Below are 57,671 nucleotides of genomic sequence, written 5' to 3' on the forward strand. Positions count from 1 at the left end.
ATTCTTCTATATATAATCAAATTTGGAATTATGCAAATGATTTGGGATATAAAGAATATTTTGTTGACGGACATTATGGAACTATAATAGATGATCATACTCCGTTTTTAAATGAGAAAATACCTTTTATTGATGTTATAGATATGGGTTATCCATTTCATCATACATCTCAGGATACAATAGATAAATTAGATAAAAAAACTTTAGAGGCTGTAGGAAAAACCATAGAATACTCTATAAAGAACGCTGATAAGATTTATTAATTTTCTGTCATAAACGAACAGCTGATAATTTTAGTTGTCAGCTATTATAAAGCGAGTTTATGACTAGCAATAATAAAAGATAAAGTTTATTAATTTTTAATAGATAAAGTATTAGATTATAACTGACGAATTAATAAAATAAAAATTGAGTATATATTTAGATATTCTAAAATTTTTATTTTATATAAACAAAGTTGTCTGCTATTATAAATTTATCAATAGCAATAATAAAAAATATATAACATACAAAATTTATTTTTACATTAAAACTATTAACATTGTTATAGAAAAATGTTATAATTACTGCAATTAATTTATATATTTACATAAATGAAAAATACTAATAATAGGAGGTTTTTTATATGTTTGGCGGATATTTTGAATATTATTTCGGATATATATGGATACTAATTCCGGGTATACTTCTTGGTTTCTGGGCACAGATGAAAGTAAAATCTACTTATGCTAAATACAGCAGAATGGAAAATAAAAGAGGCATTACAGGTGCTCAAACAGCAAGATATATACTAGAAGGTTACGGAATAGACATACCTGTTGAAAGAATAGGAGGAACATTAACAGATCATTATGACCCTTCTGCAAAAGTATTAAGACTTTCTTCTGGTGTATATGATGGTACTGATGTTGCTGCTTTAGGAGTTGCTGCTCATGAAGTAGGACATGCCATACAGCATAATAGAGGATATGCTCCTCTTTCTATAAGAAATGGATTCTATCCTTTATGTGCTATAGGCGATCAATTCGGACCTTATTTGGTATTATTAGGTATTATGATAGGGGGAGCTGGAAGTTTTTCATATTATATTATGATGGCTGGTATTATACTCTTTGCCTTTGCAGTATTCTTCTCTTTAGTTACTCTGCCTGTAGAATTTGATGCTTCAAACAGAGCTATAAAAATATTGGATAAAGGCGGATTTTTAGACAGTGAAGAACTTGACGGAGCTAAAAAAGTTTTATCTGCTGCTGCTTTGACTTATGTTGCTGCTGCTGTTACTGCTATACTTACACTTTTAAGACTTTTAATGTTAGCACAAAGAAGAAGAGATTAAATTAAAAAATATAAATAAAATAAGAGAGGTATTTATTATTAAAAAAATAAATACCTCTTATTTTTTATTTTGTCATATAAAATTTTCTTTATAATTAAAATTCTGGCAAATACCAAGTTATTCCTGTAGTAGAAGCAAAACTAACAGGTATACCTGTAGAATCTGAATCACTATTATTAACATCCATTTCAAAATACCATTCTAAATCTTTTACAGGTGTTATATAAAGCTCTGCATAAGCACCCCAAGATAAATAATGATTAACTTTAAAATCCAAATTAACTTTTTCATCTTGCATTTTTCCTAAATATTTAGCCTTATAACCTAAAGAAGGCTCAACATAAAGTGATACTATATCACTATTAGCGGTTACTCCCAATACTGCCTGCACAGTTACATCATAAGGATTCTTATCCAATTTATAATCAATATCTACTTGTGATGAAACAGGACGATCTGGATAATAATCTTCTATTGGTTGAAGCATAGTATCTAATGCTCTTATCATAGTACCAACTCCATGCAAAGCTGTATTATATGCTACTTTAATAAAAGGATTAATAGTTACATTTCCAACAGTAGTATTCAAAAAATAGAATCTTGTTTCAAAACCAAATGACCTTGAAAAAAGTTCTTCTTCATAATTTTTACCAACATACGGAGCATTTTTATATCCTAATTGTCCATATTTTATATATAATCTTATTTCATTAAAAGCATCTATACCTGTATAATATCTTATTTGCGTATCAGTACTTATACCTAAATAATCATATGTATCGTGTATATTACCTTGTTTATCAACTTTTTGAATATTACCATTATATACTAATATTTGTACAGGAATAACTATCCTCAAATTATCATTTAAAGCATTAATCATAAGTACAGGAGTATGAGAACCAAAGTTATCACTAATAGGAAGCGGTGTAGTATAATTATAACCTATACCTATACTAAAAGCCTCAGAAGTATATCCTATACCGCATGATATAGTTGTTCCAAAATAAGTACCAAAATTATTATTTAACAAAATATAGCCTAAGTGAGTTGATAAACTCTGAGATCTAAAACCGAAAGTACCTTTAATGGTGTTATTACCTAAAACGAATCCAAATTGATCCATTCTAGCTCTAAACTGATTACCGTCTGTAAGAAAATCAATCCAATCGTCCTGATCTCCATACATACCAAATATTGAACAATATGACATACTTAATAATACTGTCATAATTAGAAAAAACTTTTTCATTGTACACACCTAAATTTAACTTTATATTTTATTATACTAATAAAATATAAAAATGTAAAATTATTTAAGAAGTTATTTAATAAAAAATGGGGTATTTATTTTTTAATAATAAATACCCCATTTTTTATTTTGTCATATAAAATTTGCTTTATAATTAAAATTCTGGCAAATACCAAGTTATTCCTGTAGTAGAAGCAAAACTAACAGGTATTCCTGTAGAATCTGAATCACTATTATTAACATCCATTTCAAAATACCATTCCAAATCTTTTACCGGTGTTATATAAAGCTCTGCATAAGCCCCCCAAGATAAATAATGATTAACTTTAAAATCCAAATTAACTTTTCCATCTGGATCTTCATATGTTAATTTTCCTAAATATTTAGCCCTATAACCTAAAGAAGGCTCAACATAAAGTGATACTATATCGCTATTAGCGGTTACTCCCAATACTGCCTGCACTGTTACATCATAAGGATTCTTATCCCATTTAGCATTAATATTTGCTTGTGATGAAACAGGACGATCTGAACTATAACCTTCTATTGGTTCAAACATACTATCTAATGCTCTTATCATGGTACTAAATCCATGCAAAGCTGTATTATATGCTACTTTAATAAAAGGATTGATAATTACATTTCCAACAGCAGTATTCAAAAAATAGAATCTTGTTTCAAAACCAAATGACCTTGAAAAAAATTCTTCTTCATAATTCTTACCAACATACGGAGCATTTTTATATCCTAATTGTCCATATTTTACATATAATCTTATTTCATTAAAAGCATCTATACCTGTATAATATCTTATTTGCGTATCAGTACTTATACCTAAATAATCATGTGAATAAGAGATATTACCTTGTTTATCAACTTTTTGAACATTACCATTATATACTAATATTTGTACAGGAATAACTATCCTCAAATTATCATTTAAAGCATTAATCATAAGTACAGGAGTATGAGAACCAAAGTTATCACTAATAGGAAGCGGTGTAGTATAATTATAACCTAAACCTATACTAAAAGCCTCAGAAGTATATCCTATACCGCCGGAAATAGTTGCTCCTAAATAAGTATAATCTTTATATATAGCCAAAATATATCCTAATTGAGTTGATAAACTCTGAGATCTAAAACCGAAAGTACCTTTAATGGTGCTATTACCTAAAACGAATCCAAATTGATCCATTCTAGCTCTAAACTGATTACCGTCTGTAAGAAAATCAATCCAATCGTCCTGATCTCCATACATACCAAATATTGAACAATATGACATACTTAATAATACTGTCATAATTAGAAAAAACTTTTTCATTGTACACACCTAAATTTAACTTTATATTTTATTATACTAATAAAATATAAAAATGTAAAATTATTTAAGAAGTTATTTAATAAAATGTGGGGTATTTATTTTTTAATAATAAATGCCCCATTTTTTATTTTGTCATATAAAATTTGCTTTATAATTAAAATTCTGGCAAATACCAAGTTATTCCTGTAGTAGAAGCAAAACTAACAGGTATACCTGTAGAATCTGAATCACTATTATTAACATCCATTTCAAAATACCATTCTAAATCTTTTACAGGTGTTATATAAAGCTCTGCATAAGCACACCAAGATAAATAATGATTAACTTTAAAATCAAAATTAACTTTTCCATCTGGATCTTCATATGTTAATTTTCCTAAATATTTAGCCCTATAACCTAAAGAAGGCTCAACATAAAGTGATACTATATCGCTATTAGCAGTTACTCCCAATACTGCCTGCACAGTTACATCATAAGGATTCTTATCCCATTTAGCATTAATATTTCCTGCTGCTTTAGCGGTACGATCTGAACTATAACCTTCTATTTCTTCAATGACACTATCTAATGATCTTACCATAGTACTAAATCCATGCAAAGCTGTATTATATGCTACTTTAATAAAAGGATTGATAGTTACATTTCCAACAGCAGTATTCAAAAAATAGAATCTTGTTTCAAAACCAAATGATCTTGCAAAAAATTCTTCATCATAACTTTTATCCGTATATGAACCGCCTTTATATCCTAATTGTCCGTATTTTACATATAATCTTATTTCATTAAAAGCGTCTATGCCTGTATAATATCTTATTTGAGTATCAGTACTTATACCTAAAAAATTATATAAATAATTAATATTATCCGTCATATTCATATTACCATCATGTACTAATATTTGTACAGGAATAACTATCCTCAAATTATCATTTAAAGCATTAATCATAAGTACAGGAGTATGAGAACCAAAGTTATAACTAATAGGAAGCGGTGTAGTATAATTATAACCTAAACCTATACTAAAAGCCTCAGAAGTATATCCTATACCGCCGGAAATAGTTGCTCCTAAATAAGTATAATCTTTATATATAGCCAAAATATATCCTAATTGAGTTGATAAACTCTGAGATCTAAAACCGAAAGTACCTTTAATGGTGCTATTACCTAAAACAAATCCTAATTGATCCATTCTAGCTCTAAACTGATTGCCGTCTGTAAGAAAATCAATCCAATCGTCCTGATCTCCATACATACCAAAAATTGAACAATATGACATACTTAATAATACTGTCATAATTAGAAAAAACTTTTTCATTGTATATACCTAAATTTAAGTTTATATTTTTATTATACTAAAAAATATATAAATGTAAAATTACTGAAAAAATTATTTAATAAAATGTGGGGTATTTATTTTTTTATAATAAATACCCCACATTTTTTATTTTATCATATAAAATTTGCTTTATAATTAAAATTCTGGCAAATACCAAGTTATTCCTGTAGTAGAAGCAAAACTAACAGGTATTCCTGTAGAATCTGAATCACTATTATTAACATCCATTTCAAAATACCATTCTAAATCTTTTACAGGTGTTATATAAAGCTCTGCATAAGCCCCCCAAGATAAATAATGATTAACTTTAAAATCCAAATTAACTTTTCCATCTGGATCTTCATATGTTAATTTTCCTAAATATTTAGCCCTATAACCTAAAGAAGGCTCAACATAAAGTGATACTATATCGCTATTAGCAGTTACTCCCAATACTGCCTGCACAGTTACATCATAAGGATTCTTATCCCATTTAACATTAATATCTTCATATGATTGAGCAGGACTATCTGGATAATAACCTTCTATTTCTTCATACATACCATCCAATGCTCTTACCATGGTACTATATCCATGCAAAGCTGTATTATATGCTACTTTAATAAAAGGATTGATAGTTACATTTCCAACAGCAGTATTCAAAAAATAGAATCTTGTTTCAAAACCAAATGATCTTGCTAAAACTTCTTGTGTATAATTTATAGTATCATGCGGATTAATTTTATATCCTAATTGCCCATATTTTACATATAATCTTATTTCATTAAAAGCATCTATGCCTGTATAATATCTTATTTGCGTATCAGTACTTATACCTAAATAATTATCTCTATAGTAACCAAGTTGATCAATACTTTCATTATGTACTAATATTTGCACAGGAATAACTATCCTCAAATTATCATTTAAAGCATTAATCATAAGTACTGGAGTATGAGAACCAAAGTTATCGCTAGTAGGAAATAAGGAATGGCTGGTATAATTATAGCCTATGCCTATACTAAAAGCCTCAGAAGTATATCCTATACCGCCAGAAATAGTTGCTCCCAAATAAGTACCAAGATTATTATTCAACAAAATATATCCTAATTGAGTTGATGAACTTTGAGTTCTAAAACCGAAAGTACCTTTAATAGTACTATTACCTAAAACAAATCCTAATTGATCCATTCTAGCTCTAAACTGATTGCCGTCTGTAAGAAAATCAATCCAATCGTCCTGATCTCCATACATACCAAAAATTGAACAATATGACATACTTAATAATACTGTCATAATTAGAAAAAACTTTTTCATTATACATACCTAAATTGAAGTTTATATTTTTTATTATACTAAAAATATAAAATAGCTCAAGAATTAGATTTAATGAAAATTAATATATTTTTATTAAATATTTTTTATGTTATAATAATAACAGAATTATTAAAGGATAAAATATAATGGAATTGAATATAAAAAATTTTTCTAAAATCAAAGAAGCTAATATAACAATAGATGGTATTACTGTAATAGCCGGAGAGAATAACACTGGAAAAAGCACAATAGGAAAAATTTTATTTTCTTGTTTTAATAGCACAAAAAATATAGAAGAAGAAATATATTCATCAAAATTCATACCTATTTTAAAAAACTTAACATATTTGATGCAAGAATTATCTAAAAATAATGAATCAATAAAACAAATACCATCTTTATATTCTAGTTTATTAGGCGGTACTGCAGTAGCAGCTGGTGCTATAGGTGCAACGGCAGCAGCAACTAGTGCTATAGGTGCAACGGCAGCAGCAACTAGTGCTGTATTAGGAGCTACCTTATTGCCTGTGATAGGTATACCATTGGCTATAGGAGCTGCTGGTGCTTTATCTATGATAAAAAATAAAAAACAAGATAGTAATAATTTAAATATTGATAATTTAATTAATGATATTAACAATATTATATCTGATTTAACAAATGAAAATAATGAAAAAAATGCTTATTATGTATTAAAAGATAATCTCAGCAAATATATAGATATAGAAGATAAAAAAAATATTTATATTATAAAAAAATATTCTGATAGAATTCAAGAATATATAAATATTCCAAATAAAAAAATAGCATATAAAATAATTAATGATTATTTTAAATCAATATTTAATAATCAAATAAACAGCAGAATAGATAAAGATAGTATATCAGAAATAAATATAATGGATTTATCATTTAAATTTAAAAATGATAAATCCATAGAATCAAAATATAATGATACTTATAGCAAAAATGTTTATTTTATAGACAACCCTTTTGTATTGGATAAAAAATATGATGAAAAATACATGACTAAATATGAATATAATTTAATAGAAAAATTATTATATAATACAGAAGAAGTTAATACAACAGAACAAATATTAGCAGAGGAAAAACTTGAAGAAATATATGATAAATTATCAGAAGCTGTAAATGGTAAAATAATAAATAGAGATAATGATTTTTATTTGGAAGAAGAAAATTTTACAGAACCAATTTCAATACATAGTTTATCAGCAGGATTAAAATCATTTGCTGTAATAAAAATGCTTATTGAAAAAAATGCATTGAAAGAAGAAGATATTTTAATTTTAGATGAACCTGAAATACATCTTCATCCTAAATGGCAGCTGCTATATGCTGAAATAATAGCGTTATTACAGAAAATATTTAATGTTTATATTATAGTAACGACACATAGCCCTTATTTCCTTAAAGCTATAGAAATGTATTCTAACAAATATGATATAGAAGAAAAAACTAACTATTATTTATCTGATATAAAAAACAATTATGCAGTTTTTAATTTAGTTAATGATAGCGTAGAAAAAATATATTCAAAGATGGCAGAACCTATAGATGAAATGGAAGATTTTATTAACAATTAATTTAAATTGATAAAAACAAATGGAATAGTGTTATGGAAAATTGTATAAAAAATAATTTACCTAAAATATTAAAAGATAATATGTACAAATTAAAAGAAACATCTGAAGATGATTCTATAGACAATAATATACAATATATGACTGAATCTACAATAGAAGTCATTGATTTTGATAAAGTAGCTACAGATTATAAAGAAATATCTGGTATTAATAATATACCTAAATCTAATGATGCTCTTTATATATCAAACGATTGTTATTACTTTATAGAATTTAAAAATGGCAGGCTAAAAAAGAATATAATACAATTTAATGGTAAAATAAATGGAAAAATTAATGGAGAAATTAATAAGCAACAATATACAAATCAATTTAAAGGGTATATAAATGGTAATTTATTTAATTATATTAAAGGAAATATAGAAAATAATAATCATTTTAATGGATATGTAAACTCTAAATTTGATGGTCATATAGAAGGTATTAACATAGATAATAATAAAAATATTAAAGGTGCATTTAAAGGCAAAATTAATGCTAAATTTGATGGTCATATAAATTATATTAATGTTGAAAATGATCTTAAAGAAAAAATATACGATAGTATTTTTATATTATCAAATATACTAAAAGGATTTAATATAAATATTCCTAAAATTTCTAACAATATAATATATATATTAGTTTATAATAAAGGAAAAAACCCAGATAAGACAATTTTTAAAACAATTAAAGATCAATCTAAAGAAGATACAACAATATTATCATTTCCTCAAATAGATAATTTAAAAAATTACATATTAAGAGATGTTAATTATTTAACAGCAGATGATTTTGAAAAATTTATAAAAGAAAATTTTATAGAGTAGAATTAATAAATTAAATGTATATATATAAAAGGTATAGACTTAAAAACAAGCCTATACCTTTATATTTTTAATCTTAATTAAAATTTACATTTTTCTTAAAGCTATTCCTAAAAAGAAAGCAAAGCCTCCCCAAATAGCTAATAAACTAAAACCCATAAATATAGCAGAATCTAATCCCATAATTAATTCCTCCTTTTATTTATTTTGTTTGATGAGGTATATCAGGCTGTCTGTCTTTAAACTTAGCCAATAATATTCCAGCTATAAATGCTATAACAGGCATTGACCAGCCTAAAGCAAATAATGCCCAAGTAGGATAACCGCCGTAAGGAGTTTTGAAATCATTTATCAATTTTAATGATAACATTATAGCTAAGAATACAGGAGTTAAGAATTTCAAACAGAAATCCCACCAATTACCTACTGTGAATTCACTTACTGTATTGATAGTTTCTTTAAATGATCCAAGTTTATATACCCAAGCAACTAATATAATCTCTATTAAACCGCTTACTACAATATTGTAATTGTTTATGAAAGCATCAACTATATCAAGTATAGAAAGTCCGCTTCCTGTTGCATATACCATAGATATAGCACCTTGTATTATAATAATAACAATACTTACTTTTTTTCTATTGAAATGGAATTTATCTATAAATGAAGATATAACAACCTCAGCAAGAGAAATAGCAGATGTTAATCCTGCAAATGAAAGTACTAAGAAGAATACTACTCCAAATAGTCCATTTAAACCAGGTAAAGAGTTAATAGCTTCAGGAAATACCATAAATGCTAAACCTATACCGCCGCTTCCAGCTACTTCAGCAACAGGCTTTCCTTGAGTATGAGCCATATAACCAATTATACTAAATACTGTTATACCAGCAAACAAACTGAAGCTAGTATCAGCAAAACCTGTCATAAATGCATTATTTGCTATATCTGAGTCATCAGGCAAATAACTAGAATAAGTAATCATTATACCGAATGCTACAGACATACTGTAGAATACCTGACCATAAGCATCTATCCAAATTTTAGGATTAGTAAGTTTAGAAAAATCAGGTTTGAACATATAATCAAGACCTGCTAAAGCTCCAGGCAAAGTTACGCCTCTGATAAGAATAATTACAACTAATATAGCTAATAAAGGCATAAATATTTTATTTGCTTTTTCTATACCATCTTTAACACCGCCAATAACAGAAACTAATATAATAACCCAAACAATAATTAATGGTATAGCAACTCCAATATTAAAATTGCTGAGTGAAAAACCATCTTGAAGTTTTAAATACTCTTTTGTGAAAAAACCAGCTGTATCAGCTCCCCATTTTAAACCTTGAATAGAAAAGAGTCCGTAAGATAATGACCAAGCAATAATAACTGAATAATAAATAACTATTGCAAAACATGTAAATACTTGTAACCAACCTAACCATTCCCAAGAAGGATTCAATGCTTTTAAAGCACCAGGTGCACTTTTATGAGTTTTATGACCTATAGAAAACTCTAGTATCATTATAGGTATGCCCGCAGTAAGCATAGCTAAAAGGAAAACTATCATAAAAGCACCGCCACCATTAGATGCAACCATATATGGGAAACGCCATATATTACCTAAACCAACAGCAGAACCTATAGCAGCAAGTATGAATCCGGCTCTAGTTCCCCACTGTCCTCTGTGATGATGATGACTCATCTTTTCCTCTCCTTATTTTTATTTTTTTCATTATCAATTTTTTATAATATATGTAAAACCATAAAATATCAATACTTTGTATAGAAATTTTTTATTTATTTTTTCACATAAACAAAAATAAAAAAACAAAAGTATTTTTTATATAATTAAATTTATAACATAAAACATTACATTAAATATAAAAATATTTTACAATAGTTATATTATTTGTTATAATAAAATCAATAAAGTAAATTATTTAAGGAATATATAAATAAATGAAAAAGATAATAATAATACCTGATTCTTTCAAAGGAAGTGCAGGCAGTTTAGAAATTTGCAATTACATAGAAAGAGGAGTATTAAAAGTTATTAAAGATGCTGACATTATAAAAATACCTGTTGCTGACGGAGGAGAAGGAACTGTAGAATCCATATTTTATGCGGCTGGAGGCAATATAAAGAAAATAAATGTAAAAAATCCAGAAGGTAAAATAATAGAAGCTAAATATGGAATTATTAATAAAGAAAAAGCTGTTATAGAAATGGCTGAAGCATCAGGACTTACTTTAGTTGATGATAAAACAAGAAATCCTTTAAAATATTCTACTTATGGTACAGGAGAATTTATAAAAGATGCAGTTAATAACAATATAAAAGAAATTTTAATAGGAATAGGAGGAAGTGCAACCAATGACTGCGGAATAGGAATGGCTAATGCTTTGGGATATAAATTTCTTGATAAAAATAATAATGAACTAGAAGCTATTGCTGAAAACATGATAAAAGTTATAGATATAGATGATAGTAATGTTGATAAAAGAATATTTGATATAAAAATAACTGCTGCATGCGATGTGAAAAATCCTCTTTATGGAAAGAATGGTGCTACTGCCGTATATGGAAAACAGAAAGGTGTTACAGAAGAAACTTTTGATATACTTGATAATGGACTTAAAAATATAGCAAAAATCATAAAAGAAAAATTTGGTAAAGAAATAGACTATATGGAAGGTGCTGGTGCTGCAGGCGGACTTGGCGGAGGACTTGTTGCTTTTTGTAATGCCAAACTAAAAAGTGGAATAGATGCTGTACTTGATATAATAGATTTTGAAACAAAAATAAAAGATGCTTCTCTTATAATAACAGGAGAAGGTGCTATTGACGGACAAACTAAAGAAGGAAAAGTGCCTGTAGGAGTTGCAAAAAGAGCAGGAAATATACCGGTAATTGCTATAGTTGGAGAGATAAGAGAAGGAGCTGAAATAGTATATGATTTAGGTATTAAGTCTATAATGCCTTTATGTACAAAATCTATGACTCTTGAAGAATCTATTTCTAATACCGCTGCTTTGGTAGAAAATGCTTCTGAAAGAGCATTAAGATTTATAAATATAGATTTAATATAATTTACAATATTATTTTTTAATTATTTATGATTGATGTAAATTATCAGAAATACCATAAATATTAAAATATCTTAGTTCTATATTTTCTATATCATCATTTATTTCTTTTAATGAAAATTTTAAATTAAGTCCCATTAAATATATATTATCTAAAGCAAGATACCTTTCATTTTTATTATCATCTTTAGGCATATAATCATATATTTTCATGTTAACATCTATATGAATATCGCAAATTACATATCCTTCTTCAAATATCTCTGTAGTAATAAGCATATAATTATTTAAATAATCGTATTCACTATAGGCATTATCTGAATACATTTTTAATATTGATAAATCTAAATAATCTTCAACACCTTCTTTTATTTTTTTCTCAATATTAGAATCTTTATAAATTTTATCTCTAACTTCTTCTTTAGTAATTCTAGTATTATAATTATCAAAACTGTTAAGACTTCCTAAAGTACCCATTATCATATACCCCCAAACATTATATTAAAGAATTATATAGATATTGAAAAAAAAGAAAAGTATATTATTTTTTTAATTAACATAATACTTTAACTATTTTTAATCATTTGAATTTATATTATTGCAATTATATATTAAAAATGATATATATATCAAATATAAAAATAATTGTAATTTTTATAAATGGAGAATAATAAAATGAGAATTTCTGAAATAGAAAGAAATACTAATGAAACAAAGATAAAAATTAAATTAAATATAGACGGAACAGGTAAATATAAAAACGATACTCATATAGGTTTTTTGGATCATATGCTTGATTTATTTGCACGCCATGGAAGATTCGATTTAGAGACAATATGTTATGGAGATATTAATGTAGATTATCACCATTCTGTAGAGGATATGGGAATTGTATTGGGTAAATGTTTTGCTAAGGCCTTAGGAGATTTGAAAGGAATTAAAAGATACGGTAATTTCAGCATGCCTATGTGCGAGGCTCTTACTATTGTATCTGTTGATATATGCGGAAGAAGTCATTTAATTTTTAACAGCGATTTAAAACATGAAAAAGTTGGAGATTTCGATACTGAACTTGTTAAAGAATTTTTTACAGCATTTACTAATTCTATGAATATTACTTTGCATATAAACACTTTATATGGAGAGAATACTCATCATATAATAGAATCTATTTTTAAAGGTGTTGCCAGAGCTTTAGCGCAGGCTTGTGAAATAGATGAAAAATATAAAGATGAAGTATTATCTACAAAGGGAATGCTTGAAAATAATAAAAATTAAAAAATTGATTTTTTGTTTTTATAAAAAAGCACTTATATAATTTTTTTAATTTATTAAGCCCGCCCACCCGCCCCTATACTTTGACTTTTATATTTTATTTTAGTATAATAACTTAATAAAATTAATAGGATTTTTTTATGATAGCTATAATAGATTATGAAGTAGGAAATTTATTCTCTCTTATGTCATCATTAAAGTATGTAGGAATAGATGCCAAACTTACAGATGATGAAAAAACTATAAAAGAAGCTGATGCTTTGATACTTCCAGGAGTAGGAGCTTTCAGAGATGCATTAGCAAAACTTGAAATAAGAAAAGAAGGAACACTTAAAAATACTATTATAGAAGAAGCCAAAAAAGGAAAATTAATTTTGGGTATATGCTTAGGTATGCAAATGCTTTTTGATAAAAGCTATGAATACGGAGAGCATAACGGACTTGGACTAATAAAAGGAAATATATGTCCTATAGAAAAAGATTTAAAAAATAAAGATTTGAAAGTTCCTCATATGGGATGGAATAATCTAAATATAAAAAAAGAAGATAAGCTATTTAAATATATAAAAAATATGGAATATGTTTATTTTGTACATTCATATTATGGAAAAGACTGCGAAGAAAGCATAATAGCCGACAGTGAATATGATGTACGAATACCAGCCATTGTAAAAAATGATAATGTATACGGAATACAGTTTCACCCTGAAAAAAGCGGAGATACAGGACTTAATATATTAAGAGGCTTCAAAGATTTAGTACAAAAAGGTTAAATTAGAATAAACCTACTCTAGTTCTTTTAATCTCTGTTCTGTATCTTTTTATCTCCCATTCAGTTCTGCTTTTATCCCATTTAAGTATATTAGCCATTTCCTCTGCTATATGCTCTGATATTAAAGTACCGCAGTCATTCTCTGTTAATATGAATCTTAATCTTCTCATCATAATATCATCTAAATGCATAGCATGTTCAACTTCTACAAAATACTTTATGAGTCCTCTGTTAATTCTATAATCGAGTCCTACTTCTACTAAAAGAGATGAATCATTTTTACAAAGCTCATTCAATTTTAGAATTAGATTAACAGAGCCAAAATAATCTATAAGGAATTTAACTAAATCTTCATTCAAAACTAATTCAACATTTTTCTCAAATTTATTATTAACAACCTTCTGATTACTGAACCATTTATAAGGCTTGCCGTACATTTTTACTAATGTCTTCATAGTAACAGAAGAAGAAGTTGTAAAGTTTCCGCCTTCAACCAAGAATAATCTATACTGAGGATGAGAATGTATCTTAACCTGTGAAGGATTAAGAGGCATCATTCCAGACTGAGTAGTAATTATATGGTTTTTATTAACAATAGAGCTGAAATAAGTATTATATATATCAAGCAAATATTCAGCCTCATCGCTTGTAGTGTATATACAGTCTAAATCATGAGTATTTTTTTTGATTGTAGGACCTATAATAGTATTGTTCTTCCAACGCATCAAAAATACATTAGGTCTTGATTTTATTTTAGGCAGAATAACAGATTTATTTATATGAATTAAATCGCTGTCTATGATTAAATGACTTCCCTTAACATAAACTAGCTTATCTTCAAAATTTCCATTAGGAAGAAGAGAACTTATACTATGTCCCCAAGCTCCGGCAGCTATTAATACAGTTTTAGCACTTGCCGTATGAACTCTGCCTGTAATATGATCTGTAAAAACTACATTTTCTATCTCTTTCTGATTATATTCAAAAGCCTTAACTTCACAGTAGTTTAATATATCCGCTCCGAACTCTTCAGCTTTCAAAAGAAGTTCTATAACATATCTTGAGTCATCTAATAAGCCTTCATAATATTCTACAGATGCTATGACATCATTATTTATCAAATCCGGCAAAGAATCCAATGTTTCATTTCTGCTAAGTGATTTATGTCTTTTAGTTTTTCCAAACAGAGAGAACATATCATATAACATGATCTTTATTTCTTCTCTTAAAAGCCCTGTACTGCTATGCTCATATATAGGATTGATAATGCCAAAATGCGGAGCTGAAGCCTTATACATAAGGTTATTTCTTTCTCTTACCCTATGAATTGTATACATTAAATTCTTACTATTCATATCATTAAATCCGCCTGAAAGCATTTTAGAAGTTCTGGAAGAAGAACCGAAAGCAAAATCATGCTTATCAAGCAAAAGTACGGAAAGTCCTACTCTGGAAGCCTTTAAAGCTATAGTAGCTCCAATAACTCCCCCGCCTATAATAATGATATCATATTTTTTATTACTATTTTGGAGTATCTCAGCTCTTGTTTTTGCCATAAATATCTCTCCTTTATTGCTATCGATAAACTCGCTTTATACTAGCTGACAACTTCCTTCGTCAGTTATCAGCTGCTCGTTTATCGTTTTTATTGCTATCGATAAACTCGCTTTATACTAGCTGACAACTTCCTTCGTCAGTTATCAGCTGCTCGTTTATCGTTTTTATCGCTACCAATAAACTCGCTTTAAAAGTTAATAATACAATTAATATTAGCAATAATAAAAAAATAATATATAAGCTCCGTATATATTCTAGTATATACAAAATCATTATAAATACAAATATTTTAACAATTCTCTTAAACTCATATGATTTTTATTCTTTTCTAAGAAGGACGGCATTTCTTTAACTTTACCATGATTATCTATATAATGCCCCTCAAACTCGCCAAGATATGATATAGGAAAACTTAAATAAGCATTATAAGCCAAAACAGAAAAATTCGGACTAAATACTATATAATTACCTTTATTCTTCTTAGCAAAATCAATCATATTGTCATTATCATCTAATGAGTCGCCTACTATAATAAATTTTTTAAATTTCTCATTATACATAATATTATCGTCAAATATAGAATGTTTTAAATCTTTCATATCTCTTATAGAAAAATCATTAATATTCGTATAATTATCTCTTATATTTTTTGAATTTGTAGCCATTCTATTTTTTTTGAATATTAAATTTTCTATTCCCAAAGAATCAATAAATTCATTAAAAGCTTTAATATCTTCAGTGGGATACATACTAGAGTTTAAAGCTAATGTAGATTCTGCCTCAATATCATTGATAAATTTATGATATAACTCTTTAGCCTCATCAAATTCATACTGCATTCCATTATAAAAAGGCTTTTCTAAAGTATTATTTGAATAATAGTCTAATTTCCTTCCATAATCGCATATTCCGTATTTTTTGCCTTTTGGAGACGATATATCCTTTATACTATGACTGATATAACTATATTTAGCATCGCATAAATGATTGCATCCTATACAAAAACTGTCTATAGTTTTTACTTCACTTATATCATCATTAATTTTATTATCTATATCTCTTTGAACCTCAAATACATGAGTAGGACATAAATCTGTTATCATAGAATTATATCCGTCTACAACTTTATAATCCTCGCATATTCCGCAATTAATACATCTTTCAAAATTTGTTTTTATGAAATCAGGCAGATTCATTTTTTCTACAATGCTTTTTAATTCTATCAAGTTAATATCATTTTCATTGAAAGCATTAGGAGATGCCTCTATAGAAATTTTATAAATATCTAAATACTTTTTCAATCTGCATAAATAATCAGCTTTACAGCTTTCGCATATAGGTTCATGCATATAAAGCATAGCCTTTAATAGAGAAGTTCTATACTTTATAATATCCTCATCTTTTTCATTTAAAACGCTCATTCCATTTTCTACTATCTCATTGCAGGCATATTTATAAGAATAATCATTTTCATTTTTTTTCTTTACTTTAACCAAGCATAATTTGCATCTTAGAATATTATTTTTATCTTCAAAAGTATTTGTACTATTTATTTTATATGAGCATAAATGAGGTATATCTATATTGATGTATGACAGTGCCTGAAGTATAGTATATCCTTTCTGAGATGATACAGTCTTTCCATCAACATTAAATTTTACTATCATTAAATAAAACCTCTAATATAAAAAAGATTTTTAATTTTTTACAAAACTATACAATGTTATCTTATTTTCTATCAAATATACAAATTCATCTCTAAACATTTCCATAGTAGATAATATACAGTTAGCCAGACTTCTTATATATAAACATGAAGCCCCTATTTTAATCATTTCAACAGCTTCTTTCAAATTAGAATAATCATCAAAATTTGAATACCCCAAAAGCATTCTATTAATATAATATTCGCATAAATCAAATCCGTAATGGCATGGAGAACATCTTCCGCATGATATACTTTTACCAAATTGAATTATTTTAAGTACAACCCTTATTATACATCTGTCCTCTTGTATAAAACATATTCCTCCATTTCCAATCTTCATATTAAGACTGTCAAAACATTCATAATCTAAAGTCATTTTCTGGAAAGTTTCAAAATCAATAGGAGGGTTTAAAAAACCATTAGTAAATACGCATTTTATAGTATATTCTTTTACCGTTCCGCCAGCAGCTTTGACAATATTTCTTAATGGAGTATGCATTTCAAATTCATATAGATTAGGATTAATAATATCCCCTGTAATAGAAAGTATATTACTTCCTTTATACTCTCCATTTCCATAATCTTTGAAAGTAAATCCTCCTATATGAGCCAAATATGCAATTTGTGATATAGTTTCTAAATCAAATATGTATTTTTTATTTTCTAAAAAAGAAGGTGTGATTCTGATATTATATTTATTATAATAGGCATATTCATCATATATATTAATTTCTATATCATATACAAAATTAGCATCTTCTGCTTCAACTATAGATTTTAATATAATATCTCTTTCTTCCAAATAATAATCTTTCAATACTATATCTATTCTTTTAATATTTAAAATCTTTGCTATGAATACAGATCCGTCTAATATGAGATGAGGATTATTTCTTAATAGAAATTTATCTTTGAAAACTAAATAATCAAATGAAGCGGCATTGATTAGTATAAAATCTTCTTTTATATTTCCGTCAATTAATAATTGATATATAGAATTTTGAGTAATATCTCTTTTAAATATAGTATATTCTTTTAAATCATCAAAAAAAGAATTACCTATTTTTTGAACTGCTAAATATTCTCCGAAATGATCTTTATACAGCTGAATATTTTCTATATTGTTTTCACTATGCAGTACAAATCTTTTCATCTTTTTCTTACATGTATAGCTTCTATATACTTAATAATACTTTTAAAAGACGATTTTGTACATTCCATACCATTAATAAGGACAGGTACAGCATTATGGCAATTATGCATACACTCCATCTCTTTAAGGAGCATACCATCGGATGACGGCACTCCTATTTCTAAATCATAATGAGAACGAATAGACTCTAAAAGAGAATAAGCTCCTTTCATAGAGCAATGAAGTCCTACGCATACCTCTATGACAGTTTTTATATTACTTGCCATATTACTTTCCCATTAAAAATATAAAATTCCAAGAGATGAAAAACATTAATATGAATAATGTTATTTTATATTACTTTTTCTTATGCCTATTTTTGCGTAAACGTTTTTTACGTTTATGCGTAGCCATCTTTTGACGAAGTCTTTTTCTTCCTGAAGGCATATACACTCCCATTTTATCTAATTTGAACGTTCATTATAACATTTTACACAAATAATTTCAAGTTTAAACTAAAAACTAATTTGATTTTTTTATATTTATTAATAAGTTTTAGCATAAATAAAAAAATAATCATAGCATTTTATAAAAAACACTATGATTATTCTTATAACTATTAAAAATTAATGTCTATTCATCAAAATTTATCTATATCAACAAGTTTTTCTACTGTTTTAGCAAGCAAATAAACACCTACTCCTGTAGCTCCTTTAGATATATATTTTACATTTACATCACTCATATCAGTACCTGCTATATCCAAATGAGCCCATCTTGCTCCTTCTGTAAAATATGATAAGAATTGTGCTGCTGTTATAACTCCTGCGTATCTTCCGCCTGAATTTTTTATATCAGCTATATCAGATTTTATATCTTCTTTATATTCATCAAACATAGGAAGTTCCCATACTCTTTCATAAGTATCATTGCCTGCATCTTTTAAAGCACAAGATAAAGCTTCATCATTTGAAAGAAGTCCTGAAGCATGTCTTCCTAAAGCTATTGAACAAGCCCCTGTTAAAGTAGCAATATCTATTACAAAATCAGGATTATATTTTTTTATTCCATAAGCCAAAGCATCAGCAAGTATTAATCTTCCTTCAGCATCTGTATTAACTACCTCTACAGTAACACCATTATACATTTTTAATATATCGCCAGGATTTATAGCAGCACTTCCTGTTTTATTATCAGTTAAAGGACATATTACTGTAACATTAGCTTCTAAATTCATATCAGATATTAAGAATAAAGCTCCGCAAACAGCAGCAGCTCCTGCCATATCGTCTTTCATACCAAGCATACTTGTACCAGGCTTTAAAACCATTCCGCCTGTATCGAAAGTAATACCTTTTCCTACCAATAAAATATGTTTTTTAGCCTTAGCTTTCTTATATTGAGCAATAAATACTCTAGGAGGATTCTTACTTCCGGCATTAACACCTAATATTCCATTCATACCAAGAGTCTTTAATTCTTTTTCTGTAAGAACTGTAGTAGTTATTTTTCTGCTTTCAGCCTGTTTTTTAGCTCTATCAACAAATGTCAAAGAATTTATAACATTACTTGGCTCATTAACCATATCTCTAGCCCAAAATATGCTGCTTGCTATCTGATTAGCTTTAGATATGGCATTTTCAGTATCTTTTTTATGCTCAGAAACTAAAAGTATATTCTTAATATTAGACTGCTCTTTTAATCTTTTATTACCTAAATAATTATCAAAGCTGTAAGAAGAAAGCATTATACCTAAACAAAACTGAATATATGATTCTTCAGAAGCTATTTCAGCAAATAATTCTGCCATATCTACTTCTATATCATCTATATGCAAATCTTTCATTATTTTTACCAATGAAGCACCGGCATTCTTCCAAGTTTCATACATATAATTTTTTACTTCCTTATATGTAATATAAATTACCCTTGTATTGCTAGCAAATGCGAAAGCAAATGGAGTAGAAGTAGTATAATATTTATCTTTTACCAAACTATTAAATAACTTTATATACTCTTCATTAAATGAGCATACTTTAAGCTGCTCTTTCTCTACTTTTACAAATACGGCCACAGTATGTTTTTTAATGAAATTGATTGTATGTTTTAATTTCATTTTTTGTTCCTTTATGATTTTAAAATAACTTTTGATTAATAATTATATATAATGTTTATTTTATGTCAATTATAATATAAAAAAATATTATAAACGATATTGCAATATACTACTAAAGGTATATAATCGCATATAAATTAGCATATTATTTCATCAGGAGGTTGAAAATATATGATAAGAAAAATATTTAATGTAGTAATTTCTATTTCTGTGCTATTATTTGTATTATCATGCGGAACAGGAATAAGCAAAAGCAGACCCGAAGGCTGGATTAATGATGATACATTCAGAGTAATGGGAATGGGCTCCCCATCAGATGATATAGATGATAAGTTCAGAAGAGAAGTAGTGTCAAAACAAGCAGCTGAATTAGATGCTAAAAACAAAATCGCAGCAAAAATAGTAGGTTCTTATATAGAATCTCTAAGCTCCACTGAAAAAGGCATGATTGATGAATATGTTATACAGGAAAGAGTTGCCGGAAGAATAAGAGGTACTTCTGTTGTAGAAACTAAATGGGATTCTAAACAAAATTGTACTGTAGTAATGGAACTTTATTCTAAAAATCTAAAAAAACAAATGGATAACCTAGTAGTTCAATATCTTAATGAAGTAGGAATGCAATATACTGCTCAGGATGTTGCCGGAATGGTAAGAACTTATGAATAATCATTAAAAATATGTAATTAAAGGGCTTCTTAATGGAAGCCCTTTTTATTTTTTAAAATTAAAAAAAATAATAATAATAATCGATAATTATAAAAGCAGAAAAAATTGTAATATTTTTTATATTTTAAAATATACCAGTTAAAATTATTTTTTATTATGGTATTGCAATATAGTATTCAAAATATATAATACTACAATCAAATTAGAAAGGATTAAATATGAATAAATTTATAAAATTATTTCTTACAGCATCAATGTTTTGGCTATTTCTTATCTCATGCGGAACTGGAGTAAGCAAAAGCAGACCCGAAGGCTGGATTAATGATGATACTTTCAGAGTAATGGGAATGGGAATTCCTGCAGAAGATATAGATATAGATGATAAGTTTAGAAGAGAATTAACCTCAAAACAAGCAGCTGAATTGGATGCTAAAAATAAAATAGTAGCAAAAATAGTAGGTTCTTATATAGAATCTCTAAGTTCTACTGAAAAAGGTATGATTGATGAATATGTTATACAGGAAAGAGTTGCTGGAAGAATAAGAGGAGCTTCTGTTGTAGAAACAAAATGGGATTCTAAGCAAAATTGTACTGTAGTAATGGAACTTTATTCAAAAGGTTTGAAAAAACAAGTAGATTCATTAATTACTAAATATCTTAATGAAGTAGGAATGCAATATACTGCTCAGGATGTTGCCGGAATGGTAAGAACTTATGAATAATAATAATTTTTATATGTAAATTCATTAGACTCAATATATGAATATTTTTATTAGAAATAATAAAAATAATAGTTTAAAAATATTAAAAAGCTAATTATAAAAATTATTTTGTTATACTTTAGCAAAATAATTTTATTAGCAACAATAAGGAATTAATTATGTATATAGAAAATATTAAAGGAAGAACTGCATTCGTATCTGGAGCAAGTGCAGGTATCGGCGAAGCTGTAGCTAAAATGCTTGCTTCTAATGGAGTTAACCTTATTTTGGCTGCAAGAAGAATAGAAAAACTTGAAGCTTTAAAAAATGAATTAGAAAAGAATCATAATGTAAAAGTAAAAGTAATACAATTAGATTTTTCTAAATCTGAAGATATAGTAAAAGCTATAGATTCTCTTAAAGATGAAGATAAAAAAATAGATATACTTATAAATAATGCCGGCTTAGCTTTAGGTAAAGATTTATACTATAATAATCCTATAGAAGATTCTCTGCAAATGATTAGAGTTAATTGCGAAGGATTAATAGTATTAACAAGACTTCTTCTTCCTTATATATTAGAAAGCAAACATGGTCATATAGTAAATCTATCTTCTACTGCTGCTGATGAAGCCTACAGCGGAGGAGCAATATACTGTGCCACTAAATCCTTTGTAGAAATGTTTGGAGACAGTTTAAGAGTAGAATTAATCGATAAACCTGTAAAAATAACAAATATAAAACCAGGAGCCGTTAATACAGAGTTTTCTACTGTAAGATTCAAGGGAGATAAAGAAAAAGCTGACAATGTATACAAAGGATTTAATCCTTTATATGCTGAAGATATAGCCGATAATATAGAGTATGCATTAACTAGAAAAAGTCATGTACAAATATCAAGTATGACTATTATGGCAGAAAATCAAGGTAGTGCTACTATAATACACAAAAACAAATAAATATTTAGGGAGCTTTATTTATGGGAGATATAGATAACACTAGAGATAGATTAAAGTTAGATGAACTTAATAAAGATGCAAGAAAAGATTTATTTAATAAATTTGTAGATGCAGGCGGAGAAGTAGTAGCCGATAAAAAAAGAGATAATGGCAATACTCTTGTAGGATCATCAAAAAAAGGTCAAAACGTAGTAGGAGGAGGAAATAGCGGCAGAAGTTCCAAAGGTTCAAGTTTTGCCAATTCAAAAAGCGATGCTAAAGATAAAAATAATAAATCTTCTTCTACTATAACTATTCCAAATAAAAAAAATAACGGGTTATTTTTTAATGTTAAATTATGGTTCAATGCTTTAAGTTCTGGTGTAATAACTTTGATGGGTGGGAATGTTAATCCTAAATTCTTAAACTTCATAGATAAAAATGTTATAGCTGCGCTTTTGGAAATGGATACTTTAATATTCAATGCATTAAACCCAAGTGAAGCTTCTGATATAGATGCTAAAGCTAAACATCAAAAAGTAATTTCTCAATTTTCTAAAACTTTAGATGATCTAGAGCTTTTAGAAAGAATAAAAGATCAATATAATGAAGGCGTATATAAAGACTTTTTAAGACCATATAAAGAATTAAACAGTACTGTTATGGCTGAAAGTTATATAAAAGAAATCAAAGCTATGTTCAGACCGCTTTATGTACTTCATGCTTATTCTTCAAGAATAAAATTAGCCGGAGAAAAAGCTATGTTTGCATATGCTATGGTTGATAATATAAGCAAAGGTATCGTAAACTCAAGAATATCTGCTTTTAAAAGAGCTGTAGATTTAATATATGGAAAATATTATCCAAAACTATTTACACTTTTACAATATGCCTCAAAAGAACCATTAGAAACTATAAATGATTTTAACCGTTATCTTAATATCACTGATGAAGATATACTAGGATATTACACAAAATTAAGAAAAGAAAAAGAAAAATTACAAGAAACTAAAATAGAACAGGCAAAAGAAAATATAGGTAAACAAAAAGATAATGAAGAAGAAAAATTAAGTAAAGTAGAATCTATAGGTATAAAACTTATAGATAAATGCGTATCATTCAAAAAATCTGATAATAATATAGAATATGAAGCAGATCCATTCTTTATAGTTCCTATAAAAGATAAAATATATAGAATAAAAGTATTGATAGACTTTTTAGATAGAGAATATTCTGCTGTATTTGTTTCTAATAAAGTAAGATATAATTTAGTTTATGATAATCAGGTAAGAACAGATTATAAAAATGATTTTAACAATATATTTTTATCATTATCAGATACTAACTCAAGATTAAATGAATACAGTGAACTTTGCAAAACAATAAACAAAGTTGAAGAAGATAAAACTATGCGTTTTGAACAGAGAGTTTCTATGCTCTCAGATAAAAACGGACAGCGTTCTTATTTAGCTAAAAATTTAAGAAACACTTTCGTATCAATAATAACACCTTTTAAAAGAAAATTGGATAAATTGTTATTAGATAAAGAAGAGAGAGAAAGAATAATTGAAAATCCTAATGATATATTAACTTTTTCTGCTGAAGTAGGAAAAACTAAAAAAAGAATACAGGGTTATAATGTAATGAAAGCATTAACTGAAGCTTATTATTTCATATCAGGATTTAATTACTTAATCACTCAGGGAGAATTATCAGGTGCTGGTATTCTAATAGAGGGTGATGATAATGATGAGGCATATACAAATGTTGCTGAAAAACAGGAATCTATTGAATCGGTAGTAACAACTGATAATGCAGCAGAAAATGCTAATCAAAAAGATAATGCTGAAAACAATAATGAAAATCAAACAAATGAAAATGAAGAATCAAATTATAATGCAGAAAACGCTAATGATAATGCATCAAATTCAGATGAAATTGTATTAGGAAATGACGGATTTAATGAATCTTTAAAAGATGAAGATTTATTTGTAAATCCAGAAGAAGAAAATGATGAGGAAAATTTATCTGAAGATACAGAAAAAAAAGATGAAGAAGATATAAAACAGTAAGTATAAGAGAGGTTGTTTTGGCTTATAAATCACCAAAGGTAATAATGCTTGAATATGTTCCGCTTCGCATATTGATGGAAATTATGGCATTTATGCCTTATATTTTTGTTATCTTGTTTGCAAAACTAATTGGAGCATTAATGTATTATCTTGTACCAAGTGCAAGAAAGGTTGCTTTGATTAATTTAAAACAGGCTTTTCCGGAAAAAAGTTTTCATGAAAGAAAAAGAATAGCAAAACGTTCTATGAAATCTATGATGATGACTTTTGCCGAATTCATTAAATCATCTAGAATGTCAGATGAGCAGATATTGAAAAGAATAAAAATAGAAGGTCAGGATAAATTTGATGAAGCTATGAATAAGAAAAAAAGAGGTATGATAGCTATCACAGGGCATATAGGAAATTGGGAATATATAGCTTTTTATTTTGCTATTAAAAAATATAATCCTGGAGTAATATTCAGACCGCTTGATAATCCAAAATTGGATGCTTATATGCGTTCTTGGAGAGAAAAAAGAGGTATGAAATGTATTCCGAAAAAAGGCGATTTAAGAGAAATATTCTATGTTTTAAATAATAATGCTCCTGTTGCATTCTTATGCGATCAAAATTATTTAGACGGTGTATTTGTTGATTTCTTTGGATACCCTGCCGCAACAGCAGTAGGTCCTGTGGCAATAGCTATGAAAACAGGTTCACCGATGGCTATAGTTTATAGTCTGCCTGACAGATACGGACATCATAAAATCATAGTTCATGACATAATGTATATAGAAGAAAAAGAAACTAAAGAAGAAACTATAAAACATAATGTTCAGAGATATACAAAAAAATTAGAAGAAATAATATCAAAATATCCTGAAAATTGGCTTTGGGTTCACCCTAGATGGAATACAAGGCCTAATGGAGAACCTGAAATTTTTTACAAACATAATAATTATAAATAGTTTTTTACTTTGTTTTTTTTTCATAGGTTTATATTATATATTAAATATACTAAAACGATAATAATTGTCAGAATAACATTATATAAATAATATAAATTTCTTGATTTTATGAAATGATGGGGTAATAATCTTCATATAATATATTCGATTTTATTTTTATTATAATTTTTTATTTAAAAATTAATATTTTTTTACTATAATAAAGTTGTGGCAAATTATTAAAATTTTAGTCTGAAAAATACATTAAACTGGAGGTTATGAGTATATGGAGCAAAAAAAACGTTCATTTATGTTCTTTTTAAATCTTGGGCTTACATTTACTTTGGTTGGTATAATTATTTCTTTTTTCATTTTTTCATATGAAAAAAATTATAAAAAAGATGAGTTCTTGGTTCATGCCCAGGCAGCACCTGAAAAAACATCTTTTACAGGTTCATTAGATGGTGCCTTAGCTGTAGAAAATGCTATAAGAGATGTTGTGGATAAAAATATGCCTGCTGTAGTTAATATATCTACAGAAATAGAAGCAGGACAAACTGAAGAAGATAGATATGCCGATGAATTCTTTAGATTTTTCTTCGGAGATCAAATGCCTAGACAAAAAAGAAGTCAGAAATCATTAGGAAGCGGTTTCATAATCAATGAAGAAGGATATGTGCTTTCTAATTACCATGTTGTAAAAGGCGCTACTAAAATAATGATTACGCTTTATGGAGAAGACGGAGAGCTTCCTGCAAAATTAATAGGTTATGATGAGGCTTATGACTTAGCATTACTAAAAATAGAGGATGAAAATAGAACTTTCCCTTATGTTGCTTTAGGAGACAGTGATGCTATAGAGCCTGGTGAATTTGCTATTGCTATAGGAAACCCTTACGGACTTAATAATACAGTTACTTTCGGTATTGTAAGTGCTAAAGGAAGAAGCGATGTTGGTGCTAATAAATATCAAAGATATATACAAACTGATGTTGCTATAAACCCTGGTAACTCAGGAGGACCTTTATTCAATATACATGGACAGGTTATAGGAATAAACACATTGATATATTCTACTTCTGGCGGAAGTATAGGTATAGGATTTGCTACTCCTATTAATCTTGCTACTTCAGTAATGACTGATTTAAAAGAAAATGGAAGAGTTACAAGAGGATATTTAGGTATATATTTACAAGATATCGATGGAAATCTTTCAAGAGGTTTAAATGTTAAGCAAAACAGCGGAGTATATGTAAGTGAGGTTGTACCTGATTCACCTGCTGCAAAAGGCGGATTACAGGACGGAGATATTATAATAGAGTATGATGGTGAAAAAATGACTAAATCAGGTGATTTATTCAATAAAGTAGCCACTACTAAAGTAGGAAAAGAAGTTACTGTTAAATATTTAAGAAATGGAAGAGAAAGAAGCACTAAAATCACTATAGAAGCTAGAGTTGAAGATGAAGAGGTTGTACCTACAAGACAATCTCAGAATAACTCACAAGGAAGTACTCGTTCTTGGATGGGATTAGATGTTTCTAATATCACTCCTGAAATATCTCAAAGACTTCAGATAAGAAGCAATGAGCGAGGTGTTGTAGTACTTAATATGACTCAAAACTCAAAGGCATATCAAAATGGACTTAGACCAGGAGATGTTATAAAAGCTATTAATGGTATAACAATATCAAATACTGATGATTATGATAATTTTGTAAAATCTTATGGTAATGATAAGTCCTTTACAATAACTATAAAACGAGCAAGAATGACTTATGTTATAATTATAGAATAGTGCTTTAATAAAAGTTAATAAAAAGGAATTGCAGGTAAATGCTTGCAATTCTTTTTTTATGTTCAATACTTTGTGTTAATTATGTTAACTATTTTTATATTTTGTACTTGCATTCATAATTGATTTAATATATTATTAATGAAATATATTATTTGGCAATTTAAGTTTTCATATATATAAATGTTCTTAAAAATAGGAGTAGTTAATCATGACACATTTAGAATTGAGAGAAAAATTCAAAGAGTTTTTTAAAAGCAAAAAACATGCTATAGAGAAATCATCATCTCTTATACCAATAGATGACCCTAGCCTACTATTTACTACAGCGGGAATGCTGCAATTCAAACCTTATTATGCAGGTATAAAAAAAGCACCTTATTCAAGAGTGGCAACTATACAGAAATGTTTCAGACTTTCTGACTTAGAAAATATAGGAAAAACTGCAAGACACCATACATTTTTTGAGATGTTTGGTAACTTCTGCTTTATGGGTGATTATTTCAAAAAAGAGGCTATAGAATTTGCTTGGGAATTTTCTACTCAAGTTATTAAACTTCCTATTGAAAGAATATATGTTTCTATTTATGAAAAAGACGATGATGCTTTTAAAATTTGGAATGAGCATATAGGTGTACCAAAAGAGAAGATTGTAAGACTTGGAAAGAAAGATAATTTCTGGGGACCTGCTGGAGATTCAGGAGCTTGCGGACCTTGCAGTGAGCTTTATATTGATATGGGCGAAGAGAAAGGATGCGGAAAGCCTGATTGTTTTGTTGGATGTGATTGCGAAAGATATTTAGAGTTTTGGAATTTAGTATTCAATGAATTTTTCCAAGATACTGAAGGAAATTTATCTCCTCTTCCTAATGTTGGTATAGATACAGGAATGGGACTTGAAAGATTATGCTATATTACTCAAGGTGTAGAGAGCAATTATCAAACTGATGTAATGAAGCCTATAGTTGATGCTATAGCTAAAAAATTGAATGTTAAATATGATGATAAAAATAAAACTAAAATCAATTTAATAGCAGATCACTTAAGAGCATTAGTATTTGTAATATCTGAAGGCTGTACTCCTTCTAATGAGGGAAGAGGATATGTACTTAGAAGACTTTTAAGAAGAGCTTTGAAAACTGCAAGCGATTTAGGACATAAAGGTTCTTTCTTAAATGAGATTACATCTTCTGTAGTTAATGTATATAAAGAAATATATGACTATCTTCCTAAAGAAGAAGAGAATGTAAAAAGAATATTAAAAGATGAAGAAAATAAATTCATAAATACAATATCTGCCGGTATGAATAAACTTTATGCTGTAATGGAAGAAAACAAAGACAGTAAAGTAATATCTGGTAAAGATGCTTTCATGCTATTTGATACTTATGGACTTCCTATAGACATAACAGAAGAGGAAGCTTCAGATCATGGATTTACAGTTGATAAGGCTGGATTTGAAGAAGCTATGGAAGAGCAAAAGAAAAGAAGCAGAGGAGCTGGAGAAGATAAAAGATCTAAATTTGGATATGTTGAAAATTATGAAACTAAATATGTAGGTGAAGAAACTGATAATCTTATAAACGGAGTTAATGCAAAAATTATTGCTGTATATGAAGATAATGCTAAAAAAGATAAAACTTCATCTTCAAATGCTGTTATTATCACAGATGTTTCACCTTTCTATGGAGAAATGGGAGGACAGATTGGAGATAATGGATATATAGAAAACAGCAAAAAAGAAATAATAAAAATAATAGATACTCAAAAGAAAGAAAATACTATTATACATATAGCAGATTGCAGCAGTCATTCTTTAAGCGTTGGAGAAGAAATAAAATTATTCGTTAATTTTGACAGAAGAAGTGCTATAAGAAAAAATCATACTGCTACACATATACTTCAGAAAGTTTTGGAGCTTACATTAGGAAATCATGTCAATCAGGCAGGAAGTTTTGTAAGCGATGAATATTTGAGATTCGACTTTACTCATCCTGATTCAATTTCTGAAGATACATTAATAAGTATAGAAAATCAGGTTAATGAAGTAGTATTCAAATCAATGCCTGCTGTAATAAAATATATGCCTAAAGAAGAGGCTATTGCCTGCGGTGCTAAGGCTTTATTTGGAGAAAAATATCCCGATACTGTAAGAATACTAGATATAGGAAATGGTTTTTCAGTAGAGCTTTGCGGCGGCAGCCATTTGACAAATACATCAGAAGTTGGTTATTTCCATATAGTGAGTGAAGGTTCTGTGGCTAGCGGAGTAAGAAGAATAGAAGCTATCACAGGATTAAAAGCTGCTAATGAAGCTAGTAAATTATTTAGTAAAGTTAAAAATTTAGCTCATATACTTAATGCTTCAAAAACAGATGAACTTACTGTAAGAGCTGAAAGTCTTCAAAATGAAGTAAAAAAACTGCAGAAAGAAATCAAACAGCTTAAAACTTCAGGTGCTTCTGCTGTTTCATTTATGGATAATTATGAAGATTTGAAAGGAATTAAATTCTATAATTTAGAGTTTAATGAGGATATTAAAGAAGTTAGACTTTATGCTGATACAATAAAAGAGAGAGTAAAAGACAGTATTTCTGTAATGATAAGCAAAACTGATTCTTCCAACTCTATACTTGTACAGATAACAGGAAATGCGTTAAAAGAAAAGAAATTATCTGCTAATAATATAATAAAAGATATTATTGCTGCTGCAGGCGGACGCGGAGGCGGAAAAGATACTTTTGCTCAGGGTTCTATTGAAAATATAGAAAAAGCAAAAGAAGAAATTAATAAATTAAAGAGTAAGTGGCTATAAGATTTTTATATGAAGAAAAATATTATACTTTTTATATTTGCAGTAAGCTCTTTGCTTATTATTTCATGCTCTGCAAAAGATGTTACATTAAGAAGAATAGAAGATGTTCATAAAGCAGAGCAGAAACTTGCAAAAAATCCTGATGATGAAGAGACTATATTAGAAGTACTTAATGCTGCACAAAACGGAGGAAGAGAAGTACGTGCTGAAGCTATATGGGTTCTTGGGAAAATAGAAGCGGATATAGCTTACAGCGATTTCCTACGTGCTAGCGTTGAAGATCCTGACTTTAATGTACGATGTTTGGCAGTTTTAGGATTAGGAAAATTAGAAGCAAATAATCCTGAAGCTATTGATAGAATAAAAAGAGCTATATCTGATACAGATTTGCAGGTTCAGATAGAAGGACTTAAAGTAGCTGGAAGAATAAATGCTAAAGAGCTTTTAAACTCTATACTTGATAGTTTATCAAGTAAAAATAAATGGGTGAGAATGGCTGCTGTTGAGGCTTTAAAAGATTATGATGATGCTAGAGTTGATAGATCTTTGAATTTACTCGCTTCTACTGATAAAGATTATGCGGTAAGATCTACTATTAATCAGGTAATAGAGTATAGAAAAAATAAGAAAAATACTCCGGCAGCAGAAGAGGAAGTAAAAGAAACAGCATCAGCAGAATAATAACATAGCAGAGGAAAATATATTAAATGAATAATAAAATTAATTTTCTTTTTATATCTACAATAATACTATTTTTATTTATTACTGTGTCATGTGCATCAAAGTATTCTTATGTAAGAGTAGATGATATAATAGAAAAAAATAGAACTATTGCTGTTGCTTCTTTCACCTTTCCAAAAAGTATGACTAATCAGTATTGGGATAGATTAAAATATTTAAACACTGAAATATATACAGATTTTGTATTGAACAGCTTCATCAGTAATTTTAATTCTCAAAATGAAATGGTTAAGCTTATCACTTTGGAGGAAGCTATAGGAAATAAAGAATTTGCTAATTTACCTAATCATTCTATATTGGGTGCTGACTATGTTGCGGCTACAGGCACACTTGCAACTAACAGATTAAGCGAAGAAACTTTGGCTTTACTTGCTGATAAAGTAGATGGAGTAATGTATGCTGAATCTGCTATGTCTTTTTGGTCTCAAAAGGTTACTATAGATTTTGAAATTTATGATATAGATGGAAATTACTTATGGATAGATACTTTGAATGGAGCTTCCTATTATATAATAGGAGATACAGGAGCGCCTACCAGACAAACTGCTTATGAAATAGTTATAGCTGATGTTATGAAATATCAAAAAAAGCATGCTGAAGAATTATATATAGTCATAGATCAGGCTATATCAAATGGGGTAAGCAGTTTAAAAGGAAAAGTTCCTTATGCATTCAATACCAATGATATTATATTCACACAAAAAACATTTAGTTTAACTAATGAAGATTATGCAAAAAAGGCGGGTATATATTAATGGCACAGAAACAAAAAATAGAATTAAATTTTAATGATGTAGATGATTTTCATTTTAAAAAAAGTCTGAAAGGTTATATGCTAAAAATAGCAGAAGATCATTATGTTATAGGCAATGAAGATTTAGCTATAAAAGCCACAGGAAAAACTCCTAAAGAAGCTGCTGAGATGCTCAAAGAACAATTTATAGTACTTGCTAATGATATAATGTATAAATCTAAGTATGCACCTTTAAGTGAAAGAGAAAGAAAGAAAGTAAATATTATCAATTCTATATGTGATATTATTTAAAAGTATTTACATAAAGTTTTAAAAAGCGAGTATTTTAACACTCTATCTTTTTAAAACTTCATAAATTAATTTTTTCTATAATCTTTATATTTTTCCATTAATTCATCAAATATTTTGGCAGCTTCAAATATAAGATAATCGCATCCTTTTTCTTCATCTCTATAATGTTCTACCAAATAATCGCAATTAATACTATTCATTTTATCATTAAATTTATTTATATATTCTGCTTCTATTTCTTTTAACAGAGTACCTTCATGTCCTCTGTCTTCTATAAAAGCCTTAGCAAAAGCCATTATTCCGCCTGTTAATATACCGCAAGTTATACCAACAGCCATACCTCCTCCGAAACCTGCTGCTAATTTTAAATCATCTCTATTTATTCCAAGTTCATAAACTTTATTAGCTCCGTAAAGCATTTTCTCAGCACAATTCAAATCTTCTGCTTTACCGAATCCTGAATATAAATACTCATATAATGTCATATAAAATACCTCTTATATCAAAATTTAATTAAAGTAGAACCCCAAGTAAGACCAGCTCCAAAAGCAGTAAGAAGAACATAATCATCCTCTTTTATTGTTCCGGATTCAAATGCTTCTGTAAATGCTATACCTACACTTGCAGCAGATGTATTGCCGTACTTTTGTATATTAATATAAAATTTATTGTCATTTAAACCTAAAGTCTTTGCAACTGCATTCATTATTCTAGTATTAGCCTGATGAGTTATTATTAGTGACAAATCTTTTAAATCTAAATCAGCATTTTTTACTGTTTTATTGATAGTTTCATCGAAAGTCTTAACAGCCTTTTTGAAAACTTCAGTACCTGCCATAGTTATAGTGTTTGTATTATCTTCAACATTCTCCTCTGTAATAGGATTAACACTTCCGCCGCCTTTTACTATAAGTATTTCATCATTAGGCTCAGAACCTATATCTGTTGAAATAATGCCTTTAGAATCATCTGAAGAAGCCTCTAATAAAGCACTGCTTACACCATCTCCAAATAATATAGCAGTAGTTCTATCCTCCCAATTAAGTATATCAGAACATTTTTCAGCAGCAATTATTAAAACCTTTTTACATTCTCCGCTTTCTATAAGAGAAGCAGCTGTATTTAAAGCATATATATATCCTGAACAAGCAGCAGATATATCGAATGCAAGACATGAATTCTTTATATTAAATGCCTTTTGAATAAGCCCAGCTGTAGAAGGAAATGTATATGATTTTGTAGAAGTAGCAACTATTACAGCATCAGCATCTTCTATTACGGCACCTTTATCTTTTAATTTTGATACAGCCTTAACTGCCATATCTCCTGTGCTTTCTTTTTTATCTGCTATTCTTCTCTCTTCTATTCCTGTTCTTGAAACTATCCAATCATTATTAGTATCCAATTTCTTTTCTAAATCATAATTAGTCATTACATTTTCCGGCAAATATGATGACAAATATTTAATACTAGCTTTCATATTAATTAAACTCTCTTTTTATATTATTTTATTAATTTTCTTATAATCAATTTTTATTTGGAAAAAGATAACAATCATAGTATTTTATGTCAATAGTATTATTTTATATATTTTTATCTTTTACCAAATAAATCATAGGAACGCTTATCACTGTAACAGCATATTTTACTATAAAATTAAATATGAATATTCCTACTAAAGCATCGAAAGGCAAAGTTCCCCAAAATGCTATAGCAACAAATACTAAATTATCCACAGGTATACTGAAAGCATTACTTATTAATACTCTAAGCCATTGATGTTTCTTTGTTATCTTAGTTACGAAAAGATGATATATTTCTGTATCAACAAGCTCTGATAATGTAGAACCTAATATAGATGCTATTGCTATTCTCAAAACAGGACTTAAAGTTAATTGAAAAGCTTTATTAAATTCCCAACTAGCATCTGCAGGTATTTGAGATACTATATAAAAATAAATAGGAGAAAAAATATTAATAATTGCTGACACTATTATAAGTTTTTGAGTATTTTTCTTACCTATAGTTTTATGTGCCATATCTCTGATTGTAAAAGCTAGAGGATACAAGAATGTACCTCCATCAACAGCAAGATTTAAAACATTCGCTATCTTTACGCTTGCTATATTTGATATCATTTGGCAAGCTATATAAGAACAAATAATTAATATAGTAATAAATGATATACTAAAATCTTCTTCTATTTTTTCCATAATTAAAAACCCATTAATTTTATATTAAGTGGATATATAATATACTAAAAAAATATTTTAGTCTATAGTTTTTTTCATAATAAAAAAATCTTGTTTTATGTAAAAAAATTATATATTATTATATAATTTTTATTATATTATTATATAATTATTATTATATAAGTATTAAGTTAAGTAAAAAAGGTTATAAAAATGGTGTATATCATATTATCAACAATAGTATTATTAATTTTAATTATTATAATAATAATAAGGAAAATTTTTAATAATAAAAAAACTCCTTCACTTAAATATATAAAAAAACAAATAGAAGAATTAACTAATAAAATTAATGAAGATGAAAAAGATTATGTATCTCTTTATCAATTAGCAAAACTTAAAGAGCAAATAGAAGAAACTGAAGAAGCTTTAAAGATATATGAAAAATTAATGCAGGTTTCTTTCTTCAAAGAAAAAGAGGAATTAGAAATAAGTAAAAAATTTGAAAGTTTCTATGAAAATCTTGAAAAAAAAGATGATGCTTTCAAATACACTTTAAAAATTGCTAAATTAGATCCTAATAATATGTTTTACAATATCAAAACAGGAACTATTCTCTGTAATGAAGGATATTATATACTTGCATCTGATTACTTCAATAAAGCTATTTTAAATAAAAATGAATTTGATATAGATAATCTTAAAGCGGCTGCATTTACTTTCTTTAAGATAAAAGATTATAAAAAATCTATTGTATTTTTAGAAGAACTGCAAAAAAGATTAGCAAAAGAAAATGATAAAGATATAGATACTATTAATAGTACTTTAATATCAATGTATATGATTTCAGATGAATTAAATATAGCAAGAAGTTTTATAGAACAAATCATAGTTAATAAACATATTAATAATCAATTCTATATTGATAGAATTTATCTGCATATATTATATAAAGTTCTTGATAATGAAAAGTTTAAAGAATTATATACTAACTTATATAAAAAATATAATATATCAAATCCTAATAAAAAAATATCCGATTTAGTATTAGATTATTCTTTCTATTCATATTTTTTAAGAGATATATCTTTATCTCAAAAATTATTTGAAAATATAAAAGATCTAAATTTACCTGAATTAAATACTTATAATTTTGAACTTATAATAAAATATTTGTCAGATATAAATAAAGCTACAGAACAGCTCAATAAATTAAGAAATATGATGAAATTGGATAATTCAAAAAATGATAATTATGAAAAATATGTAGAAAAAGAAGATATTGAAAATTGGGAAAGAGCTGTTGATTTATGGGAGGGATCTTTTATAGATATAAATTACTTATCTTCTCTTATAACAATACAAAATAATATAAATGTTAAGAAAATTTTAGATGAATTAAAAATAGATGACAATAACAATAATAATAATGAGATGAGCTTAAAAATTGTTCAGAAAGTAGATAAAATTTATAATATGAACATTATAGATTTCAAAAAATTATGTCAAAATTTAATAAGAACAAAATTATCCCATTCCATAATACAAGAATATACTGACAATAATACAAAAAGTGATTATGGAGATGAGGTTAATTATATAACATATAATACTAAAGGAAATAAGAGAGATACTACTTTAATATCTTTTAAGAGATGGAAAAAAATTGAAATTGGCGAATTAATAATAAGAGACTTTTTAATGATGATCAATGAATCAGGAGCTAAAAACGGTATTTTAATAGTGCCTGTAACATTAAGTAATAGTGCTAAAAGTTATGTTTCATATAATAATAAAGTAACTGTTTATTCAAGAAATCAATTTAATAATCTTCTTAAAGAAGAAAAACTATAATAAAATAAATATAAAAAAGTGATAGTTTATTTTTTATAAACCATCACTTTTGAAAATTAAAATAAGCGAAAATTTATTTCAACATTTCTCTGTCTACTAAATCATTTGCAGGAACATAATCATTTATTACCTGTGAGAATACTAAAGTATCAACAAAACCTCCTCTTTTTATAGATAAGAAAAGATCATTATATTCATTTTCAGGCATTCCTAATTTTTTCATAGTTACAGCTTTATAGAATACAGCATCATTAGCAAATCTAGTTCTAGGATATTCTGTAATTACTCTATCAAATAGAGCAATAGCTTCCTGAAGTTCAGTTTTATCATTAGAATAAGTTTGATAAAGCATACCATTCCATAATAATGAAAGAGGCTTAAATTTTTCTATAGTAGTTAATCCCTCTACTTTCTTAAAGCATTCATTAGCTGAAGTAATATGATTTTTTGCTAAAGCATTATTTGATTTTAATTCTTTAGCAAGGAAATAATGAACTATACCTTTAAATTGATATAAATGTCCCACGTCAACATCTTCAGGCAAATTATTAAAATCTAATTTATTTATATAGTTTAGAGCCTGACTATATTCTTTATTTGCTATCATAACTCTTATTTCTCTAATCATCAAAGGATCATCTTGAGAAGTCCAAGGACTATAAAAATTGTATATAGTAGCTTTTAAAGGTCTTTTCTTAACAGGTGCTGCAGATACTGCTGTATTATCTGTATTATCCATAGGAGGAATATTTTGAGCAGGTTTATTATTTACTGCCTGATTATTATTATTTGCTGCAGATGACATATTATTTGATGTATTTCCCATATTATCTGTCATACCATTATTAGTTTCCACAACAACATCATTACTTGATGAATTTTGATATTCCTTTTCTATTTCATTGATATAATCATCTTCTATATTGCCTTCTGCCGGTTTTTTACATGATATAGTAAAAACTAACAATAAAGCTATTAATATTGCTAAAGACTTCTTTATCATTTTCCGCTCCAAACTTATTTTAATATTGTTTTTTTCATTTTCGGAAATTATAAAAAAAGCGTTAGAATAATATTTATTGTTATGATATGTAATTTTCTATATTTTTATAATATAATTTTTGTTTGTATTCTTCTTCTGAATTATCAGCATAAGAATGTATTTTTTTATCGGCATCTGCAAAATATCTGTCATAAGCCTTTTTGCAGTAATTATCATGCTTGCCTTTTATCCCTGTAGGAGGATTTTCAAACTTATAAACACCATTAACCCTCCAAAAGTTTAATATTCCTATACTTATGGCATCAACAGGACATCTAAAAGCACAGCTTGTACACATTACGCATTTATTTTTGAATTTGATATTTCCTTTTTCATCATTATAAATATTATTAACAGGACATTTTTTAACGCATAAATTACAATGAGTGCAAATCTTTTTCACTCTGAATAAATTACCATTAACCTTCATGGCTGGATGCTCTATTCTAAATAAAAATGCTATTAATCTGCCGAATGGAAATTTCTTTAAAAAACACTCTTTACCTTGTAAAACTTCATTAGCCTCTATAACACATAAAGCCTTAGCAGTTTTCCACATCTTGGCAGCAAACTCATCAGTATGTCTAAATATTATATTATAAGGCATTATATAATGATATTCATTTGTAAGTATATAACCCTTTGGCTTAAGTCTTGCCATTAAAGGCTCTGAAGAAATATTATTAATAGTTAAAGGCTCTCCGGAAGTTTTTATAATAAATATTTTCTTCTTATCATTCTTATCAAATTTAGGAAATAATTTTATCAAATCAAAAATAGGATAAGGGGCATTGAATCCATGTATAGGATAAGCAAGCCCTACATAATCATAATCTTTAGGACTAGGCATATTATCAAAATTATCACCTACATTATAGAGTAAAGTTTCAACGCCGTTTTCTTCAAATATTTTTTTATATTCTTTAGCTGCTTTCTCTGTATTACCTGTTCCAGAAAAACAATATATTACAGCCTTTTTATTTTCTGACATATTATTATCCTATTAGTTTTATAATCAATTAACTTTTTTATAATGTGCCTTAAAATCCTCATCAAAATAATAAAGCATATTCTCATCTTCCTTATGAGAGTCATACCAAACTTGGGCAAAATAAGGATTTTTCTTAGCAAGCATATCAAAGTTCCAAGTATAATCAGGCATACATTTTTCGCACCAATGTCCAGCTTTTATAACTGTAAATGGTGAAGCCTCAAATTCATGACCTTCAGCACAAGCCCATTTTAATTTTGTATGCAAATCTCCTTTAGTCATACTAGTGCTTAAAAGTTTACCTCCTCTGAACTCTGCAGCTTTTTTAAGATCTTCTATATCAATCTCACTGTCTTTTTTACTTTCATCATAACCATGATTAAGAAGCTTAGCATTCTTTATATCAAGTAAAGCTTTATAATCTATATAATTTCCTTCTGAATCTTTATTTTCAAAAAGTAAATTAAAATTCTCCCATTTCTTAGGCAAATTATCAAAATTTTCTAAACTTCCGAATGTAGCTATAACTTTACCGTCCTCGCCATTTCTTCTCCAATATGTAGGCGAATTAGGATGAGGCAAAAGCCTTTGTATAGCAAAAAATGAGATTAAAGAAGGAGGAACTATTTTGCCAAATGAATAATACCAATGAGTTTTTCCTATTTCATTCCAATAATCTGTAACTGACTCTTTCTGATAAGAGAATAATTCTTCAAGTTTGTATCCATCATAATACCAAAGTCCATGGAAATTTCTTGTAGCATTCCAATTAGGCTTCATATATGTTTTAGTTGATCCTCCTATAAGTTTGAATCCGTCATTAAATGTATCATAACCTAAAAGTCTATTTTCTGCTTTGCTTCCCAAATTGAAACAGCCTTTCCAGAAATAATCATCTAAATTGCCTTTTATATCCTCTTCAATTATTCTTTTCATCAATAGTCCGCTGTCTCTTGCAGTTGCCCATTCAAGCGGTGCATTATAACAAGTATGGAACATTAGTCCGTCGCTCATATTATCAGTAAGCATTCTATTATGAAGCATTGCAGTTTGTCTTATTATAGCTCTATTTTCCAATGATGAATCAAGTACATATCTTTCGCCTTTTAATTTTGAAAAAGAATATGCATCATAAGGACTTATCAATAAAGGATCGCCTACCCTGCCCCAAGGGTGTTTTTCATTTCTGTTACCGTAAAGTGCTACTGTTGATATATGCACAAGTTTAGGGCGTTTATCTTTGTCCATCGCTTCCAATATATCTACTATATGCTTAACTCCTACAAAATTTGTAAGATGTGCTAATTTAGGGTATCTGTCAGATTTCGGAGGTATCACTGCTGCAAGATTAAGTACATAATGACAGTCTTTCAATAATTTTTCGCAGTCATCTCTTTCATATAAATAACCTATTATTATCTCTACTCTTTTGCCGTATTGTTTTTTGAATTTTTCAGCTGCCTTTTTACTTTCTTTTCTTATAAGCAATTTTACAAGTTCAATATCTTCTATTTCCATTAATTGTCTTAATGTTTCAAGTCCCATATTTCCAGTGGCACCTGTTAAAGCTATTGTATATTTCATATAATAATCCTTTATTATTAATAAACCAACTTAAAAAATTTACTATTATTTTACATACTTTCAAAACAAACAGTTTTTATATTATGTAGTATTATATAAGAAATATAATTTTTGTAAATAATATAATTAAAATGTATTTAATAAGGAATAAAAATGAAATATTATAAAGCAGCATATTTAATATTATTAAGTTTGATAATTTTTACTCAAATATCTTTTGCACAAAACAACAATGAAGCATCTCAATTATTTAAATTAATAAATGATGAAAGAAAAAAATCAGGTATGAATGAATATAAAACAGAAACTCAATTACAAAATGCTGCTGATCAAAGAGCAAAAGAAATAGCAGGCGGAATAAGAAAATCTACTGCCTTACAGGATAATAATATACAATTTGCTTCATACTCTGAAGGCTCAATCATAGCAGATATGACTGTAGAAGAAGTATTTGCTCAAATGCTTAAATCTCAAAGAAATTTAATACTAAATAATAAATTCACTCATGCTGCTGCTTCTGTATATGAAAGTAATGGCAAAAAATATTGGGTGATGATTTATGTAGTATCAAGGAATGACAGCATAGTAAAACAGGAATTGAACATACAAAAAGAGAGAGAAAGAGTTGTTCAACTATGCAATGAAGCTAGAAATCAAAATAATGTATCTGTTAGTTTAGTTTTAGATGCTAAATTAAGCGAAGCTGCACAGAAAAGAGCTGAAGAGTTAATAAAATTATTCTCACATACAAGACCAAACCGCACAGACTTTTCTACTGTATTAAAAGAATATAATATAACTTATAAAACAGCTGGTGAAAATATAGCTAACGGACAATTTGATGCTGATGATGTTATGAAGTCTTGGCTTAAATCACCTGGACATAGAGCTAACATACTTCAGAAAAATTTTGGAAAAATAGGTGTTGGTGTATTTGAATATAATGGCAGATTATATTGGGTTCAGGTATTTACTAACTAATATCCTTATAACTTATAGAAAATAAATTTTATATAATCTTTTTAATAAAATACAAAAGTTTAATTATAGTATAGTATTTTCAATTATAACATTTGTCTTTTTGCAAATTATCGAATCCAAAAAATTTATATCTAATTATAGATTAAATAAAATTTTACTTTTTTATTTATTTTGAAGTCCCCCCTTTTAAATTTATAGTTTTAATTTTAATTAAAAATTTTATTTATATCAAAAGCTTAATTAGAAAAATCACATCCGCCCAAGATTTATTTATATTTATAATGAATAGTGCTGTTGAATGTATTTATATACATTCAACTTGTTTTTACAAGTAATTTACAAAATTACATATAAAATTATTTTAATTATAAAATATAATATATTATATATAAACGAATTATAACTTTAATATATAAAATTGCAGTCTTTTTGATTCCGCAGGCGGGCTTCGCCTGTGCCAACACCGAGTAGGTGCCTTGCCTACGGCACGTAGAGCGTCGGCAAAAGAAGTGGGGTTTTACCCTACGGGTACGCTTCGCGGTGGGCAAAGCCCCAAATATAAAAATAAAACATAAATTTATTTTTGACAAAATATAATTGTTTAGGTATGTACTAAAAATTTTTAAATTTGTCAATTTTTTTATTCAACTTTTTCCCGCCGCAAAAAGTTGCAAAAAGTGCAAATTGAAAAATTAGTATATACAATTTATAAAGTATATTACAATCCGCTATAAATTATTTTTAACTTTTATACCAAGAAAGAGGATTACTTTCTATAGGCGAATTTGAAAAAGCATATTTCATATTGACATTTTCTCCTAATTTTCAAGATTCTAAATCCTGATTAAAAGAATAAGCACTTTCAAACATATAAATTTTATATCAATTTTTCAATACCAAAGTTTAATTATTACATAGCATTTCATTATAATATATGTCTTTTTGCAACTTTTTTGGCAAAAAAAGTTGATATAATTTTTTAATTTATCTAAAATAATAATTTTACTTTTTTGTTTTATTTTGAATCCCCGCCCTTTAAAATTTATAGTATTAATTTCAATTAAAAATTTTATTTATATCAAAAGCTTAAATTATAAAAAGCACCCACCCCCAAGATTTATTTAACTTTATAATTAAATATACTGCACGATAAATGCATTTTTATATATGGTTTAAATGAATTGATAACAAAATTTATATTTTCAGATTCGTTTACCGTGCGTTAAAAATAATTTGGTAAAAATGCAATAAAAAAACAAGAGCACCATTTTTTAATAGTACCCTTGTTTTATATTTTTTATTTACTTAAAAATAATAAATTTACTTTCCGTTTGATTTAAGCCACTCTTTGTTTATTTTTATCACTTCCATAACAGCACTCTCGCTAGGACTTCCAATCATTGTCTTATTAGCAACCTGAGCTTCAGGAGTTATACAAGCATAAATATCATCTTCAAAAAGATCTGACTCTTTTTTGTATTCTTCTATAGAAAGAGTAGAAAGATTTTTGTTATTATTAATTGAGTACACTACAAGACGTCCTGAAACAGCATGTGCATCTCTAAAAGGCATACCCTTTCTTACAAGATAATCAGCAACCTCAGTAGCATTCAAAAATCCTTCATTAACAGAATTAAGCATATTATCTTTATTAACTTTCATTGTCTTTAATACATTAGGAAGTATTGATAAACAATTCTTAACATTCTCTAAAGAATCAAATATACCCTCTTTGTCTTCCTGCATATCTTTGTTGTATGCTAAAGGCAAAGACTTCATCACTGTCAATATAGAAAATAAATTTCCGTAAACCCTTCCAGTCTTTCCGCGAATAAGTTCAAGTATGTCCGGATTCTTCTTTTGAGGCATTAAACTTGAACCTGTTGTAAACTCATCATCAAATTCTACAAATTTGAATTCTGAAGTAGAATATAATATCAGCTCCTCAGAAAAACGGCTTAAATGCATCATTATTATTGATAAAGCAGATTCCACCTCAATAACAAAATCCCTGTCAGATACTGCATCCAATGAGTTAAGCATAACATTTTTGAAATTGAGAGTTTCAGCAGTTTTTTTGTTGTCTATTTTGTAAGTAGAACAAGCCAAAGCACCAGCACCTAAAGGCATAACATCTATTCTTTTGTAAGCATCAGTTAATCTGTCAAAATCTCTTTTGAACATCTCAACATAAGCACCTAAATAATGTGCAAATGTTATAACCTGTGCCCTTTGAAGATGTGTGTATCCGCTCATATAGGTTTTTGTATGCTCTTTTTGAATGCTTACCAATGTAGAAATTAAATCTAATATTAAAGATTTCATATTTTCTACTTTGTTTTTTAAATGCATTCTCAAATCAAGTGCCACCTGATCATTTCTGCTTCTTCCAGTATGAACTTTTTTTCCTACTTCACCTACTCTGTCAATAAGCCATCTTTCAACTTGAGTATGTATATCTTCTAATTCAAAATCAAATTGAAGTTTATTATTTTCAATATCATCTAAAATCTGTTTTAGACCATTTATTATAGTTACGCTTTCATCGAGAGGTATAATAGAGCATTCTCCAAGCATTTTTGCATGTGCTATGCTTCCTAATATATCCTCTCTATACATCTTACAATCGAAAGATAATGAAGAATTAAAATCATTAGCTTCCTTGTTAAGCTCTTTAGAAAAGCGTCCCCCCCATAATTTTTCTTTCATAATTAATTATTTTAACCCCATTTTTTTAGCTTGCTCTTTCATTAAAGCATTAACTTTTAAAGGTAAACCGAATAATGTTATGAAGCCTTGAGCATCATGGTGATCGTATAATTCGCCTGTAGTAAAGCTAGCCAAACTCTGATTATAAAGTGAATAAGGAGAAGTAACACCAGCAGGTATAATATTACCTTTGTATAATTTTAATTTTACTTTTCCTGTTACAGTTTGCTGAGTGCTGTCAATGAATGCACATAAAGCCTCTCTTAAAGGAGTAAACCATCTTCCGCTATATACTAAATCAGTTAATTTATGAGAAACTACATGTTTGAAATATAATGTTTCTCTGTCTAAGCATAAATGTTCGATTTCTCTATGAGCAGCATAAAGAATAGTGCCTCCTGGAGTTTCATATACACCGCGGCATTTTATTCCTACTACTCTGTTTTCTAATAAATCAACTATACCAACTGCATGCTTTCCGCCTATCTCATTTAAGTATTTAACTAAATCAGAAGGAGAGAAAGTTTTTCCATCTACTTTAGTTGGTATGCCTTTTTCAAATTCTAATTCAACAAACTGACCTTCATTAGGAGCGTTCTCTATAGTGTTTGATAATTTAAGAAGTCTTTCATAATTAGGCATATTAGCAGGATCTTCAAGTTCTAATCCCTCATGTGATAAATGCCAAAGGTTCTTATCTCTTGAATAAGAATCATCTTTCTTCATAGGAACTTCTATATTTCTGTCTTCCAAGTATTTGATTTCTTCTTCTCTTGAAGATATATTCCATTCTCTCCAAGGAGCAATGATTTCAAAGTTAGGGGCTAATGCTTTAACAGTTAATTCAAATCTTACTTGGTCATTACCTTTTCCTGTAGCACCATGGGCTATAGCAGTAGCACCTTCTTCTAAAGCAACCTCAACAAGTTTTTTTGCTATTAAAGGTCTTGCTGCAGAAGTACCAAGTAAATATTTATCTTCGTAAGTAGCTTCAGCTTTAACTATAGGATAAATATAATCTGTAACAAACTCATCTTCGCATTTAACTAATCTGTATTTTACAGCACCAGTTTTTAAAGCTTTTTCCTCTAAACCGTCAGTTTCTGTACCTTGACCAACATCCACACATACAGCGATTACATCATAATCATAATTCTCTTTAAGCCATGGTATAATAACTGTAGTGTCCAAACCGCCTGAATAGGCTAATACTAATTTTTTTTTCATGATAAATCCCTTGTTATATAAGATATTTTTTATTTATATTAAAAATCTTAAGTTTATTAATTTTTTATCGTTCTTTTTCCCGCCGCAAAAAGAACCAAAAAGTGCAAGTATAAAATAATATAAAAGTATACTAAATATATCTTATATGCAAGATAAATTATTTAATTTAGATACACAAAAAATAGACTTATACAATATAGCCTTTTTGCTTCTTTGTGGCAACAAAAGAAGTGGGGTGCGGGGCAAAGCCCTGCAAATATTATAGTTTTAGAAAATTAATTTTTTTATAAACTTAAAAATTTTCAGTATATATACTCCACGAATCACAAAGATTTAAAATCAATTTAATATAAATATTATTCTTTTACTATACTGCTCATTATAGCCATTTGAGCATGCATTCTGTTTTCTGCCTCTTCATAAATATATTGAGAATTCATATTGAATACTTCTTCGCTTATCTCCTCGCCTTTATGTGCAGGCAAACAGTGAAGTGCTATAGCTCCTTTATTAGCAAGAGCAAATAACTCTTTAGTAAGAGTAAAGCCCTTAAATACATTAAGTCTTTCTTCTTTCTCTTTCTCCTGTCCCATAGAAGCCCATACATCTGTATAAACTACATCGGCTCCGCTTACTGCCTCTTTTACATCATTAACAATATCAACGGTACATCCTGTATTTTTTGCTATGTTCTTAGCTACTTCTATAGTTTTTGCATCAGGTTCATAACCTTTAGGAACTCCTACTTTGATATTAACTCCTAAAGATGTACAGCCTGTTAAAAGACTGTTGCATACATTATTACCATCGCCTATATATGTTAATGTTAAGCCTTTCAATTTACCGAAATGCTCTTTCATAGTAAATAAATCCGCCATAATCTGACAAGGATGTGAAAGGTCTGTCAAAGCATTTATAACAGGTACTTTTGAATATTTAGCAAAATCCTCAACATCGCTATGAGCAAAAGTTCTAATCATAATCAAATCGCAGTATCTTGAAATAACATTAGAACTGTCTTCAATACTTTCTCTTTGTCCTAATATAATCTCATCTTGCTTTAATACAAAAGCATCTCCGCCTAATTTCTTCATTCCTATTTCAAAACTTAAACGAGTCCTCAAACTAGGCTTTGAAAAATACATCACCATAGTTCTATTTTTCATTATATCTATTTCTTCTCTATTTCTTACCTTTGATTTTAACTCGAAGGTATAATCAATCAATGCTGATAACTCTTCGCTTGTAAAATCTTCCAAATTAATAAAATGTCTTCCTGATAAATTCACTTTTTTCATAATTTTTTCCCATTTAAGTTTTTAATATTATTTTTTTGAGTAATACTATATATCGTTTTTATAATTTTGCAATATTATGTTTCTATAATTTTAGAAATTTGAAAATAAAATATATAAAAAAAACGTATAACATAACAATATGCCATACGTTTAATTAAGATATAAATATTCTATATTAAACTTGCTTATTTACTAATACTGATAATTTCCTATTAACAACATGCTCTTTACCTTTGTTGTTATATCCTACTTTTTTGCTTTCATTTAAAACTTCTTTCATATTTGCAAATAAATCTAAAGCTTCATCAAAAAGTTTAGGAGCTAATTTATTTAAATGTTTTAATCTAGCCATTAAAGTAACTAATTCAAGACGTAATGCTGATATTCTAGCTGTTTTATTCAATGGTATTCTTCTAATAATATCAGATAATGTTGCTGTTTCTGATAAATGAGGGAATTTATTTAATACTATCAAATCAATAACATTTTCTCTCATTTTTCTAAGCTCATTAGCTTCAGTCATTTTTTCATTTTGATGATCACAATATAAATGTATATCCTGTAATCTTGTATTGATTATAGAATTAACTTTTTTTTCTTCATCTTCCAATATTATTTTGTAAACTTCTATTTCTTTGGATAAAAGAATCTCTATTTTTGTAAGTTCTTCATATAAGTTAAACATAAATACCACCTTTAAGTTAAAGCCGATTAAAATTATTAATCAGCTATGTGATAATTTATCGGCAGTTATTATGATTACTTAACATATTTTTTAAAAATATTATGTTAATTTTCTACATCTATGGATTTTATGGCTTCTATGCACATATCTCTATATTCAGGCTCAGAATAAGTAAACCAAGCAAGTAATGCGAGCTTTTTAGCTGCACAAGCTACTGTAATAATATGATCATTATCTTCTAATTCTTTTTCATATACTATACTTTCTATTTTACCGCTTTGAGATTTTACCTCAAGTTTTTCACCTTTATCTTCTCCGGCAATATCTATCTGTTTTAGTACATATTCCATTATTACATCGATCTCTTCATTAGCAAAAGAGTAAACCTGCATAGCTATATATACATTAATATCTTTGAATTCTATTAAAGATTTATCATTTTTGAATACATTCATACGCATAGGCAGAATAATAGTAAATCCTGCTGCTATAGGATAACGAGCCTTTTCAAGTCTGAATCCTATTTGAAGAGTATCCTGCTGATGATGAAAAGTTTTTTTACTTTCTATAAATTTGGCTAAATTTTCATCATCTAAATAATGGGCAATATCAATAAGAATGTCCCAAGGATATTTTAATGAAGCATCTTTTTTATATGATTCCTGAAAAGCATACATAATTTTTTTATACATAGTCTTTTCTTTGTTGTCTATAGCCTCTCTGAACGGAAAATAGAGCCAAATCATACTAACAAAGCTTTTAAACCAAAATTTGGCATTCATCTCTTCAGTATCCCATAAAAAGAAATCTGCTGCTAAAGTCAATCTATCATCTTCATCAGCATCTATAAAGTCAGTAAACCAATTTTTACCCCAATATCCTAAGGAAGACAAAGCAAAATACTCTTTTTCTATTACAGGATAATTATAAGGCATAGATATCATGAAATTACTGAAACCATTATCATGATGTGTTATAAGCATTTTAGCATAATCTGCTAATGAATTAACAAAAAATTTTTTTAAAGCTTCAAAATCTCTGCTTTTAAAATAGCCGCTCGGATCTTTATGAACAGAATCCTCTATAAACTCTATATCAAGCCTTCTAGCTATTCTATCTAGAACACCTACTATAAATCTATGATATCCTGCCCCAAAAGAACCTGTAGTTATAGTTATGAATAAAGTATCTGTTTTAAACTCAAAATATATAGGATCAGCAGAAGGGTGAAACGAATATATAAGAGTGCTGCCGTCTTCTATTATAGAAAACTCTGAAATCATTACAAGCGGATTAATATTAACTTCGTTTAAAGAAGAAACTATCGCTTTAAATAATCTGTCTTGGTTAGGAATAACCCTTCTATTATCAAATGTCGCTGACAGCAAAAACTCTACATTCATTTTAATAAAATTCTACTTATTTTTATAATATTTACATTATACTATAATAACATTTTTTATTATTTTAGCAATATATATTTAATAAAGTTTTATATATAAATAGTAAAAATATAAAATTTCATACACTTTAACAATATAAATGCTTGACTTTTTTTTAATGATATGCTATTATAAATTAACATTTCAAAAGAAAGGGCGATTAGCTCAGCTGGGAGAGCGGGTGCCTTACAAGCACTAGGTCGGCGGTTCGAGCCCGTCATCGCCCAATTTTTCCCCCTCATAAATAAATCTTTTTTGATAAAACTTCCTATTAAATATGATTTTTTTAACGATAATAAATTTGAATTTAATGTTAATATATGTTAATATTATGTAAACAAAATATTTTTTTAATAGAGTAAAAATAAAATAAAGAGTAAAAATAAAATAATATGACTGTTTTACAATATGTTTTAGTAATAACGACTATACTAGTGGTATTGGCCTTAATAAGCTTTATAATAAAGGCCGGATCTAAATATAAAATATTTACAATAGCTCTTATGACTATAATTGTATCATCTATATCAGCAGTAGGAATAATATATATAAATAATACTAGGGATATAATGTCTAGTTCTGATATAAAGCAGATTCAGCTTGAAGAAGAGAAAAAAAGAATTAGAAAAGATATGATTATAAGACCAGGAGCAATAGAGACTATAGCTCTTCATTTGGCATATTCAAATAGAATATCTCCTCCTACTATAAAAAATAGAGAATTAGGATTCTATTTAGACGGAATATGGTTTAATTGGGCTAATGGAAAATTATTAACTGATGAGGATATGACTAATCAAGATAATTATATACCTTTCGGTTTTTATAGCTATACTATAGACGGACTTCCTGAAGTGCAGCAGGAAACTCCTGAAAGAACTAAAGAACTTCAGGAATATTATAAGAGAAGAGTTAATAACACAAAATATATCAATAATAAATTCCTAGATACTCTTTATGACGGAACAAGTGAAAGAAGTATGGTAAAACATATAAGCACAAAAAGTATTTTGGGATATAAAGTAAGAGTTCATGATTATGTATATGAACCTCTTTCCAATGTAAGCGTAGAGGTAAAACTTATAGCACAGACTAATCAGGAAGTAGAAAATTTCTTAGATTCTCTAAAAATAGTCAGCGGATATGTTTGGAAAATAATTTCAAAAAGTGCAAGCAGAAGTTATCATAGCTATGGTGTGGCATTCGATACTTTGCCTAAAAAAAATAATGGTAAGCAGATATATTGGGCTTGGACTAGAGTTAATAATAAAGCATGGTATGCTGTTCCTTATGATAAAAGATGGCATCCTCCTAAAGAAGTTATAAAAGTATTTGAAAAGTATGGATTTATATGGGGCGGTAAATGGCATAATTATGATACTATACATTTTGAATATAGACCTGAACTGATAATATATAATAAAATTAAAAATGATGAAGATGCTACATACGAACTTATAGAGAAATACGGCATATTCTAAAAATAATCTGCAGAGAAAATGAAATGGATAATACTATATTCACTAAAAATATAGAGCTTTTAAATAAAAATAAATATAATTTCAGGGCTGTAAAAAAATTAATAGAATATAATGCAGCTAATAATAAATATCAATTAAAGCAGGCTAAAAATGATTTGTTTGCTGTTATGTATAATAATAAGCCTTTAACTTCCCTATATAATCCTATGGAAGAAGCTAAAAGATTAATATCTCAATTCATAACAAATGACAATGAACATATAGGAATATTTTTATCTATTGCATCATTCTTTCATATAGAATATTTTTTATCATTAAATGAAAATAACAAAGCAATCATAATAGAAAAAGATATAGAAATAGTTAAACTTATTTTAGATAATTTAAAGCTATCAAATGAAAATATATTAAAAAATATAATACTAATTTTGAATGAAGATTTAGAAAATATATTGGCATTCTTTAATTTTTATATGAATGATAATGATTCAAAAAAAATAGTTTATATAAGACATATAAGAGCTTCAAATATAGATGATGAAACAAAACGATACTATGATAATGTTAATATATCACTTGCAAACAGCATAAAAGAAAAACTAATGTCTTTAACATCTAATTATTATTTTGCTCCTATATGGGCTAGAAATACATTATATAATATGCATTTCAATGAAGGCTATTCTATAAAAACATTCTGCAATATATTAAAAAAAGAAACACCGGTTTTACTAGTATCTGCCGGAGCTTCTGCCGATGATTATATAGAAAATATTAGAGAATTATCAAAAACACATTTTGTTATAGTATTATCTCATGCTTTTAATAGTTTAATAAAAAATGATATAAAGCCTGATGCTGTTGTATCTACTGATGGCGGTTTTTATTCATCAATACATTTAAAAGAACTTCTAAAAAAAGAAAATGAAAATATAAATATATTTACTACGCATACGGCATATCCTTTTCCTCTTACTCATATAGAAAATAAAAGAATATTCTATTTCTCACATGATGAAAGTTTTGAGAAGATATTATATCCTATAAATGATGATGATAATAACAATATATATTTCTATATGGAAGGAAGCGTTATAATGCCTGCTTTAAGAATAGCATATATGCTTAATCCTAAATATATATTGCTTGCAGGATGTGATTTTTGTCATATTGATGATAAAACACATTCTAAATATTCAAATGCATCTGCTCATGATTATATTAACAGCAGTAAATTAAAAACTTTTGAATCTGCTAAATATAAGAGGCTTAATGATAATCAAAAAATAAAATGCTATGATAATGTTTATAGAAATACTTCTTCATCACTTTTAAGTTATAAAAATCATTTTGAATCTTTAATTCAGGAGATTTCTGAAACTACTGATATTTTTACTTTAACAGTTCAATCTGCAAGCATAAAAAATGTGAAAATATACAATACTAACAATTTCAATTCTAATAATAAAAATATAGAAATTAAAAACTATTTAAAAGAGAATATAGATAAAGAAAAATTAATAAAAGAAATAGACAATTTTATAAATAACATCAACAAAGAAAATATAAATAAAGAGAATTTTAATAACAATATGAAAAATATTGCTGATATAATATCGCCTTGGCATGTTGAAAAATTTGAAAAGTCTGTTATAAGCTATGAAGAGTTAAAAAACTATATGAATAAATGGTATAATGATATAAAATTACTCCTTTATTAAAAAAATTGAATTTTTTTATTTCTAACACTTTACAAAAAATTAACGAGAATTATAATTAGTAAACATAATATATAGATAAATAAAATTATTAAAATACAGGAGAACTAAAAAATATATGAAAAAAATTGTATTTGTGTTTATAACATTATTAATAATATCAATACAGGCATTCTCAGCAGCTGTAACTACACATTATAATAATTGGAAAATAAGAAGAATAAGCTATAACAATACTGATACAAAAACTGTTACAATGACTATAAAAAATAATAATAATTTAGAAGTATATATTGCCGCTAGAAACAATCAGCTAAGCATAAGTATAAATTGGTATAAAGATAAAGTAGATGAAAATACTCCTGTAGTAGAATATAGTTTCAATAATTCACCTTATAAATCTGTAGAGCCTTTTATGAGATCTTCAAATGATAATTTTGATATATTATTTACTATATCACCTTCTTTCGGTATCATACAGGAAAAAGAAGTTATTGATTTTTTAAATAAATTAATAAACAGCAAAACTTTATCACTGAAAGCCAATAGCAATGGTCAGGCATATACTATTGATGTTACTGGGTTAAAAGAAGCAATGCAGAAAACCGATTTCTCTGGAACTCTATTAGAAAAATATAAAAGTCAGATATTAAAATAATAAAACTAAAAATTTCGGATTTATCACCGCACGCAGAGCAAAACTAAAAATATAATTTTAATAATAATTCAAATATTATTATATTATAAATTTAGTTCATCGTGCGTTAAATAGATTATGAATCTAAGAAAAACTTGGACAGGTGCTAAAATTTCTAATGAAGCTGTAAAAATAATTAATATAAAAACTAAAAATAAATCAGAAAATTTTAAAGGGCGGGGAATGAAAATAAGTTTTTAAACTTATTTTCATTAATTTTTATTATAAGAATTAAATTAAACTATACTAAAGTTATACAGTACATAATAAGCACAGTATAACTTTTCAATCAAAAATTAGAATCCTAATTCTTCATCTATAAATATAATGTGTATTCTCTCTTTTATATGACATTTATTAACTATAATTGTATAAGCACATAATCTTTTTTCTATATCGCATTTTTCCTCATCGCAGATCATATCTCCTGTACAGCAAGGATTATCAACTTTAAATCTCACAGAATTTTCACCGGCAGCAATACTTCTTACTCTTTTTACAGCATCTTCAACAGTATTACAAACTTTATTTCTTCCAACAATCAAAAATACTTTTTTAGGTCCGTAAATGGTAGCAGCAACTCTGTTTCCGCCTCCATCTGTTGATACTATATCACCATTCTTTGTTATGGCATTAGCTGAACATAAATAAACATCACTTGTAAATGCTTTTATTTCTGCTTCTGATTTTAAATCTTTATTATTTCTATCTATAAAATTCTTATTATTCTTCAAATCCTCTAATATCCCCATTTGATTAACAGATGTGCTTCCGCCAAAAGTAATAGTATCATTCTCTTTAATAAGCGACAATATAAATTTCTTTGCATCTTCTTTATTTGCAAAACTATCAAATGCAAATCCTTTTTTACTAAATTTATCTTTTAAAACTAAAGATAATTTTTGAAAATATTCTTCCTGAACTGTCATAAAAATCCCTCATTTCTTTTTTAAACTTTAATTTAGTATAGTACAAGTAATATTTTTTTCAAGCAAATAAAATTTTATTCTAAAACCCCGCCCTTTATATTTTATTATTTAATTCAGCCATTTTTACTTTATTATATTTAGTAATTCAATTAGAAATTTTAACGCCCACCCAAGATTTTTTTAAATTTCTTACTCTATTACCGCACGCAGAATAAAACTAAAAATATAGATTTACTTATAATTCAAATTTTATCATTCTTTAAATTGCATTAACCGTGCGTTAAATAGATTATTAATCTAATCAAAACTTGGGTGGGTTCTAAAATTTATAATTTAAGCTTAAAAAATAATTAATATTATAATTCAAAATAAATCAGAAAATTTTGAAGGGAGGGATTTAGAAAAAACTATAAAATAAAAAATAGCCAGTCCCATTATAAAAATGAGACCAGCTATTTTTAATTAGTTTGCTATAAACGTACTAAATTACTGAATTAAACGTAAAGCACCTTGGTTCATAGTATTAGCTTGAGCCAACATAGCCAAATTAGCCTGACTTAAGATTTGGTCTTTAGCGAATTTAACAGAAGTCTCAGCCATATCAGTATCTCTTATTCTGCTTTCAGAAGCTGCAGTGTTCTCATAAGCGATCATCAAGCCTTGAGCAGTAAGCTCTAATCTGTTTTGGTAAGCACCAAGATTAGATCTTTGTTTAGAAACTTTAGTTAAAGCTTCATCAACTATACCTATAGCACTGTTAGCTTTGTCTATAGAAGAAATAGAAATACCAGTACCTTCAGCAGTTTGTAAACCTAAAGCAGCAGCTGTCATAGTTCCTATATAAACTCTTCTTCTTTCATCCATGTTGGCACCAATATGAAACCACATAGAAGCAACAGGAGCACCACCCTCATTAGGATTAGAGAATCTACCAGTTAACATGTTAAGAGTATTGAACTGAGCATGGCTAGCAATACGGTTAACTTCGTCTACTAACTGAGAAACTTCTACTTGAATAAGCATTCTGTCAGCATCAGTATAGATACCGTTAGCAGATTGTACAGCTAATTCACGAATTCTTTGTAAGATGTCTTGGCTCTCTTGAAGGTATCCTTCAGTAGTTTGAATGAAAGATATACCGTCTTGAGTATTTCTTTCAGCCTGACGTAAACCGCGAATTTGTGTTCTCATTTTTTCAGATACTGCTAATCCAGAAGCATCGTCGCCAGCTCTGTTAATTCTCATTCCAGAAGAAAGAGCAGCCATATCTTTAGAAAGGTCTACGTTTCTAAATTTTAAAGTACGTTGTGCATTTATAGCACTAATGTTATTATTGATGATCATCGTCATCCTCCATGATATTTATTCAAAAAGGCATCCGTGCCTAATTGGCAAAAAATATTAAAGAGAATTTAAGGTATTCCGACAATCTAACTGACTATATGAAGTTGCCAAAATACCATTAAATCCTATATAAAGAATATATTATAACGCCAATAAATATATTCTTATAAATTATATGGTATCAACTAAGCAAATAGGGAGTTCGAGACCGCCAAATACTTGAACTCTCATTTTGCTATACAATAATTTTCGACCCTGTCGGCATAAAGTTTAATTTGGTTTAGCATTTTTTTCTCTTTTTTTCTAAAAAAATTCTAAAATCAATACTATATAATACATTTCATACGATAAAATAAAGAAATTGATAAAAACATCATTTATTCATACATAAAACAATTAAATATAATCAGTTAAACTATAAAAAATTATATGAAATCTGTTAATTCTTTAATTTTTTAAACATTATATTTTTAATCTTTAATAATTTTATTAATTTTTTTATAATTTTTTCCCTAATTCCTCTCCTTATAATTTTTTTAACTATTTATAATACATTAATTACATTTTATTTTTAATTATTATTGTTATTTTGTATTCCAACCATAGTATCTCTTTAATTTTTTATTCTAATAACGCACGCTAAGTAAAGCTAAAAATATAAATATATTTTAATTCTAATATTGTTAATATTAAAAAATCTACTAACCGTGCGTAGAGAACATTTTTAATATAATAGAACCTGGGCGGGTGTTAATATTTCTATATTGGTATTTAAAAAAATTAAAATAAAAATTTTATAGTTATACATTGAAAATAAAGGGCTGGATTTCTTAATAATTTTTAAAATCAATTTTTATTAATTATTTAATAATTTATAAATATATATAATAATATGCATTCAATGAAATATAATACTATTAACAACTCAAGACTTTTTATTAAAATTATACGAACAAATTTATATAATTTTATACAAAAGCTATATAAAAATTAAAAAAATAATAAAAAATATAATTTTAAATTTATATTCTATCCTATAAATAAGCTAAATAAATAAGAACTAGGCCATATTAAAAGTAATGCAGGAAGTAAGTTAACAGCACTTATCTGTTTTATCTGAGCTATACTCAAACCAAGTACAAAAGTTAAAAGTCCTCCTATAGCTACAAAATCATTAAGCATTGCAGCAGATATAAAAGGCATTAACAATTTGGCTATATAAAAACATATGCTAAGTATTACAAATTGAGGAATGACAATCAAATTCATTGCTGTACCTAAAATAGTAGCAAATATAGTTGCAGCAAATATATCCATAATAGCTTTAGATAGAAGTATGCTGTAATCACCAGTTATAGATTCATTAATAGCCCCGAAAATATTAGTTCCGCTTGTACAAAATGTAACTGCCACTATTAAATAAAAAGCCATATAATCATCTTTATTACCATGAATTTTAAAATTGAGTTTTTCAATGGCTCTATGAAATATATTTTTAACTTTTGAATCTAAATCAATAATTTCTCCAATCAAAGCACCTAAAATTAAAGCTAATATTATAGCAGGCAATGAATGAAATTTTATAACTGAAGTAATACCAATAGCCATAGCAGAAAGTCCAAATACCACATTCATAGGATTTTTTATTCTGTGAGGTATTCTATTTTTAATTATACTTCCAAAATTTGTTCCAATAAGAACGCATATACAATCTATTATTATTCCTTTAGGTATCATATTAAATCCCCCATTTTTGAACGGACTACATTAACATGAAAAAACAAAATGTCAAATTTAATAATATAATATAATATAATATAATTTAATCAAAAAATAAAATAAAGGTATATAGGGTATTGACAAAAAACTATTATATAATAAAATAATAAAAACTAAGAGGATATATGAAAAAAAATAAAAAATGCAATTACTTAAATTCTAAGTGATTGCATTTTTTATTTATTTTATATACATAAAATAAATTATTAATTAAATAAAAATGAATTTACTATAAATTAAAAATTTTTTTAATATAATTACAAATTAATAAATAAATTTAAATGATATTTTAACAATAAAGTTTTAAAACTTAATTACATATGCCCACCCTCTAGGCTTTTTAAACTCACTGTTATTTTTGTATTGTATTTCTTTTTTGTTTTTTCTTGTTGTTTTAACCACACCCTAGATTTATTTAAATTTAAAAATACATTCACCGCACGAAATAATGAAGCTATAAATATTTGTTTATTTTAAATTACAACTTCAATTATATGCAAAAAATCTGCAAACCGTGCGTAAATCAATATAAAGTTAATTACATAGATATTATTATTTTTCCGTCTGTATGTTTTTTTATAACACTTTTTAAAGCTTCTGATGCATTATCTATATTAAATACAGTAGAATATATTTTAGGCTTTATATTTTTATCTTCTACAATTTTTGTAATTTTACGAAGCTGTTCGCCGTTAGCACGCACAAACATAAAACGATATTCTTTTTGCTCCTTCATTGCTTTTTTATCATATTTAGAACCAGCAAGAGAAAATAATAATTTTTTAATGAAAGGAAATTTATTGTCTTCAGCAAACTTTTTATTAGGGCTGGTTCTCAAACTCAAAAGACGTCCTCCCTTTTTTAATACGGATAATTCTTTGTCAAATTCATTTGCTCCAAGTGTATCTATAACATGATCAATATTAGAAACTAATTCTGCATAATTTTCTTTATTATAACTAATATATTTATCAGCACCTAAATTAATAAAATGTTCTTTTAATCTTTCACTTCCAGAAACTATAACATTTAAACCTAAATATTTAGCAATTGGAACAGCAAGCTCTCCAAAACTTCCAGAACCTCCAGTTATTAAAATAGTTTGTCCTGATTTTGCCTCCAATTCTTCTGTAAATGCTTGATATGCTGTAAGAGCAGTTAAAGGTATTGCAGCAGATGTAATGAAATCATAATCATTAGGCATAAGAGATATAAACTTACTGTCCACTGCTACATACTCAGCAAAAGCCCCTATTTTTGATATAGGCAAGCGAGTATAAACTTTATCCCCTACTTTGAAATCGGTTACATTTTTGCCTACACTTTCAATTATTCCAGAACAT

Annotated in this window: 50 protein-coding genes and 1 tRNA gene (2 of these 51 only partly in view); 24 read left to right on the forward strand and 27 right to left on the reverse strand. The window is 27.4% G+C overall.

What is annotated here, in order from left to right:
• Together BHYOB78_RS11585 and BHYOB78_RS11590 are read left to right on the forward strand one after the other, a co-directional pair.
• Nucleotides 1-263, forward strand: the final stretch of a protein-coding gene (locus tag BHYOB78_RS11585; protein WP_020064782.1) for a M28 family peptidase. It extends 727 nt beyond the left edge of the window; only the last 263 of its 990 coding nucleotides appear in the window; the start codon falls outside the window, past its left edge; its stop codon occupies nucleotides 261-263.
• Between the two features lie 362 nt (nucleotides 264-625).
• Complete coding sequence (locus BHYOB78_RS11590; RefSeq protein WP_012670968.1) at nucleotides 626-1,336, forward strand: zinc metallopeptidase; 711 nt, start codon at nucleotides 626-628, stop codon at nucleotides 1,334-1,336.
• Nucleotides 1,337-1,430: 94 nt separating this feature from the next.
• Here the strand turns inward: BHYOB78_RS11590 and BHYOB78_RS11595 are convergent, their stop codons facing one another.
• The 4 genes from BHYOB78_RS11595 to BHYOB78_RS11610 all read right to left on the reverse strand — a co-directional run bounded on the left by BHYOB78_RS11595 (nucleotide 1,431) and on the right by BHYOB78_RS11610 (nucleotide 6,544).
• Nucleotides 1,431-2,588 (reverse strand): variable surface family protein, encoded by a 1,158-nt coding sequence (locus BHYOB78_RS11595; RefSeq protein WP_081339491.1) that lies wholly within the window; start codon nucleotides 2,586-2,588, stop codon nucleotides 1,431-1,433.
• 154 nt (nucleotides 2,589-2,742) lie between these two features.
• Nucleotides 2,743-3,912, reverse strand: coding sequence for a variable surface family protein (locus BHYOB78_RS11600; RefSeq protein ID WP_081339492.1), 1,170 nt, complete (start codon nucleotides 3,910-3,912; stop codon nucleotides 2,743-2,745).
• A 154-nt stretch (nucleotides 3,913-4,066) separates the two neighbouring features.
• On the reverse strand, nucleotides 4,067-5,227 hold the full coding sequence (locus tag BHYOB78_RS11605; protein WP_081339493.1) for a variable surface family protein: 1,161 nt from the start codon (nucleotides 5,225-5,227) through the stop codon (nucleotides 4,067-4,069).
• Nucleotides 5,228-5,383: 156 nt separating this feature from the next.
• The gene (locus BHYOB78_RS11610; RefSeq protein WP_081339494.1) at nucleotides 5,384-6,544 is read right to left on the reverse strand and encodes a variable surface family protein; all 1,161 of its coding nucleotides are present in this window, start codon (nucleotides 6,542-6,544) and stop codon (nucleotides 5,384-5,386) included.
• 146 nt (nucleotides 6,545-6,690) lie between these two features.
• Here BHYOB78_RS11610 and BHYOB78_RS11615 point away from each other — a divergent pair, with 146 nt between their 5' ends.
• The gene (locus BHYOB78_RS11615) at nucleotides 6,691-8,151 is read left to right on the forward strand and encodes an AAA family ATPase (RefSeq protein WP_020064980.1); all 1,461 of its coding nucleotides are present in this window, start codon (nucleotides 6,691-6,693) and stop codon (nucleotides 8,149-8,151) included.
• Between the two features lie 32 nt (nucleotides 8,152-8,183).
• The gene (locus BHYOB78_RS11620) at nucleotides 8,184-9,020 is read left to right on the forward strand and encodes a hypothetical protein (RefSeq protein ID WP_020064979.1); all 837 of its coding nucleotides are present in this window, start codon (nucleotides 8,184-8,186) and stop codon (nucleotides 9,018-9,020) included.
• A gap of 84 nt (nucleotides 9,021-9,104) precedes the next feature.
• Here BHYOB78_RS11620 and BHYOB78_RS13550 read toward each other — a convergent pair whose 3' ends face one another.
• Both BHYOB78_RS13550 and BHYOB78_RS11625 read right to left on the reverse strand, forming a co-directional pair.
• Complete coding sequence (locus BHYOB78_RS13550) at nucleotides 9,105-9,200, reverse strand: MetS family NSS transporter small subunit (protein ID WP_020064978.1); 96 nt, start codon at nucleotides 9,198-9,200, stop codon at nucleotides 9,105-9,107.
• Between the two features lie 19 nt (nucleotides 9,201-9,219).
• Complete coding sequence (locus BHYOB78_RS11625; protein ID WP_012670976.1) at nucleotides 9,220-10,725, reverse strand: sodium-dependent transporter; 1,506 nt, start codon at nucleotides 10,723-10,725, stop codon at nucleotides 9,220-9,222.
• Nucleotides 10,726-10,982: 257 nt separating this feature from the next.
• Between BHYOB78_RS11625 and BHYOB78_RS11630 the strand changes: the two genes are divergently transcribed.
• On the forward strand, nucleotides 10,983-12,113 hold the full coding sequence (locus BHYOB78_RS11630; protein WP_020064977.1) for a glycerate kinase family protein: 1,131 nt from the start codon (nucleotides 10,983-10,985) through the stop codon (nucleotides 12,111-12,113).
• 24 nt (nucleotides 12,114-12,137) lie between these two features.
• Here BHYOB78_RS11630 and BHYOB78_RS11635 read toward each other — a convergent pair whose 3' ends face one another.
• Nucleotides 12,138-12,593: a hypothetical protein gene (locus BHYOB78_RS11635; RefSeq protein WP_020064976.1), complete on the reverse strand. Its 456-nt coding sequence runs from the start codon at nucleotides 12,591-12,593 to the stop codon at nucleotides 12,138-12,140.
• A gap of 177 nt (nucleotides 12,594-12,770) precedes the next feature.
• Here BHYOB78_RS11635 and hisB point away from each other — a divergent pair, with 177 nt between their 5' ends.
• Nucleotides 12,771-13,388 carry an imidazoleglycerol-phosphate dehydratase HisB gene (hisB, locus tag BHYOB78_RS11640; RefSeq protein ID WP_020064975.1) on the forward strand — a complete coding sequence of 206 codons (618 nt, stop codon included), beginning with the start codon at nucleotides 12,771-12,773 and terminating at the stop codon, nucleotides 13,386-13,388.
• Nucleotides 13,389-13,525: 137 nt separating this feature from the next.
• Nucleotides 13,526-14,158, forward strand: coding sequence for an imidazole glycerol phosphate synthase subunit HisH (gene hisH, locus BHYOB78_RS11645; protein WP_020064974.1), 633 nt, complete (start codon nucleotides 13,526-13,528; stop codon nucleotides 14,156-14,158).
• Nucleotide 14,159: 1 nt separating this feature from the next.
• On the opposite strand, the gene BHYOB78_RS11650 is transcribed toward hisH, so the two are convergent.
• The 5 genes from BHYOB78_RS11650 to BHYOB78_RS11670 all read right to left on the reverse strand — a co-directional run bounded on the left by BHYOB78_RS11650 (nucleotide 14,160) and on the right by BHYOB78_RS11670 (nucleotide 20,670).
• Entirely contained in the window at nucleotides 14,160-15,713 is a 1,554-nt protein-coding gene (locus tag BHYOB78_RS11650) for an FAD-dependent oxidoreductase (RefSeq protein ID WP_012670981.1), read from the reverse strand.
• A gap of 273 nt (nucleotides 15,714-15,986) precedes the next feature.
• Nucleotides 15,987-17,381, reverse strand: a complete 1,395-nt coding sequence (locus tag BHYOB78_RS11655) for a 2Fe-2S iron-sulfur cluster-binding protein (protein WP_012670982.1) — start codon at nucleotides 17,379-17,381, stop codon at nucleotides 15,987-15,989.
• A gap of 30 nt (nucleotides 17,382-17,411) precedes the next feature.
• Nucleotides 17,412-18,575, reverse strand: a complete 1,164-nt coding sequence (locus BHYOB78_RS11660) for an NADH-ubiquinone oxidoreductase-F iron-sulfur binding region domain-containing protein (protein ID WP_020064827.1) — start codon at nucleotides 18,573-18,575, stop codon at nucleotides 17,412-17,414.
• Nucleotides 18,572-18,841 carry an NAD(P)H-dependent oxidoreductase subunit E gene (locus tag BHYOB78_RS11665; protein ID WP_012670984.1) on the reverse strand — a complete coding sequence of 90 codons (270 nt, stop codon included), beginning with the start codon at nucleotides 18,839-18,841 and terminating at the stop codon, nucleotides 18,572-18,574. Before BHYOB78_RS11665 ends, BHYOB78_RS11660 begins: the two co-directional genes overlap by 4 nt.
• 353 nt (nucleotides 18,842-19,194) lie before the next feature.
• Complete coding sequence (locus BHYOB78_RS11670; protein WP_020064828.1) at nucleotides 19,195-20,670, reverse strand: leucyl aminopeptidase family protein; 1,476 nt, start codon at nucleotides 20,668-20,670, stop codon at nucleotides 19,195-19,197.
• 171 nt (nucleotides 20,671-20,841) lie between these two features.
• Between BHYOB78_RS11670 and BHYOB78_RS11675 the strand changes: the two genes are divergently transcribed.
• The 10 genes from BHYOB78_RS11675 (at nucleotide 20,842) to BHYOB78_RS11720 (ending at nucleotide 32,375) form a co-directional block, all read left to right on the forward strand.
• Nucleotides 20,842-21,339 carry a hypothetical protein gene (locus BHYOB78_RS11675; RefSeq protein ID WP_012670986.1) on the forward strand — a complete coding sequence of 166 codons (498 nt, stop codon included), beginning with the start codon at nucleotides 20,842-20,844 and terminating at the stop codon, nucleotides 21,337-21,339.
• 218 nt (nucleotides 21,340-21,557) lie between these two features.
• Nucleotides 21,558-22,061 carry a hypothetical protein gene (locus tag BHYOB78_RS11680; protein WP_012670987.1) on the forward strand — a complete coding sequence of 168 codons (504 nt, stop codon included), beginning with the start codon at nucleotides 21,558-21,560 and terminating at the stop codon, nucleotides 22,059-22,061.
• Between the two features lie 158 nt (nucleotides 22,062-22,219).
• On the forward strand, nucleotides 22,220-22,999 hold the full coding sequence (locus tag BHYOB78_RS11685) for an SDR family NAD(P)-dependent oxidoreductase (RefSeq protein WP_012670988.1): 780 nt from the start codon (nucleotides 22,220-22,222) through the stop codon (nucleotides 22,997-22,999).
• A 20-nt stretch (nucleotides 23,000-23,019) separates the two neighbouring features.
• Nucleotides 23,020-25,050, forward strand: a complete 2,031-nt coding sequence (locus BHYOB78_RS11690; RefSeq protein ID WP_012670989.1) for a hypothetical protein — start codon at nucleotides 23,020-23,022, stop codon at nucleotides 25,048-25,050.
• 17 nt (nucleotides 25,051-25,067) lie between these two features.
• Complete coding sequence (locus tag BHYOB78_RS11695; protein ID WP_028331357.1) at nucleotides 25,068-26,000, forward strand: lysophospholipid acyltransferase family protein; 933 nt, start codon at nucleotides 25,068-25,070, stop codon at nucleotides 25,998-26,000.
• Nucleotides 26,001-26,265: 265 nt separating this feature from the next.
• Entirely contained in the window at nucleotides 26,266-27,777 is a 1,512-nt protein-coding gene (locus BHYOB78_RS11700; protein ID WP_012670991.1) for a DegQ family serine endoprotease, read from the forward strand.
• Between the two features lie 208 nt (nucleotides 27,778-27,985).
• Complete coding sequence (alaS, locus tag BHYOB78_RS11705; RefSeq protein ID WP_020064829.1) at nucleotides 27,986-30,589, forward strand: alanine--tRNA ligase; 2,604 nt, start codon at nucleotides 27,986-27,988, stop codon at nucleotides 30,587-30,589.
• A gap of 9 nt (nucleotides 30,590-30,598) precedes the next feature.
• Nucleotides 30,599-31,270, forward strand: coding sequence for a HEAT repeat domain-containing protein (locus tag BHYOB78_RS11710; RefSeq protein ID WP_012670993.1), 672 nt, complete (start codon nucleotides 30,599-30,601; stop codon nucleotides 31,268-31,270).
• A gap of 26 nt (nucleotides 31,271-31,296) precedes the next feature.
• Nucleotides 31,297-32,085: a hypothetical protein gene (locus tag BHYOB78_RS11715; RefSeq protein WP_012670994.1), complete on the forward strand. Its 789-nt coding sequence runs from the start codon at nucleotides 31,297-31,299 to the stop codon at nucleotides 32,083-32,085.
• Nucleotides 32,085-32,375 carry a hypothetical protein gene (locus BHYOB78_RS11720; RefSeq protein ID WP_012670995.1) on the forward strand — a complete coding sequence of 97 codons (291 nt, stop codon included), beginning with the start codon at nucleotides 32,085-32,087 and terminating at the stop codon, nucleotides 32,373-32,375. The genes BHYOB78_RS11715 and BHYOB78_RS11720 overlap by 1 nt, the downstream gene beginning before the upstream one ends.
• Nucleotides 32,376-32,440: 65 nt before the next feature.
• Here the strand turns inward: BHYOB78_RS11720 and BHYOB78_RS11725 are convergent, their stop codons facing one another.
• The 3 genes from BHYOB78_RS11725 to BHYOB78_RS11735 form a co-directional block, all read right to left on the reverse strand.
• Complete coding sequence (locus BHYOB78_RS11725; RefSeq protein ID WP_020064830.1) at nucleotides 32,441-32,860, reverse strand: C-GCAxxG-C-C family (seleno)protein; 420 nt, start codon at nucleotides 32,858-32,860, stop codon at nucleotides 32,441-32,443.
• 17 nt (nucleotides 32,861-32,877) lie between these two features.
• Nucleotides 32,878-33,855 carry a beta-ketoacyl-ACP synthase III gene (locus BHYOB78_RS11730; protein ID WP_012670997.1) on the reverse strand — a complete coding sequence of 326 codons (978 nt, stop codon included), beginning with the start codon at nucleotides 33,853-33,855 and terminating at the stop codon, nucleotides 32,878-32,880.
• Nucleotides 33,856-33,958: 103 nt separating this feature from the next.
• Nucleotides 33,959-34,588 carry a queuosine precursor transporter gene (locus BHYOB78_RS11735; protein ID WP_012670998.1) on the reverse strand — a complete coding sequence of 210 codons (630 nt, stop codon included), beginning with the start codon at nucleotides 34,586-34,588 and terminating at the stop codon, nucleotides 33,959-33,961.
• A gap of 192 nt (nucleotides 34,589-34,780) precedes the next feature.
• On the opposite strand from BHYOB78_RS11735, the gene BHYOB78_RS11740 reads away from it, so the two are divergent.
• Nucleotides 34,781-36,421 (forward strand): tetratricopeptide repeat protein, encoded by a 1,641-nt coding sequence (locus BHYOB78_RS11740; RefSeq protein ID WP_020064831.1) that lies wholly within the window; start codon nucleotides 34,781-34,783, stop codon nucleotides 36,419-36,421.
• Between the two features lie 73 nt (nucleotides 36,422-36,494).
• On the opposite strand, the gene BHYOB78_RS11745 is transcribed toward BHYOB78_RS11740, so the two are convergent.
• From BHYOB78_RS11745 to BHYOB78_RS11755, 3 genes are all read right to left on the reverse strand, one after another.
• Entirely contained in the window at nucleotides 36,495-37,424 is a 930-nt protein-coding gene (locus BHYOB78_RS11745) for a tetratricopeptide repeat protein (protein ID WP_020064832.1), read from the reverse strand.
• A gap of 79 nt (nucleotides 37,425-37,503) precedes the next feature.
• Nucleotides 37,504-38,454 (reverse strand): EFR1 family ferrodoxin, encoded by a 951-nt coding sequence (locus BHYOB78_RS11750; RefSeq protein WP_020064833.1) that lies wholly within the window; start codon nucleotides 38,452-38,454, stop codon nucleotides 37,504-37,506.
• Between the two features lie 24 nt (nucleotides 38,455-38,478).
• A complete protein-coding gene (locus BHYOB78_RS11755; RefSeq protein ID WP_012671002.1) occupies nucleotides 38,479-40,038 on the reverse strand; it encodes an NAD-dependent epimerase/dehydratase family protein in 1,560 nt (519 codons plus the stop codon).
• Nucleotides 40,039-40,191: 153 nt separating this feature from the next.
• Here BHYOB78_RS11755 and BHYOB78_RS11760 point away from each other — a divergent pair, with 153 nt between their 5' ends.
• A complete protein-coding gene (locus BHYOB78_RS11760) occupies nucleotides 40,192-41,019 on the forward strand; it encodes a CAP domain-containing protein (RefSeq protein WP_020064834.1) in 828 nt (275 codons plus the stop codon).
• 1,320 nt (nucleotides 41,020-42,339) lie between these two features.
• Here the strand turns inward: BHYOB78_RS11760 and argH are convergent.
• From argH to BHYOB78_RS11785, 5 genes are all read right to left on the reverse strand, one after another.
• A complete protein-coding gene (argH, locus tag BHYOB78_RS11765) occupies nucleotides 42,340-43,728 on the reverse strand; it encodes an argininosuccinate lyase (RefSeq protein WP_012671004.1) in 1,389 nt (462 codons plus the stop codon).
• A 6-nt stretch (nucleotides 43,729-43,734) separates the two neighbouring features.
• Nucleotides 43,735-44,955 (reverse strand): argininosuccinate synthase, encoded by a 1,221-nt coding sequence (locus BHYOB78_RS11770; RefSeq protein WP_012671005.1) that lies wholly within the window; start codon nucleotides 44,953-44,955, stop codon nucleotides 43,735-43,737.
• A gap of 356 nt (nucleotides 44,956-45,311) precedes the next feature.
• Complete coding sequence (argF, locus tag BHYOB78_RS11775) at nucleotides 45,312-46,253, reverse strand: ornithine carbamoyltransferase (RefSeq protein WP_020064835.1); 942 nt, start codon at nucleotides 46,251-46,253, stop codon at nucleotides 45,312-45,314.
• Nucleotides 46,254-46,428: 175 nt separating this feature from the next.
• Complete coding sequence (flgN, locus tag BHYOB78_RS11780; protein WP_008730356.1) at nucleotides 46,429-46,938, reverse strand: flagellar export chaperone FlgN; 510 nt, start codon at nucleotides 46,936-46,938, stop codon at nucleotides 46,429-46,431.
• Nucleotides 46,939-47,042: 104 nt separating this feature from the next.
• A complete protein-coding gene (locus BHYOB78_RS11785; RefSeq protein WP_012671008.1) occupies nucleotides 47,043-48,341 on the reverse strand; it encodes a hypothetical protein in 1,299 nt (432 codons plus the stop codon).
• Nucleotides 48,342-48,534: 193 nt separating this feature from the next.
• Here BHYOB78_RS11785 and BHYOB78_RS11790 point away from each other — a divergent pair.
• From BHYOB78_RS11790 to BHYOB78_RS13860, 5 genes are all read left to right on the forward strand, one after another.
• Nucleotides 48,535-48,607: transfer RNA gene (locus tag BHYOB78_RS11790), tRNA-Val, on the forward strand.
• A 165-nt stretch (nucleotides 48,608-48,772) separates the two neighbouring features.
• The gene (locus BHYOB78_RS11795) at nucleotides 48,773-49,861 is read left to right on the forward strand and encodes a M15 family metallopeptidase (protein WP_020064836.1); all 1,089 of its coding nucleotides are present in this window, start codon (nucleotides 48,773-48,775) and stop codon (nucleotides 49,859-49,861) included.
• 23 nt (nucleotides 49,862-49,884) lie between these two features.
• Nucleotides 49,885-51,582, forward strand: a complete 1,698-nt coding sequence (locus BHYOB78_RS11800; protein WP_020064837.1) for a motility associated factor glycosyltransferase family protein — start codon at nucleotides 49,885-49,887, stop codon at nucleotides 51,580-51,582.
• A 115-nt stretch (nucleotides 51,583-51,697) separates the two neighbouring features.
• Nucleotides 51,698-52,237 carry a hypothetical protein gene (locus tag BHYOB78_RS11805; RefSeq protein WP_020064838.1) on the forward strand — a complete coding sequence of 180 codons (540 nt, stop codon included), beginning with the start codon at nucleotides 51,698-51,700 and terminating at the stop codon, nucleotides 52,235-52,237.
• A gap of 117 nt (nucleotides 52,238-52,354) precedes the next feature.
• Entirely contained in the window at nucleotides 52,355-52,477 is a 123-nt protein-coding gene (locus BHYOB78_RS13860) for a hypothetical protein (protein ID WP_020064839.1), read from the forward strand.
• Nucleotides 52,478-52,572: 95 nt separating this feature from the next.
• Here the strand turns inward: BHYOB78_RS13860 and BHYOB78_RS11810 are convergent, their stop codons facing one another.
• The 4 genes from BHYOB78_RS11810 to BHYOB78_RS11825 all read right to left on the reverse strand — a co-directional run.
• On the reverse strand, nucleotides 52,573-53,205 hold the full coding sequence (locus BHYOB78_RS11810; protein WP_020064840.1) for a lactate utilization protein: 633 nt from the start codon (nucleotides 53,203-53,205) through the stop codon (nucleotides 52,573-52,575).
• Between the two features lie 486 nt (nucleotides 53,206-53,691).
• Nucleotides 53,692-54,549, reverse strand: a complete 858-nt coding sequence (locus BHYOB78_RS11815) for a flagellin N-terminal helical domain-containing protein (RefSeq protein ID WP_020064841.1) — start codon at nucleotides 54,547-54,549, stop codon at nucleotides 53,692-53,694.
• A gap of 1,029 nt (nucleotides 54,550-55,578) precedes the next feature.
• Nucleotides 55,579-56,286 carry a DUF554 domain-containing protein gene (locus tag BHYOB78_RS11820; protein ID WP_020064842.1) on the reverse strand — a complete coding sequence of 236 codons (708 nt, stop codon included), beginning with the start codon at nucleotides 56,284-56,286 and terminating at the stop codon, nucleotides 55,579-55,581.
• 580 nt (nucleotides 56,287-56,866) lie between these two features.
• Nucleotides 56,867-57,671, reverse strand: the 3' portion of a protein-coding gene (locus BHYOB78_RS11825) for an NADP-dependent oxidoreductase (protein WP_020064843.1). The gene runs 197 nt beyond the window's last position; only the last 805 of its 1,002 coding nucleotides appear in the window; its start codon lies off the right edge, out of view; its stop codon occupies nucleotides 56,867-56,869.

The organism is Brachyspira hyodysenteriae ATCC 27164, assembly GCF_001676785.2.
In the GTDB taxonomy this organism is placed as follows: Bacteria; Spirochaetota; Brachyspiria; order Brachyspirales; family Brachyspiraceae; genus Brachyspira; species Brachyspira hyodysenteriae.

What these genes read in the sequence shown, in the direction of transcription:
- BHYOB78_RS11630 (WP_020064977.1), top strand. Translation starts at nt 10,983, where the DNA reads ATGAAAAAGATAATAATAATACCTGATTCTTTCAAAGGAAGTGCAGGC.
- BHYOB78_RS11805 (WP_020064838.1), top strand. Translation starts at nt 51,698, where the DNA reads ATGAAAAAAATTGTATTTGTGTTTATAACATTATTAATAATATCAATA.
- BHYOB78_RS13860 (WP_020064839.1), top strand. Translation starts at nt 52,355, where the DNA reads ATGAATCTAAGAAAAACTTGGACAGGTGCTAAAATTTCTAATGAAGCT.
- BHYOB78_RS11820 (WP_020064842.1), bottom strand. Translation starts at nt 56,286, where the DNA reads ATGATACCTAAAGGAATAATAATAGATTGTATATGCGTTCTTATTGGA.
- BHYOB78_RS11655 (WP_012670982.1), bottom strand. Translation starts at nt 17,381, where the DNA reads ATGATAGTAAAATTTAATGTTGATGGAAAGACTGTATCATCTCAGAAA.
- BHYOB78_RS11755 (WP_012671002.1), bottom strand. Translation starts at nt 40,038, where the DNA reads ATGAAATATACAATAGCTTTAACAGGTGCCACTGGAAATATGGGACTT.
- BHYOB78_RS11785 (WP_012671008.1), bottom strand. Translation starts at nt 48,341, where the DNA reads ATGAATGTAGAGTTTTTGCTGTCAGCGACATTTGATAATAGAAGGGTT.
- BHYOB78_RS11685 (WP_012670988.1), top strand. Translation starts at nt 22,220, where the DNA reads ATGTATATAGAAAATATTAAAGGAAGAACTGCATTCGTATCTGGAGCA.
- BHYOB78_RS11615 (WP_020064980.1), top strand. Translation starts at nt 6,691, where the DNA reads ATGGAATTGAATATAAAAAATTTTTCTAAAATCAAAGAAGCTAATATA.
- BHYOB78_RS11725 (WP_020064830.1), bottom strand. Translation starts at nt 32,860, where the DNA reads ATGACATTATATGAGTATTTATATTCAGGATTCGGTAAAGCAGAAGAT.
- BHYOB78_RS11590 (WP_012670968.1), top strand. Translation starts at nt 626, where the DNA reads ATGTTTGGCGGATATTTTGAATATTATTTCGGATATATATGGATACTA.
- BHYOB78_RS11800 (WP_020064837.1), top strand. Translation starts at nt 49,885, where the DNA reads ATGGATAATACTATATTCACTAAAAATATAGAGCTTTTAAATAAAAAT.
- BHYOB78_RS11660 (WP_020064827.1), bottom strand. Translation starts at nt 18,575, where the DNA reads ATGAAAAGATTTGTACTGCATAGTGAAAACAATATAGAAAATATTCAG.
- BHYOB78_RS11700 (WP_012670991.1), top strand. Translation starts at nt 26,266, where the DNA reads ATGGAGCAAAAAAAACGTTCATTTATGTTCTTTTTAAATCTTGGGCTT.
- BHYOB78_RS11715 (WP_012670994.1), top strand. Translation starts at nt 31,297, where the DNA reads ATGAATAATAAAATTAATTTTCTTTTTATATCTACAATAATACTATTT.
- BHYOB78_RS11815 (WP_020064841.1), bottom strand. Translation starts at nt 54,549, where the DNA reads ATGATCATCAATAATAACATTAGTGCTATAAATGCACAACGTACTTTA.
- BHYOB78_RS11595 (WP_081339491.1), bottom strand. Translation starts at nt 2,588, where the DNA reads ATGAAAAAGTTTTTTCTAATTATGACAGTATTATTAAGTATGTCATAT.
- BHYOB78_RS11625 (WP_012670976.1), bottom strand. Translation starts at nt 10,725, where the DNA reads ATGAGTCATCATCATCACAGAGGACAGTGGGGAACTAGAGCCGGATTC.
- BHYOB78_RS11675 (WP_012670986.1), top strand. Translation starts at nt 20,842, where the DNA reads ATGATAAGAAAAATATTTAATGTAGTAATTTCTATTTCTGTGCTATTA.
- BHYOB78_RS11680 (WP_012670987.1), top strand. Translation starts at nt 21,558, where the DNA reads ATGAATAAATTTATAAAATTATTTCTTACAGCATCAATGTTTTGGCTA.
- BHYOB78_RS11605 (WP_081339493.1), bottom strand. Translation starts at nt 5,227, where the DNA reads ATGAAAAAGTTTTTTCTAATTATGACAGTATTATTAAGTATGTCATAT.
- BHYOB78_RS11795 (WP_020064836.1), top strand. Translation starts at nt 48,773, where the DNA reads ATGACTGTTTTACAATATGTTTTAGTAATAACGACTATACTAGTGGTA.
- flgN (WP_008730356.1), bottom strand. Translation starts at nt 46,938, where the DNA reads ATGTTTAACTTATATGAAGAACTTACAAAAATAGAGATTCTTTTATCC.
- BHYOB78_RS11690 (WP_012670989.1), top strand. Translation starts at nt 23,020, where the DNA reads ATGGGAGATATAGATAACACTAGAGATAGATTAAAGTTAGATGAACTT.
- hisB (WP_020064975.1), top strand. Translation starts at nt 12,771, where the DNA reads ATGGAGAATAATAAAATGAGAATTTCTGAAATAGAAAGAAATACTAAT.
- BHYOB78_RS11735 (WP_012670998.1), bottom strand. Translation starts at nt 34,588, where the DNA reads ATGGAAAAAATAGAAGAAGATTTTAGTATATCATTTATTACTATATTA.
- BHYOB78_RS11750 (WP_020064833.1), bottom strand. Translation starts at nt 38,454, where the DNA reads ATGTCAGAAAATAAAAAGGCTGTAATATATTGTTTTTCTGGAACAGGT.
- BHYOB78_RS11670 (WP_020064828.1), bottom strand. Translation starts at nt 20,670, where the DNA reads ATGAAATTAAAACATACAATCAATTTCATTAAAAAACATACTGTGGCC.
- BHYOB78_RS11610 (WP_081339494.1), bottom strand. Translation starts at nt 6,544, where the DNA reads ATGAAAAAGTTTTTTCTAATTATGACAGTATTATTAAGTATGTCATAT.
- BHYOB78_RS11620 (WP_020064979.1), top strand. Translation starts at nt 8,184, where the DNA reads ATGGAAAATTGTATAAAAAATAATTTACCTAAAATATTAAAAGATAAT.
- BHYOB78_RS11720 (WP_012670995.1), top strand. Translation starts at nt 32,085, where the DNA reads ATGGCACAGAAACAAAAAATAGAATTAAATTTTAATGATGTAGATGAT.
- BHYOB78_RS11710 (WP_012670993.1), top strand. Translation starts at nt 30,599, where the DNA reads ATGAAGAAAAATATTATACTTTTTATATTTGCAGTAAGCTCTTTGCTT.
- BHYOB78_RS11650 (WP_012670981.1), bottom strand. Translation starts at nt 15,713, where the DNA reads ATGGCAAAAACAAGAGCTGAGATACTCCAAAATAGTAATAAAAAATAT.
- BHYOB78_RS11770 (WP_012671005.1), bottom strand. Translation starts at nt 44,955, where the DNA reads ATGAAAAAAAAATTAGTATTAGCCTATTCAGGCGGTTTGGACACTACA.
- argF (WP_020064835.1), bottom strand. Translation starts at nt 46,253, where the DNA reads ATGAAAAAAGTGAATTTATCAGGAAGACATTTTATTAATTTGGAAGAT.
- hisH (WP_020064974.1), top strand. Translation starts at nt 13,526, where the DNA reads ATGATAGCTATAATAGATTATGAAGTAGGAAATTTATTCTCTCTTATG.
- BHYOB78_RS11635 (WP_020064976.1), bottom strand. Translation starts at nt 12,593, where the DNA reads ATGATAATGGGTACTTTAGGAAGTCTTAACAGTTTTGATAATTATAAT.
- BHYOB78_RS11665 (WP_012670984.1), bottom strand. Translation starts at nt 18,841, where the DNA reads ATGGCAAGTAATATAAAAACTGTCATAGAGGTATGCGTAGGACTTCAT.
- BHYOB78_RS11760 (WP_020064834.1), top strand. Translation starts at nt 40,192, where the DNA reads ATGAAATATTATAAAGCAGCATATTTAATATTATTAAGTTTGATAATT.
- BHYOB78_RS11740 (WP_020064831.1), top strand. Translation starts at nt 34,781, where the DNA reads ATGGTGTATATCATATTATCAACAATAGTATTATTAATTTTAATTATT.
- BHYOB78_RS11730 (WP_012670997.1), bottom strand. Translation starts at nt 33,855, where the DNA reads ATGAAAGCTAGTATTAAATATTTGTCATCATATTTGCCGGAAAATGTA.
- BHYOB78_RS11810 (WP_020064840.1), bottom strand. Translation starts at nt 53,205, where the DNA reads ATGACAGTTCAGGAAGAATATTTTCAAAAATTATCTTTAGTTTTAAAA.
- argH (WP_012671004.1), bottom strand. Translation starts at nt 43,728, where the DNA reads ATGAAAGAAAAATTATGGGGGGGACGCTTTTCTAAAGAGCTTAACAAG.
- BHYOB78_RS13550 (WP_020064978.1), bottom strand. Translation starts at nt 9,200, where the DNA reads ATGGGATTAGATTCTGCTATATTTATGGGTTTTAGTTTATTAGCTATT.
- alaS (WP_020064829.1), top strand. Translation starts at nt 27,986, where the DNA reads ATGACACATTTAGAATTGAGAGAAAAATTCAAAGAGTTTTTTAAAAGC.
- BHYOB78_RS11745 (WP_020064832.1), bottom strand. Translation starts at nt 37,424, where the DNA reads ATGATAAAGAAGTCTTTAGCAATATTAATAGCTTTATTGTTAGTTTTT.
- BHYOB78_RS11600 (WP_081339492.1), bottom strand. Translation starts at nt 3,912, where the DNA reads ATGAAAAAGTTTTTTCTAATTATGACAGTATTATTAAGTATGTCATAT.